Source organism: Undibacter mobilis, assembly GCF_003367195.1.
In the GTDB taxonomy this organism is placed as follows: Bacteria; Pseudomonadota; Alphaproteobacteria; order Rhizobiales; family Xanthobacteraceae; genus Pseudolabrys; species Pseudolabrys mobilis.
Genome location: NZ_QRGO01000003.1, coordinates 285548 through 340766, shown reverse-complemented (window position 1 = coordinate 340766; position 55219 = coordinate 285548). Strand labels below are relative to the sequence as shown.

At 63.2% G+C, this 55219-nt stretch carries 58 protein-coding genes and 3 tRNA genes (2 of these 61 cut by a window edge); 31 read left to right on the top strand and 30 right to left on the bottom strand.

Annotation, left to right across the window (positions count from 1 at the left end):
• Positions 1–137, bottom strand: the start of a protein-coding gene (locus tag DXH78_RS19080) for a GNAT family N-acetyltransferase (RefSeq protein ID WP_168192891.1). Its footprint begins 1084 nt before the window's first position; only the first 137 of its 1221 coding nucleotides appear in the window; the start codon lies at positions 135–137; the stop codon falls past the left edge of the window.
• Positions 138–266: 129 nt separating this feature from the next.
• Between DXH78_RS19080 and DXH78_RS19075 the strand changes: the two genes are divergently transcribed.
• On the top strand, positions 267–1319 hold the full coding sequence (locus tag DXH78_RS19075) for a polysaccharide deacetylase family protein (protein ID WP_245416946.1): 1053 nt from the start codon (positions 267–269) through the stop codon (positions 1317–1319).
• Between the two features lie 39 nt (positions 1320–1358).
• Here DXH78_RS19075 and DXH78_RS19070 read toward each other — a convergent pair whose 3' ends face one another.
• Positions 1359–3137: a DUF4153 domain-containing protein gene (locus DXH78_RS19070; RefSeq protein WP_168192890.1), complete on the bottom strand. Its 1779-nt coding sequence runs from the start codon at positions 3135–3137 to the stop codon at positions 1359–1361.
• 277 nt (positions 3138–3414) lie between these two features.
• On the bottom strand, positions 3415–3831 hold the full coding sequence (locus DXH78_RS19065; RefSeq protein WP_115518843.1) for a hypothetical protein: 417 nt from the start codon (positions 3829–3831) through the stop codon (positions 3415–3417).
• Positions 3832–4340: 509 nt separating this feature from the next.
• On the opposite strand from DXH78_RS19065, the gene DXH78_RS19060 reads away from it, so the two are divergent.
• The gene (locus tag DXH78_RS19060) at positions 4341–5153 is read left to right on the top strand and encodes an AAA family ATPase (protein ID WP_115518842.1); all 813 of its coding nucleotides are present in this window, start codon (positions 4341–4343) and stop codon (positions 5151–5153) included.
• Here DXH78_RS19060 and DXH78_RS19055 read toward each other — a convergent pair.
• The 3 genes from DXH78_RS19055 to DXH78_RS19045 are packed head-to-tail and all read right to left on the bottom strand — an operon-like array spanning position 5140 to position 5968.
• The gene (locus DXH78_RS19055) at positions 5140–5388 is read right to left on the bottom strand and encodes a hypothetical protein (RefSeq protein ID WP_115518841.1); all 249 of its coding nucleotides are present in this window, start codon (positions 5386–5388) and stop codon (positions 5140–5142) included. The two genes, DXH78_RS19060 and DXH78_RS19055, sit on opposite strands and share 14 nt — an antisense overlap.
• Positions 5389–5445: 57 nt before the next feature.
• Positions 5446–5718 (bottom strand): GNAT family N-acetyltransferase, encoded by a 273-nt coding sequence (locus DXH78_RS19050; RefSeq protein WP_115518840.1) that lies wholly within the window; start codon positions 5716–5718, stop codon positions 5446–5448.
• A gap of 34 nt (positions 5719–5752) precedes the next feature.
• The gene (locus tag DXH78_RS19045; RefSeq protein WP_115518839.1) at positions 5753–5968 is read right to left on the bottom strand and encodes a DUF2842 domain-containing protein; all 216 of its coding nucleotides are present in this window, start codon (positions 5966–5968) and stop codon (positions 5753–5755) included.
• Between the two features lie 141 nt (positions 5969–6109).
• On the opposite strand from DXH78_RS19045, the gene DXH78_RS19040 reads away from it, so the two are divergent.
• Complete coding sequence (locus tag DXH78_RS19040) at positions 6110–7192, top strand: COX15/CtaA family protein (RefSeq protein ID WP_115518838.1); 1083 nt, start codon at positions 6110–6112, stop codon at positions 7190–7192.
• Positions 7189–7983, top strand: a complete 795-nt coding sequence (locus DXH78_RS19035) for an enoyl-CoA hydratase/isomerase family protein (RefSeq protein ID WP_115518837.1) — start codon at positions 7189–7191, stop codon at positions 7981–7983. The genes DXH78_RS19040 and DXH78_RS19035 overlap by 4 nt, the downstream gene beginning before the upstream one ends.
• Here DXH78_RS19035 and DXH78_RS19030 read toward each other — a convergent pair.
• The 6 genes from DXH78_RS19030 to DXH78_RS19005 all read right to left on the bottom strand — a co-directional run bounded on the left by DXH78_RS19030 (position 7958) and on the right by DXH78_RS19005 (position 12571).
• Positions 7958–8698, bottom strand: a complete 741-nt coding sequence (locus DXH78_RS19030; RefSeq protein ID WP_115518836.1) for a M15 family metallopeptidase — start codon at positions 8696–8698, stop codon at positions 7958–7960. The two genes, DXH78_RS19035 and DXH78_RS19030, sit on opposite strands and share 26 nt — an antisense overlap.
• Positions 8699–8714: 16 nt before the next feature.
• On the bottom strand, positions 8715–10001 hold the full coding sequence (locus tag DXH78_RS19025) for an O-acetylhomoserine aminocarboxypropyltransferase (RefSeq protein WP_115518835.1): 1287 nt from the start codon (positions 9999–10001) through the stop codon (positions 8715–8717).
• A 159-nt stretch (positions 10002–10160) separates the two neighbouring features.
• The gene (locus DXH78_RS19020; RefSeq protein WP_115518834.1) at positions 10161–10703 is read right to left on the bottom strand and encodes a CoA-binding protein; all 543 of its coding nucleotides are present in this window, start codon (positions 10701–10703) and stop codon (positions 10161–10163) included.
• Positions 10704–10771: 68 nt separating this feature from the next.
• Positions 10772–11383, bottom strand: a complete 612-nt coding sequence (locus DXH78_RS19015) for a pyridoxamine 5'-phosphate oxidase family protein (RefSeq protein WP_115518833.1) — start codon at positions 11381–11383, stop codon at positions 10772–10774.
• 96 nt (positions 11384–11479) lie between these two features.
• A complete protein-coding gene (locus tag DXH78_RS19010; protein WP_210209612.1) occupies positions 11480–11701 on the bottom strand; it encodes a cysteine rich repeat-containing protein in 222 nt (73 codons plus the stop codon).
• Positions 11702–11752: 51 nt separating this feature from the next.
• Positions 11753–12571: an enoyl-CoA hydratase gene (locus tag DXH78_RS19005; protein WP_115518832.1), complete on the bottom strand. Its 819-nt coding sequence runs from the start codon at positions 12569–12571 to the stop codon at positions 11753–11755.
• Between the two features lie 178 nt (positions 12572–12749).
• On the opposite strand from DXH78_RS19005, the gene DXH78_RS19000 reads away from it, so the two are divergent.
• The 6 genes from DXH78_RS19000 to DXH78_RS18975 all read left to right on the top strand — a co-directional run bounded on the left by DXH78_RS19000 (position 12750) and on the right by DXH78_RS18975 (position 17432).
• Positions 12750–13166 carry a PaaI family thioesterase gene (locus tag DXH78_RS19000; protein WP_115518831.1) on the top strand — a complete coding sequence of 139 codons (417 nt, stop codon included), beginning with the start codon at positions 12750–12752 and terminating at the stop codon, positions 13164–13166.
• Between the two features lie 167 nt (positions 13167–13333).
• On the top strand, positions 13334–13801 hold the full coding sequence (gene rplM / locus DXH78_RS18995; RefSeq protein ID WP_115518830.1) for a 50S ribosomal protein L13: 468 nt from the start codon (positions 13334–13336) through the stop codon (positions 13799–13801).
• 2 nt (positions 13802–13803) lie between these two features.
• On the top strand, positions 13804–14280 hold the full coding sequence (gene rpsI, locus DXH78_RS18990; RefSeq protein WP_115518829.1) for a 30S ribosomal protein S9: 477 nt from the start codon (positions 13804–13806) through the stop codon (positions 14278–14280).
• Between the two features lie 199 nt (positions 14281–14479).
• The gene (locus DXH78_RS18985) at positions 14480–15694 is read left to right on the top strand and encodes a GGDEF domain-containing protein (protein ID WP_115518828.1); all 1215 of its coding nucleotides are present in this window, start codon (positions 14480–14482) and stop codon (positions 15692–15694) included.
• Positions 15695–15861: 167 nt separating this feature from the next.
• The gene (locus DXH78_RS18980) at positions 15862–17118 is read left to right on the top strand and encodes a GGDEF domain-containing protein (protein ID WP_115518827.1); all 1257 of its coding nucleotides are present in this window, start codon (positions 15862–15864) and stop codon (positions 17116–17118) included.
• 53 nt (positions 17119–17171) lie between these two features.
• Entirely contained in the window at positions 17172–17432 is a 261-nt protein-coding gene (locus DXH78_RS18975) for a hypothetical protein (RefSeq protein ID WP_115518826.1), read from the top strand.
• 40 nt (positions 17433–17472) lie between these two features.
• Here DXH78_RS18975 and DXH78_RS18970 read toward each other — a convergent pair whose 3' ends face one another.
• From DXH78_RS18970 to DXH78_RS18955, 4 genes are all read right to left on the bottom strand, one after another.
• Positions 17473–18210: a pseudouridine synthase gene (locus tag DXH78_RS18970; RefSeq protein ID WP_115518825.1), complete on the bottom strand. Its 738-nt coding sequence runs from the start codon at positions 18208–18210 to the stop codon at positions 17473–17475.
• Positions 18207–19118 (bottom strand): class I SAM-dependent methyltransferase, encoded by a 912-nt coding sequence (locus DXH78_RS18965; RefSeq protein WP_115518824.1) that lies wholly within the window; start codon positions 19116–19118, stop codon positions 18207–18209. Before DXH78_RS18965 ends, DXH78_RS18970 begins: the two co-directional genes overlap by 4 nt.
• On the bottom strand, positions 19118–19978 hold the full coding sequence (locus tag DXH78_RS18960; RefSeq protein WP_115518823.1) for a class I SAM-dependent methyltransferase: 861 nt from the start codon (positions 19976–19978) through the stop codon (positions 19118–19120). Before DXH78_RS18960 ends, DXH78_RS18965 begins: the two co-directional genes overlap by 1 nt.
• A 126-nt stretch (positions 19979–20104) precedes the next feature.
• Positions 20105–21142 (bottom strand): glutamine synthetase beta-grasp domain-containing protein, encoded by a 1038-nt coding sequence (locus DXH78_RS18955; protein ID WP_115518822.1) that lies wholly within the window; start codon positions 21140–21142, stop codon positions 20105–20107.
• Positions 21143–21631: 489 nt separating this feature from the next.
• On the opposite strand from DXH78_RS18955, the gene DXH78_RS18950 reads away from it, so the two are divergent.
• On the top strand, positions 21632–21820 hold the full coding sequence (locus DXH78_RS18950) for a DUF2735 domain-containing protein (protein ID WP_115518821.1): 189 nt from the start codon (positions 21632–21634) through the stop codon (positions 21818–21820).
• Positions 21821–21835: 15 nt separating this feature from the next.
• Here DXH78_RS18950 and DXH78_RS18945 read toward each other — a convergent pair whose 3' ends face one another.
• The 12 genes from DXH78_RS18945 to DXH78_RS18890 all read right to left on the bottom strand — a co-directional run bounded on the left by DXH78_RS18945 (position 21836) and on the right by DXH78_RS18890 (position 34828).
• Positions 21836–22768, bottom strand: coding sequence for a glutaminase (locus DXH78_RS18945; protein WP_283805645.1), 933 nt, complete (start codon positions 22766–22768; stop codon positions 21836–21838).
• A 140-nt stretch (positions 22769–22908) separates the two neighbouring features.
• On the bottom strand, positions 22909–24894 hold the full coding sequence (locus DXH78_RS18940) for a PhoX family protein (RefSeq protein ID WP_115518819.1): 1986 nt from the start codon (positions 24892–24894) through the stop codon (positions 22909–22911).
• A 107-nt stretch (positions 24895–25001) separates the two neighbouring features.
• On the bottom strand, positions 25002–25838 hold the full coding sequence (locus tag DXH78_RS18935; protein ID WP_115518818.1) for a phosphodiesterase: 837 nt from the start codon (positions 25836–25838) through the stop codon (positions 25002–25004).
• The gene (locus DXH78_RS18930) at positions 25835–26887 is read right to left on the bottom strand and encodes an ABC transporter ATP-binding protein (RefSeq protein ID WP_115518817.1); all 1053 of its coding nucleotides are present in this window, start codon (positions 26885–26887) and stop codon (positions 25835–25837) included. The genes DXH78_RS18935 and DXH78_RS18930 overlap by 4 nt, the downstream gene beginning before the upstream one ends.
• The gene (locus tag DXH78_RS18925; protein ID WP_115518934.1) at positions 26884–27681 is read right to left on the bottom strand and encodes an ABC transporter permease; all 798 of its coding nucleotides are present in this window, start codon (positions 27679–27681) and stop codon (positions 26884–26886) included. The genes DXH78_RS18930 and DXH78_RS18925 overlap by 4 nt, the downstream gene beginning before the upstream one ends.
• Positions 27682–27735: 54 nt before the next feature.
• Entirely contained in the window at positions 27736–28548 is an 813-nt protein-coding gene (locus tag DXH78_RS18920) for an ABC transporter permease (protein ID WP_115518816.1), read from the bottom strand.
• Between the two features lie 43 nt (positions 28549–28591).
• Positions 28592–29590 carry an ABC transporter substrate-binding protein gene (locus DXH78_RS18915; protein WP_115518815.1) on the bottom strand — a complete coding sequence of 333 codons (999 nt, stop codon included), beginning with the start codon at positions 29588–29590 and terminating at the stop codon, positions 28592–28594.
• 232 nt (positions 29591–29822) lie between these two features.
• Positions 29823–30602: a MetQ/NlpA family ABC transporter substrate-binding protein gene (locus DXH78_RS18910; RefSeq protein WP_168192889.1), complete on the bottom strand. Its 780-nt coding sequence runs from the start codon at positions 30600–30602 to the stop codon at positions 29823–29825.
• 20 nt (positions 30603–30622) lie between these two features.
• Positions 30623–31291: a methionine ABC transporter permease gene (locus DXH78_RS18905; protein ID WP_115518813.1), complete on the bottom strand. Its 669-nt coding sequence runs from the start codon at positions 31289–31291 to the stop codon at positions 30623–30625.
• Complete coding sequence (locus DXH78_RS18900; RefSeq protein ID WP_430727512.1) at positions 31281–32381, bottom strand: methionine ABC transporter ATP-binding protein; 1101 nt, start codon at positions 32379–32381, stop codon at positions 31281–31283. The genes DXH78_RS18905 and DXH78_RS18900 overlap by 11 nt, the downstream gene beginning before the upstream one ends.
• Before the next feature lie 619 nt (positions 32382–33000).
• A complete protein-coding gene (glnA, locus tag DXH78_RS18895) occupies positions 33001–34410 on the bottom strand; it encodes a type I glutamate--ammonia ligase (RefSeq protein ID WP_115518812.1) in 1410 nt (469 codons plus the stop codon).
• A 79-nt stretch (positions 34411–34489) separates the two neighbouring features.
• Positions 34490–34828 carry a P-II family nitrogen regulator gene (locus tag DXH78_RS18890; protein WP_115518811.1) on the bottom strand — a complete coding sequence of 113 codons (339 nt, stop codon included), beginning with the start codon at positions 34826–34828 and terminating at the stop codon, positions 34490–34492.
• 358 nt (positions 34829–35186) lie between these two features.
• Here DXH78_RS18890 and DXH78_RS18885 point away from each other — a divergent pair, with 358 nt between their 5' ends.
• The 12 genes from DXH78_RS18885 (at position 35187) to DXH78_RS18830 (ending at position 48528) form a co-directional block, all read left to right on the top strand.
• A complete protein-coding gene (locus DXH78_RS18885) occupies positions 35187–36701 on the top strand; it encodes an NAD(P)H-hydrate dehydratase (protein WP_115518932.1) in 1515 nt (504 codons plus the stop codon).
• Positions 36702–36868: 167 nt separating this feature from the next.
• Positions 36869–36953, top strand: a tRNA-Leu gene (locus tag DXH78_RS18880).
• A 115-nt stretch (positions 36954–37068) separates the two neighbouring features.
• A complete protein-coding gene (gene tig, locus DXH78_RS18875; RefSeq protein ID WP_115518810.1) occupies positions 37069–38421 on the top strand; it encodes a trigger factor in 1353 nt (450 codons plus the stop codon).
• Between the two features lie 257 nt (positions 38422–38678).
• A complete protein-coding gene (clpP, locus tag DXH78_RS18870; RefSeq protein ID WP_115518809.1) occupies positions 38679–39311 on the top strand; it encodes an ATP-dependent Clp endopeptidase proteolytic subunit ClpP in 633 nt (210 codons plus the stop codon).
• Positions 39312–39662: 351 nt separating this feature from the next.
• Positions 39663–40940 carry an ATP-dependent Clp protease ATP-binding subunit ClpX gene (gene clpX / locus DXH78_RS18865; protein WP_115518808.1) on the top strand — a complete coding sequence of 426 codons (1278 nt, stop codon included), beginning with the start codon at positions 39663–39665 and terminating at the stop codon, positions 40938–40940.
• 408 nt (positions 40941–41348) lie between these two features.
• Complete coding sequence (lon, locus tag DXH78_RS18860; protein WP_115518807.1) at positions 41349–43775, top strand: endopeptidase La; 2427 nt, start codon at positions 41349–41351, stop codon at positions 43773–43775.
• Positions 43776–43890: 115 nt separating this feature from the next.
• Positions 43891–43965 (top strand) — tRNA-Val (locus DXH78_RS18855).
• 164 nt (positions 43966–44129) lie between these two features.
• Positions 44130–44915: an ABC transporter permease gene (locus tag DXH78_RS18850; protein ID WP_115518806.1), complete on the top strand. Its 786-nt coding sequence runs from the start codon at positions 44130–44132 to the stop codon at positions 44913–44915.
• Positions 44912–45970, top strand: coding sequence for an ABC transporter ATP-binding protein (locus tag DXH78_RS18845; RefSeq protein WP_115518805.1), 1059 nt, complete (start codon positions 44912–44914; stop codon positions 45968–45970). The genes DXH78_RS18850 and DXH78_RS18845 overlap by 4 nt, the downstream gene beginning before the upstream one ends.
• Positions 45971–45986: 16 nt before the next feature.
• Positions 45987–47063 (top strand): ABC transporter substrate-binding protein, encoded by a 1077-nt coding sequence (locus tag DXH78_RS18840; RefSeq protein WP_115518804.1) that lies wholly within the window; start codon positions 45987–45989, stop codon positions 47061–47063.
• Positions 47064–47108: 45 nt separating this feature from the next.
• Positions 47109–47915, top strand: a complete 807-nt coding sequence (locus tag DXH78_RS18835; RefSeq protein WP_245416945.1) for an ABC transporter permease — start codon at positions 47109–47111, stop codon at positions 47913–47915.
• The gene (locus DXH78_RS18830) at positions 47902–48528 is read left to right on the top strand and encodes an SLOG cluster 4 domain-containing protein (protein ID WP_115518802.1); all 627 of its coding nucleotides are present in this window, start codon (positions 47902–47904) and stop codon (positions 48526–48528) included. The genes DXH78_RS18835 and DXH78_RS18830 overlap by 14 nt, the downstream gene beginning before the upstream one ends.
• Here the strand turns inward: DXH78_RS18830 and pepT are convergent.
• Both pepT and DXH78_RS18820 read right to left on the bottom strand, forming a co-directional pair.
• Positions 48525–49778: a peptidase T gene (gene pepT / locus DXH78_RS18825; protein WP_115518801.1), complete on the bottom strand. Its 1254-nt coding sequence runs from the start codon at positions 49776–49778 to the stop codon at positions 48525–48527. The genes DXH78_RS18830 and pepT overlap by 4 nt on opposite strands.
• 101 nt (positions 49779–49879) lie before the next feature.
• Positions 49880–50179 (bottom strand): HU family DNA-binding protein, encoded by a 300-nt coding sequence (locus DXH78_RS18820; RefSeq protein WP_115518800.1) that lies wholly within the window; start codon positions 50177–50179, stop codon positions 49880–49882.
• 223 nt (positions 50180–50402) lie between these two features.
• On the opposite strand from DXH78_RS18820, the gene DXH78_RS18815 reads away from it, so the two are divergent.
• From DXH78_RS18815 to nuoF, 8 genes are all read left to right on the top strand, one after another.
• A tRNA-Asp gene (locus DXH78_RS18815) sits at positions 50403–50479 on the top strand.
• Positions 50480–50581: 102 nt separating this feature from the next.
• Positions 50582–51298 (top strand): haloacid dehalogenase type II, encoded by a 717-nt coding sequence (locus DXH78_RS18810; RefSeq protein WP_115518799.1) that lies wholly within the window; start codon positions 50582–50584, stop codon positions 51296–51298.
• 281 nt (positions 51299–51579) lie between these two features.
• The gene (locus DXH78_RS18805; protein WP_115518798.1) at positions 51580–51945 is read left to right on the top strand and encodes an NADH-quinone oxidoreductase subunit A; all 366 of its coding nucleotides are present in this window, start codon (positions 51580–51582) and stop codon (positions 51943–51945) included.
• A 19-nt stretch (positions 51946–51964) separates the two neighbouring features.
• Entirely contained in the window at positions 51965–52525 is a 561-nt protein-coding gene (locus tag DXH78_RS18800; protein ID WP_168192888.1) for a NuoB/complex I 20 kDa subunit family protein, read from the top strand.
• Between the two features lie 9 nt (positions 52526–52534).
• Positions 52535–53194, top strand: coding sequence for an NADH-quinone oxidoreductase subunit C (locus tag DXH78_RS18795; RefSeq protein ID WP_115518797.1), 660 nt, complete (start codon positions 52535–52537; stop codon positions 53192–53194).
• Positions 53194–54384, top strand: a complete 1191-nt coding sequence (locus DXH78_RS18790; protein WP_115518796.1) for an NADH-quinone oxidoreductase subunit D — start codon at positions 53194–53196, stop codon at positions 54382–54384. The genes DXH78_RS18795 and DXH78_RS18790 overlap by 1 nt, the downstream gene beginning before the upstream one ends.
• Complete coding sequence (gene nuoE / locus DXH78_RS18785; protein WP_115518795.1) at positions 54381–55139, top strand: NADH-quinone oxidoreductase subunit NuoE; 759 nt, start codon at positions 54381–54383, stop codon at positions 55137–55139. Before DXH78_RS18790 ends, nuoE begins: the two co-directional genes overlap by 4 nt.
• A gap of 19 nt (positions 55140–55158) precedes the next feature.
• Positions 55159–55219 carry the 5' end (the start) of an NADH-quinone oxidoreductase subunit NuoF gene (gene nuoF, locus DXH78_RS18780; RefSeq protein ID WP_115518794.1) on the top strand. Its footprint extends 1241 nt past the window's final position, so 61 of the gene's 1302 nt are visible here — the first part of the coding sequence; its start codon is at positions 55159–55161; its stop codon lies beyond the right edge, outside the window.

The window sequence follows — 55219 nt, the reverse complement described above, 5'->3', positions numbered from 1 at the left end:
TGCTGAAGCGCCAGCCAGTGCGGACGGGCCGCCGCCATGTCGCGGACGATCTCGACCCGGGCGATGCGCGGCGCGCCCTGCGGCGCGGGCGGAGCCTCACGGGTGACCGGAGAGCGGGCGAGAGTGGCGAGCGACATGCGGCAAAACCTGGGGTCTGAAGCGTGGGGCCGACCGTCGCAGGGATTTCTCAATAAAGAGTTGGAATATTGCTCGACAGGCGCGGCTTTGGCGGGGATTCGGGTTCCCGCCCGCGCGGCATGGTTAACATGAAGAAGACGATTATCAGGACGGCGCTGGAAGGGCTGTATTTTACCGGCATGCATCACTGGATGCGGCCGGTGGTCGGCGGCGTCGGCTGCATCCTGATGCTGCATCACGTCCGCCCGCCGCGGAACGACGCCTTCCAGCCGAACCGGCTGCTGGAAATCTCGCCGGTCTTCTTCGAGGGACTGCTGCGCCGGCTCAAGCGCCGCCGCATCGATGTGATCTCGCTTGACGAGATGCACCGCCGTTTCGTCGAGCGCGACTTCGGCCGCCGCTTCGTCTGCATCACCTTCGATGACGGCTACAAGGACAATCTGCGCTGGGCGCATCCGCTGCTGCAGCAATATGAGATGCCGTACACGCTCTATATCCCGACCAGCTTTCCGGACCGGCTCGGCGAATTGTGGTGGGTGGCGCTGGAGCAGGTGGTGGCGCGCAATCAGCGCATCGGCCTGAAGGTGAATGGCGCGGAGCAGTTCTTCGACGCGCGCAGCCTCGGTGAAAAGCGCGAACTCTACGACGCGATCTATGGCTATCTGCGCAGCATGAAGACCGAGGAGGAGGTCCGCCGCACCATCCGCGACCTGTGCGCGACCTATCACGTCGACATTCCGGCGATCTGCGAGGACGAATGCATGGACTGGCAGGAGATCGCGCAGATGGCCGACGATCCGCTGGTTACCATTGGCGCGCATACCGTGTCGCATCCGATGCTCAAGAAGGTGCCGTCCGATGAGGCGGTGCGCGCCGAGATGGAGCAGAGTCGAGCCGTGATCGAGGCGGCGCTCGGCAAACGGCCTGAGCATCTGGCTTATCCCGTCGGCGACCCGACCTCGGCGGGGCCGCGCGAATTCAACATTGCGGCCGAGCTGGGCTTCAAGACGGCGGTGACGACGCGGCCGGGCGTGCTGTTCAAGGCGCATGGCGATCATCTGATGGCGCTGCCGCGCATTTCGGTGAATGGCGAATACCAGCAGCAGCGCTACGTCAAAGTGCTGATGTCCGGCGCCGGCACCGCGCTGTGGAATGGCTTCCGCCGCGTCAACGCCGCCTGATCATCTGGCTCGCGACCATTTTGAGCTGCATGACGATGGCTACCGGACGCGCCCCTGAATGGTCGGACCGGCCGGTGGCCGCGGCGGGCAGGATTCCTGGATAACGACGCGCTGACTGCCAACCTGAATATCTTTGTATTTCGGCTCCGCCAGCGTGATTTCGCCTTTGCCGAAGCCGTCGCGAAATCCGTGACAGAAGGCGTTGGAGAGCGTGCCTTCGATCTGCCAGCGGTCGTCACGCCGTTTAAGCGCCACCGCCGACCCGCCCGTAACGGTGACGAGCAGGACCTCGTCCGTGCCATCGCCGTCGATATCCACCAATGCGGCTTCGCATTTGGCGTCGGCGATCAGGCAGCGCGGCAGGCTGAACCGTTTTGGATCGTTGCTCCAATCCTGCTGGATAAGAGAGGCAGGAAATTCCGCGCCCTTGGGAAGGACCATCGTGATATTGGCCAGCCGCTTTTCCGCCGGAGGTGGCGGAGGCCATGATGGACGCGCGGCGGCGAAGGGGCTGCGGCGGACACGCTCGGCATTGTCCGCGGCAACAGGCCCATAAGCCTGTTTCGCCATCGCGTCGAGCGCGTCGGCGCCGTAACGGCCGGTCTTCACCCTGAGGAAGTTGTAGTCGAATTTTTCCGGCGTCACGATTCCCGCTTCGAGCCGCGCCAACTGGCTGTTGACCGAAATGCGGGCGGGGTCGGCCAGCGGCGTGAGCAATGTGAGGAACAGAAGGATGATGACAAAGGCGGTGCCGACATTCACCGGCTCGAGCCAGCGCAACGAAAGGCCGGTGCGCGCGATGGCTGCGGCGTAGCCCAAGGCATAACAGGCCGCCACGACAGCCAGTGCCGCGGCGATAACCCGATCCGGGGTCCAGCCATACTGGTTGACGCGAAGCATCAACGCGTAACTGGCGAGAGCCACGATGGGCAGCAGAACGATCGCCGCGGCCGCGCGGCAATAACGCAGCAATCTCGCGGTCTCGTCTTCGCCATCCTGGTAGGCGGCGTTGATAAGGAACACCAGAACGCCGGCGGCGGTCAGGAGAATGGCGGTCGCGCGCTTGGTATTCCACAACACGTCGAGCCCGGTGAAGGGAATGGTCAGGATGAATCCAGCGGCGAGCAAGGTCATCACCGGCAGCAACCAGGACAGCAGCACCAGCACAAGGGTGCGGGCGCCGTTGACGATCCGGGCGCGCGAGTCGGCGACATGCAGCGCATAGGCGACGCCAACAGCGGTGACCGGAATCCAGAACAGCGGCTGAGCAATCACCCGCCCGACCCAGACAATCTTGATGAGCGCGAACAACTGCGCTCCGAGAAAAAGAATGCCCCACAGCACGCTGACGAACAGCAGGGCCAGAGCGGCCTGGACGCCATGCTTCCATGAGGCGTCGAACAAGGTGGGATAGCGCGCGATCCAGCGCCGATCGGCGTCGCCGGCAACGACCAGGTTGTCGGCGATGAACAACAGCGCCGCGAGGCAGACCACGAATTGCGACGACACCAATGGCCACACGCGCGTCGGCGGCGCAACGCCGAAGATCGGCATCCGGTAGATGCTGTAGCTCGCGAGGCCCACACAGATCAGCGTCGCGACGGCCAGCCAGATCGCCAAAGTGCGCTGACGCAGGTTGCCGAGACCGGAAATGGCGATCAACGGCACGAAAAATCCCGCCATCAGCAGCGATGCGAACAGGTGGGCATTGGTCGCGGGCCAGATCTGGTTCGCGAAAGCCTGCTGGAGGCCGAACAAGAACAGGCCTTGCGCCAGGCCGATGGCGAGCCGGTAGCTTTGCAGAACGCGAAGGTCCATTGCCGTTTCCTTTGGTGACGCACGAAGGTGGCATGCGATGAGGCAGCCGGCCATCGTCATATTGGCAAACGGGAGTTATTCTTAGCGCTTCGCTACTGCGACATCATTAGTGCGTATGGCTTATTAGAGGACGGGATATCGGCTGCTTGCTCATCCGTCTGCTCAATTTACGTCACGTGAATGTTGTTCTTCTCGCGCAGTCATACTTTGACAAGCCGCACGGCAGGTGACGTCGACACAGGTGGACGCACGACGACACCCACTGGCGGCCTTCATGCTAGCGCGTGCGACCGCGGCCCCGCCTTTGGAGAGCGAGCGCCGCGACCACATCCAGCGGCAACAGCGGGATCGCCACGGCGAGGCATTGTTTCGGTTCGCCGCGACAGGCGCCGCCGCGCCGGCAAGCCGCGCGCGAACAGACCTTGTGGACGCCGACGATATGCGCCAGCCGGCGCCGCGCCTCCGGCACGCTCAGCCGGGTGGCAATCATCTCGCTACCTTCGGCGCGGGCCTTCTGCCGGGCTGCAAGATTATCGAGTTCATCATCGACGCGATCGAGCAATTTGCCTTTCAGCACTTCCAGGCGCGCGCGATGTTGCCGGTTGGTTTCCGCGGCGCGCTGCGCTTCCTCCCGTTGCCGATTGAGACTGTAATCGTGCCGATGCGGACTCGGTTCGTCGGGCCAGTTCGTCATGGGGCAAATCTCCTTTGGGCGTGAATCTACGGTCCCGCGGCGCCAATGCGCCCGGGTCTTGGGCCTCGTTGCCCTCGCCGAACGAGACGAGGGGGACGGCGCGCCGGGTGGCGCGACGTGCCTTCTATGCACGCGATCCTTTTGGGACCGCGTGGCGCCCTCCGGCGCGCCGCCGCGACGTCTTTGCGGCGCCGGGCCGCGCTTTCGGCGGCTGATCTGCCTTTCGGCAGGTAGCGCACACCGTCAGCGAGCTCCTCGCGGGGGGTCCTAGTGCCCCCGGGCGGAACCCCGGCGCCGCCCGAGCGCGTGGCCTTGCGAGAGCCACGCCCGCGGGCGCCGCGCTCACCCCCACGAGCCGGAGCAACCGGTTCGCACCCCTCGGAGGGGCGAGCGATTTTAGGTATATTATCATATAGGAAAGAAGTCAATAGGGGCGGCTATGCATTCAGCCACCAAGACGGGGGGTGATTGGGCGGCTACAATTCCGTTGCTTGGAAAGAGGGCCGCCAATGGCGCGGAAAAGCCGAACCATCAATCTGCCGGCGCCGTATCTCAAGCGCGTGTGGCTCGAGCCAGAGCGGGTGGAGGATCGGGGGGCTTATCCGTTCTGCCTGCCGTTTCTCCGTGACGGCATCGATCTGTCGTTCGACCGCGCGATCACCATCATCGTCGGCGAGAACGGCAGCGGCAAATCGACCTTGCTCGAAGGTATCGCCGCGCTGGCCGGCTACGACGAGGCTGGCGGCGGCAAGGGCTACCGGCCGGTCGATCACTCGCAGGCACTGGAAAAGATGGGTGGCGTGCTGGCCAAGGCGCTGCGCGCGAGCTGGCTTCCGAAGATCACCAATGGCTGGTTCTTCCGCGCTGAAAGCTTCTTCACGGTGGCGCGCTATCTCGACGAGGCGGCGCGCGAGCCCTTAAGCGGACCACCGCCCGACTTCCTATCGTATTCTCATGGCGAAGGCTTTTTGCGTTTCTTTCAGGAACGTTGTCAGCGCCAGGGCATCTTCATCTTCGACGAACCAGAATCGGCCTTGTCGCCTTCGCGGCAAATCGAATTCCTAAAGCTGATGCGCGCGATGGAGCGCTCCGGCATCTGCCAGGTCATCATGGCGACGCATGCGCCATTACTAATGGCTTATCCCGGCGCACAGCTTCTGGAACTGACGGCGGCCGGACTCGCGCCAATCCTTGTCCGGGACACCGAACACTTCCAGACGCTCAGAGCGTTCTGGCGTGACCCGGACGGATTTGTGGCCGGCGTGTTGAACGATTGCGAGGGCGAAGCCGTCTCAATGGATCGCGTCGTCACCCGGCAATAAAGTCCGACTCTCTCCCGCGCCAATAGCGCGCCTGCAAGCGTGGCGCGATGGCCCAAGAGATCGGCGCCGCAATCGCGAAGCTGATCAGAATCATGACGGGCAACGCGGCGAAAGCCTGTGCATTGAGCGCCGGGACCATCAGGATCACGATCAGGCCGGCGCCGAACAGCACGGCATTGACCATGAGGCCGACCAGGGACGCGATGCCGAGCCGGGTCTTCAGTTCTTGTGACATGGGTTCCTCGTTTCTCCGCGGGTTCAACCCGCGAAGCGGAGACGAGGTTCCCTGCAGCTACGTCAAATCCCGATATTCCGGATGCCGGTTGATATAGGCGCGGACGAACGAGCAGAGCGGCACGACCTTGCGGCCTTCGCGGCGGATCTCGTCGAGCATGCCCTTGACCAGCGCCGAGCCGATGCCGCGGCCTTCGACCGCGCGCGGCACTTCGGTGTGGGTGATGGTGATGGTCAGGTCGTCGCGGCGATAATTGGCGATCGCCAGCCCGGCGGCGGTCTGCAGCTCGAAACGGTTGCGGGACGGATTGTCGCGGACGGGTTCGGTCATGTGTCCAACTTTGTCCGCCTTGCCGGCAAGGTGCTCACGCCTGCGCCTTGTCGGGCTTCGACATCCACGAAATGATCGGCATGGCCGGCAGCACCCAGCCGAGGCCGACGACGACGTAATAGATCGCGGCGACAAATCCGTTGATGTCGGTGAGCGCCGATTGCGCCAGCGCCATGGCGACCAGCGCCCAGACCATCACCAACGTGAGCAGCGCGATGGCGCCGATGAATTTGCGCAGGCGGACAGGCATGTCGTCTCCGTGGCGTGAGCCGCAATGAGCGGCGGCCGGGCCGCGCAAATGAGGCAAACAAGCCGCATTTGCAGGATCCGGCGCACCTGACTATATGGTCCGCGCGCCCTCCCGCAAGACTGCTTTTTGCCGCGACACATCATGCCGGATCCGCTTTCAGTTCCTTCTTCTGCCGCACCGAAAACCGGCGCCGTGCGCCTGTGGCTCTATTGCGTCGCGGCCATGATCTTTCTCACGCTGGTGGTCGGCGGTGCGACGCGCCTGACCGAATCCGGGCTGTCGATCACCGAATGGAAGCCGGTGACGGGCGTGCTGCCGCCGCTGTCGGATGCCGACTGGCAGGCCGAATTCGACAAGTACCGGCAGATCCCGCAATACCAGCAGGTCAACAAAGGCATGTCGCTCGCCGCCTTCAAGACCATTTTCTACTGGGAGTGGTCGCATCGGTTGCTGGCGCGCACGACCGGCTTTGTGTTTCTGGTGCCGTTCCTGTTCTTCCTCTGGCGCGGCATGATCCCGCGCGGCTTGAAGACGCGACTGTGGCTGATTTTCGCCGGCGGCGCGGCCCTCGGCGCGGTGGGCTGGTGGATGGTGTCATCGGGGCTTGCCGGCTCGAACCTCACCAGCGTGTCGCAATATCGCCTGGCGTTTCACCTGACGCTGGCCTGCGCCATTTATTTTGCCGTGCTGTGGACCGCGCGCGGGCTGTTGCCGCAAGGCGAAGCGGCGCCGCCGCGGCTGCGCATCGCGGCATTGGTGCTGGCACTGCTGGTGCTGGTGCAGATTTATCTCGGCGCGCTCGTCGCCGGCCTCGACGCTGGGCTGATCTACAATACCTGGCCGCTGATCGACGGCAGCGTCATCCCGGAGGCGGCGCGGCTGTGGCACATCGATCCGGCCTGGCGCAATCTGTTCGAGAACACGCTGACGGTGCAGTTCGTTCACCGCATGATGGCCTATACGATCTGGCTCATCGCGGCCTGGCACGTCTATGACGCGTGGAAGAACCAGCGCGCGGCCGGCGGTGCGGTTGTGGTGTTCGTGTTCGTGACGGCGCAGGCGGTGCTCGGCATCGCGACGCTGCTGCATATGGTGCCGCTGTCGCTGGCGATCGCGCATCAGGCGCTGGCGGTCATCGTGCTCACGGTGGCGGTCGTTCATGCGCAACGGCTATCGCCGCGCGCGCCGGTGGCGGCGTTGAAGCCGGTGGGGCAGGCCGCATGATCGAGGTAAAATTCGATGACGGCGTGGCTGTGGTCGTGCTCCAGCACGGCAAGGCCAATGCGCTGGACATCGAATTTTGCGAGGCACTGACGGCGCTGTTTGTGCAGTTTCGCACGATGGCCGACGTCAAGGCGGTGATCCTGACCGGGCGGGACACCGGCAAAGCCAAGATGTTCTCGGCCGGCGTCGATCTCAAGCGCCTGGGCAGCGGCGGCGCCGATTATGTGCTGCGCTTCCTGCCGGTGCTGCACGCGCTTTATGAGGCGGTGTTCTTCTTCCCCAAACCGGTGATCGCCGCGATCAACGGCCATGCCATTGCCGGCGGCGCGGTGCTGGCAGCCTGCGCCGACCGCAGGGTCATGGCGGCGGAGTCCGGCCGCATAGGCATCACCGAATTGCAGGTCGGGGTGCCGCTCCCGGCTTTGGCCTTCGAGATCGTGCGCTTTGCGGTGCCGCCGCGGTATCTTTCGGAATTCGCGCTGGGTGCGGGCACCTACGTAACGGCGGAGGCTTTGGCCAAGGGCTGGGTCGATGAGGTCGTCGATGGCTGGGAGCTGATACCGCGGGCCAGGCGGCTGGCCAAGCTCCACGCCGCGCTGTCGCCGGAAGCCTTCGCGCAGACCAAGACGCAGATCCGCCAGCCGGTCGCGGATGCCCTTGCCGCCCATGGCCAAGCGACGGACGAGGCGGTCACCGCGATCTGGACCATGGACGCGACGCTCGGGCGTGTCGCGGATTACGTGGCGAAGACGTTGACGAAGACGCCTAACGCTTCCGGATCGCTGCATTGAAGGCGACGCCGTCGTCGGCGCGGCCATACGAGAAGTGCCACCATTCGCGCTTGTAGTTGGTGAAGCCGTGCTTGCGCATGGCGTCGAGCAATATACGGCGGTTGGCGGTTTGCGCCGGCGTGATCGCGGGACTGGCCGTGTGGCTCTTCACATCGAAACAATCGAAGCCGGTGCCCATGTCGAGCGAGTCATCCGGCGCGCGCTCGGGCTGCGGCGTGGTGCAGGCGCCGTAGCGTACCACCGGAGCGAACGGGGCGACAGGCGCGGCGTTCAGCGGCACCACGGTGAGGTCGACGGCGACGCCGCGCGAATGCGCCGAACGGTTTGAGATATAGCCGAGCGCGAACAGCCGCGACTTGTCGAGCTTCGGATAGAAACGCGACGTATCAGGCGTGGCTTTCGGGTCGCGCGCCCAGGCGGCCATGGCGGCAACGGCGCGGGTCGGGCGGTAGCAGTCATAGACCTTCAGGGAGTAGCCGTTTGCGGCAAGAGCGGCCTGCACGCGCTTGAGCGCCAGCGCGACGGGCTGCCTCACCATGCATTCCGCCGCGTCGTAGCCCGGCAGCGGCCGGCCGGTGAAATTATCCGGACCGGCATAACGCATGTCCTGGCGGATGCTGGCGTCGATATCGCGCAGGTAGACCAGCGGCGTTTGCGCGGCGGCTTCCGCCGCAACAGCAAAAGCCGCCATAACGATTGCTATGGCGGCTTTCATGGCGTGCTGACCTTCTTTAACCGCGCAATCCCTGATCGAGGTCGGCGATGATGTCGGCCTTGTCTTCGATGCCGATGGACAGGCGCACAACGTCCGGACCGGCGCCGGCCGCGATCTTCTGCTGATCGGAGAGCTGACGGTGCGTGGTCGAGGCGGGATGAATGATCAGTGATTTGGTGTCGCCGATATTGGCAAGATGCGAGAACAGCTTGACGTTCGACACCAGCTTGACGCCGGCTTCATAGCCGCCCTTGAGGCCGACCGTCATCACCGCGCCGCAACCCTTCGGCACGTATTTCTTGGCCAGCGTATTGTACTTGTCGCCGGGCAGGCTGCCATAGCTGACCCAGGCCACGTTCGGGTGCTTCGACAGGAATTCGGCAACCGCCAGCGCGTTGTCACAATGACGTTGCATGCGCAGCGGCAGCGTTTCGATGCCGGTCGAGATCAGGAAGGCATTGAACGGCGACAGCGCGGGCCCAAGATCGCGCAGGCCGAGCACGCGGCAGGCGATCGCAAAAGCGAAATTGCCGAAGGTCTCGTGCAACACGATACCGGCATATTCCGGGCGCGGCTCGCACAGCATCGGATACTTCTTGTCGCGCGACCAGTTGAAGGTGCCGGCGTCGACGATGATGCCGCCAATCGAGTTGCCGTGGCCGCCGAGGAACTTGGTCAGCGAATGGACGACAATGTCGGCGCCGTATTCGATCGGCTTGCACAGATAGGGCGAGGCCAGGGTGTTGTCGACGATGAAGGGAATGCCGGCCTTGCGGGCAATCGCCCCGATCGGCTCGAGATCGGTCACGGTGCCGCCGGGATTGGCGATCGACTCGACGAAGATCGCCTTGGTCTTCGGCGTGATGGCGCGCTCGAAGGACGATATATCGTCCGGGTCGGCCCACACGACGTTCCAGCCGAAGCTCTTGAAGGCGTGATTGAACTGGTTGATCGAGCCGCCATAGAGCTTCTTGGAGGCGACGAACTCGTCGCCCGGCATCAGCAGCGTCTGCATGACGATGACCTGCGCGGCGTGGCCGGAAGCCACCGCCAAAGCGGCGGTGCCGCCCTCGAGTGCGGCGACGCGCTCCTCAAGCACGGCGCAGGTCGGGTTGCCGATGCGGGTGTAGATGTTGCCGAAGGCCTGCAGGCCGAACAGCGAGGCGGCGTGATCGACGTCGTCGAACACGTAGGACGCGGTCTGATAGATCGGAGTGGCGCGCGCGCCGGTGGTGGGGTCGGGCTTGGCGCCGGCGTGAATGGCCAGCGTGTCAAATCCGGGGGTGCGTTCGGCGTCGGCCATGGGAGCTTCCTTGTAACGGAGGTGCCGGCGGATCGGCCGGCGAATGGGGCGGGATTAAACGGGGGCGATGGGCCGGGCGTCAAGGCGGCCCATTGACCGGGGCAAAATGCCTATATCGCGGTATATCGGCGAAAAATCGTTTCCGTGCCGGCCGCGTTCTCAGTCGTTCTTTTTCTCGCCGGCCTCGCCGAGGCCCATGCGCTGAAAGCCACCACCCAGATTCTGCGCGCGCTTGTTCGACAAGGTGCGCGAGTTGATGCCCATCCAGGAGATTTCGGAGGAAAGCCGGCCGTATTCGATCTTCGGGCAGCGATCCATGACCACCTTGAGTCCCGCAGCCTCTGCCAAAGCCGCGGCTTCGTCATTGCGGATGGTGAGCTGCATCCAGATGACGCGCGGCTTCGGCGTCAGTTTGAGCGCTTCCTCGACGACCGGCGTGACGAACTGCGGCGCGCGGAAGATATCGACCATGTCGATCGGCTCGGGCACCTCGGCGAGCGAGGCGTAGCACGTCTGACCGAGAAACTCCTTGCCCGCATGGCCCGGATTGATCGGGATCACCTTGAAGCCGCGCTCCGTGAGATACTTGAAGACGAAATAGCTCGGCCGCACCGCGTTCGGCGAGAAGCCGACCATGGCAACGGTCTTCACGGTGTTGAGGATGCCGCGGATGTAAGTGTCGGGATAGGAGTCGTGGTTCATTTCATTCACCGGTCATTCCAGGATGGCGCGAATGCGCCCAACCCGGAACGACGAAACCATTACCCGTTTTACCGGCCCACCGCCAATAGTGAACGGAGCCGCGCATTCTCGGCTTCCAGCTCGGCGATCTTGCGGGTGACGCCGCCCATCGCCTCGGCGATTTCCGCCTCGGTAAAGCGGGTGACGATGTGCTGCGAGCAGTTCACGTCCCAGGCTTCGATCGAGAACAGGATGGCACGCTCGGGCTTGGCCTTGTAGGCGGCGTCGAACAGGCGCTCGACCAGGGCGGCATCGTTTTCGACGACGCGGGCGCGGCCCCACAGCTTGATGCGCTGGCGCCGCGCCGGATCGAGCAGGAACAGATAGGCGCGGTCGTTCTCACTCAGGTTGGCGAGCGTGATGTATTGGCGGTTGCCGCGATAGTCGGCAAATCCCAGCGTCTTGTCGTCGACGACCTTGATGAAGCCCTTCGGCCCGCCGCGATGCTGAATGTAAGGTGCGCCCTCCTTGGTCGCGGTGGCCAGGAAGGCGGTGTCCTGCTCGGCGATGAAAGCGGCCAGCTCCGGCGTCACCGTGTCGGGAAAGCCCTCGGCGACGCGCTGCGCATAGGCCCGTGCCGAACCGCGCTCGGCCTGCGCCTGTTGCGCCGCCGGGGTGAAAACGATGGAGGCATTGTTCATGGAAAGGCCGCCCTTTGGTCGCGCAAGGGTGCCATAATTAGGCACGACGGGCGGCGACGCAAAGGGTGGCCCGGATCAAGCCGCCGTGAACGGCGGTTACTTCTTCGCGTCAGCCACGACCTTCTTGCAGGCCGCCGACAGCTTGTCGTTGTTCTTGGACAGACAGGCGAGCACACGGCCGCCACCCGGCATGGTGCCCTTGCAGAACTGGTCGTAGTCGGACTTGCAAGCGGCGCGCTGCTCGGCGCTGAACTCCTGCGCCGACGCGGCGGATACGGCGGCAACGGCAACGAAAGCGGCAAGGGCAATGCGGATCATCGGCAGTTCTCCCGTTCGAGGATGAAGTGTTCTTGGTCGCGACTTTAAAAGCTATTTGTCTTCCCAGGTCGGCGGACGTTTCTCGATGAACGCGCAGATGCCTTCTTCGGCGTCGCGTGCCATCATGTTTTCGGTCATCACTTCCGAAGCATAAGAATACGCCGCTGCGAGACTCATCTCGGCCTGGCGGTAGAAAGCTTCCTTGCCGACCTTCAGCGTGTAGGCCGATTTCGCCGCGATCTGCTTGGCGAGCGCAATGGCCTCGGCGCGCTCCTGGCCCGCCGGCACCATGCGGTTGACGAGGCCGATGTCAGCGGCGCGCTGCGCCGGCACCATGTCACCGGTGAGCAGCATTTCCATAGCCTGCTTGCGTGGCACATTGCGGGAGAGGGCGACCATCGGTGTCGAGCAGAACAGGCCGATATCAACGCCGGGGGTAGCGAATTTCGCCGCCTCTGAAGCAATAGCGAGATCGCAGCTCGCCACCAGCTGGCAGCCGGCCGCGGTGGCGACACCCTGCACGGCGGCAATCACCGGCTTCGGCAGGTTGACGATCTGCTGCATCATGCCGCTGCAGATCGTCATGATCTGGTGGAAATAGGCGCGGCCGCCGTCCGCGTCGCTGCGGCGGGCCGTGAGTTCTTTCAGATCATGGCCGGCGCAGAAAGCGGGACCGTTGGCGGTCAGCACCACGGCGCGGATCGAGGTGTCGGCGGCCATCGCCGTCCAGGCTTCCGACAGAGCGATCAGCAGCGCTTCGGATAACGAGTTGCGGGCCTGCGGCCGGTTGAGCGTGAGGATCGCAACGGGGCCATCGCGCTCGATCAGCAGCACGGTCTTGTCGATGTCGCGGGCGGTTTCGATGTTCATGCGTTTGCAGTTTCCGGTTACGGTCGAAACATAGTCGTGCGCAGGGCGGCGTGCAAAGACGGCGGAGCCGTCCTGAAGATAGGGATCGGGTGGCGGCGCTTGAGAGCGGGTCGCAGCCCCACTAGAACGGTGCCCTAACTGACAGACGTGAAGGGGCAGGGACGTGCGCTCATCCGTAATGACCATTGAGGCGATCGGCGCGCTGCTGGAGAAGGAGTTTCCGCAGGCCTTCTATCCGGGTTGCGGGCTGACCATCGAGCGCGCCAACTACGGCGACGTCCGTATCCGCAAGGCCTTTCACGAGGACCATCTGCGCCCCGGCGGCACGGTGTCCGGGCCGACGATGATGGAACTGGCCGATTTCGCCATGTATGTCGCGGTGTTTTCCGCTGCCGGGCCGCAGCCGCTGGCGGTGACGACCAATCTCAACATCAACTTCCTGCGCAAGCCGGCGGCGGCCGACCTGATCGCCGAGGCGCGGCTGATGAAGGTCGGCAAACGGCTGGCGGTGGGGGAGGTCACCCTCTATTCGGATGGCGAATCTGAGCCGGTGGCCCATGTCACCTCGACCTATTCGCTGCCGGTCCAGAAGTGATTAGCTGATGGTGCCAAAATACCAATCTCATAAGCTATTGAAAATACGACAAAAATAATCGAGCCGAGGCGTTGACGGTCGCAGGCCGCTCGTCTACACACCTGCCCAAGCTGGCGCGGTTCATTCCGCGCCTTTTTCCTTGGATTTTTCACTCTTCGGGATTTGTCATGAAGACCACCCAGTCGGTCAAAAGCGCCGACGTCGAGAAGAAGTGGCTGTTGATCGACGCCTCCGGGCTCGTCATCGGCCGTCTCGCGACGATCGTTGCCCTGCGCCTGCGCGGCAAGCACAAGGCCAGCTACACCCCCCATATCGATGACGGCGACAACATCATCGTCATCAACGCGTCGAAGGCCGTGTTCACCGGCCGCAAGCGCGAGCAGAAGGTCTATCACCACCACACCGGTTACATCGGCGGCATCAAGGAACGCACGGCCAAGCAGATCATGGACGGCAAGTTCCCCGAGCGCGTCGTCGAGAAGGCCGTGCAGCGCATGCTGCCGCGCGGGCCGCTGGGTCGCGTGCAGTTCGGCAATCTCCGCGTCTATCCGGGCGCCGAACATCCGCATGAGGCGCAGAAGCCGGAAACGCTCGATGTTGCCGCGATGAACCGCAAGAACGTGAGGAGTGCCTGATCGTGGCCGAGACCGTACAGTCAATGGAAGGCCTGTCGCAGCTCAAGGCCGCCGCGCCCGACGCTCCTCGTTATGAGAAGAAGGTCGACAAGCAGGGCCGCGCCTATGCCACCGGCAAGCGCAAGAACGCCGTCGCCCGCGTCTGGATCAAGCCGGGTTCCGGCAAGATCACCGTCAACACCCGCACGATCGAAGTGTTCTTCGCCCGTCCGGTGCTGCGCATGATGATCAACCAGCCGCTGGTCGCCGCCAACCGCGCGACTCAGTTCGACGTGGTCTGCACCGTGTCGGGTGGCGGTCTGTCGGGCCAGGCCGGTGCCGTGCGTCACGGTATCGCCAAGGCGCTGACCTACTTCGAACCGGATCTCCGCTCGATCCTTAAGCGCGGTGGGTTCCTAACCCGCGACAGCCGCGTGGTCGAGCGCAAGAAGTACGGCAAGGCCAAGGCCCGTCGTTCGTTCCAGTTCTCGAAGCGCTAAACAAAGCGCAATCGAACAATTTCAAAGAGCGCGCTTCGGCGCGCTCTTTTTTTTGTGACCAAAGTGTTCGACATCGCCCCGTATTCCTGTGGTGGCATTTACACATCGGCAATCCTGCCGCGCACAAAAGTGGTGGTCGGTAACTGGGTTAATACCGTCGAACGCCTAAATTCAGCACTGACTAGATGTGGTGGATTCGATGCGGCTGGATATTCCGACTTTGGCGATTGTGACGGTCTTCGTCACGGCGCTGCTTGGCGCTTTGCTCGTCTTTGCGGGATTGCAGAACCGCGCGGTGCGCGCTCTCATGACGTGGGGCGGGGCCTTCGTGCTGTGCGCGCTCGGCGTGGCGCTGGTCGCCATGCGCGGTATGGTGCCCGATTGGCTGTCAATCCAGTTCGCGAATGTGGTGGTGCTGGTCGGTATCGGGCTGGTCTGGGTTGGCGCGCGCCAGTTCGACGGCCGTCCGGCGCGCGTGGCAATGGTCGCCGTGGCGCCGCTGCTCTGGCTCGCGGCCTGCGCCGTTCCCGACATCCGCTTCGACATCAATTTGCGAACCGTGACGGTGTCGATCCTGTCGGCGCTCATCGCTTTAGCCGCTGCCTACGAGGTCTGGCGTGGCCGCTCCGAGCCGCTGCTGTCGCGGTGGCCGGCGGCCATCACCCTGTTTGTGTACGGCGCCGTGATGCTCATGCGCGTGCCGGTCACGCTGTTGGTGCCGCAGCCGGCCGGTGAATATCAATTCACGGCCAGCGCGCTCTATCCGTTGTTGTCCTTCGCCACGCTGTTGTTTTCGGTGGTCGTGGCTTTTCTGCTGCTCAACATGACCAAGGAACGCACCGAGCTGCGCCACCTGACTGCCTCGATGGTCGATCCTCTGACCGGCGTGTCCAACCGCCGCGCCTTCCTCACCGGCGCCGAGCGGCTGGCCGCGCAGCCGCGGGCTGACGGTGTCGCCCTGGCCGTGATGCTGTTCGACCTCGATCACTTCAAGGCCATCAACGACCGGCTCGGTCACGCTGCCGGCGACGCGGTGCTCGTGAGCTTTGCCGCGGCGGCGACCCGCGCGCTGGGCCCGGAGGCCTTGTTCGGCCGCATCGGCGGCGAGGAGTTCGGTGCCGTGATGCGCGTTGCGGGTCTCGGCGAAGCCCTTGCCATTGGCGAACAGGTGCGTCTGGCATTCGCCGCAGCCGGGCAGGCGGCCGAGATCGTGCCGACAGTCAGTGTCGGTGTGGCAATCGAGAACGACACGACCAAGACGCTCGAGGCACTGATGGCAGCTGCCGACCGCGCCCTTTATCGTGCCAAGGCCAAGGGCCGGAATCGCGTGGCGGGTGCGGCGGACGGCGTCAGCGTGATGCCGGCCGAGAGCGGCGAGCGGCGCACCTGGCGCCAGATGCCGGCGACCGCTTAAGGCGGCTTTTGCCCGCCGCCGGCGCGGCTTTCGATTCATTTGACGACAATTCGAACCGTTGTTGCCTCAAAGCGCGGCAGCGACGTCAAATCTTTCGCATCATCTCAAACGTTATCGTCCGTTCACGCTGAAGGCATGAACGCACGTTAGCCACGACATTTGAGATCATGCACCACACGGTCGTTCTCGATTTTCCGACACTCATCTTCGCCACGGTCTGCCTGGCGGTTTTTCTCGGGGTGTTCCTCATCGCCAACTGGGTCAAGCAGCGCGACATCGGCGCGCTGGCCTGGTGGGGGTCGGCCTATCTGATCGGCGCCGCCGCAATCATGCTGTGGGGCGCACCGGATCAATTCATCAAGGTGCCGTCGGTCCTGGCCGAGGCCATGATCTTCGTGGCCTGCGGCATGTTCTGGAACGGCTTGCGCCTGTTCTATGGCCGCCGGATGTGGCCGCTGGTGTCCTTCGCGGGCGCTATCGCCTGGGTTCTGAGCAGCCCGCTGCACGACATGGAAGACGGCAGCCCGCAGCGGGTGGCGTTCGGCGTCCTCATCGTCGCCATCTACACGTTCGGCATGGCGTTCGAATTGTCGCGCGAGCGCCGCCGCTCGCTGTACTCACGCACGGCGACGATCGCGGTGCCGCTTCTGCATGCCAGCATCTTTCTATTGCCATTGGCGCTGCGCTATTTCTTTCCGGACGCTTTCGCGACGCGCTGGCAGGCCGTGTTTGCGGTCGAAGCCCTGATCTATACCGTCGGCACGGCCTTCATCGTGCTGCTGATGGTGAAAGACCGCCACGTCCATTTCTACCGCAAGATCGCCACCACCGATCATCTGACCGGGCTCCTCAATCGCGGTGCCTTTCTGGAGGCGGCGACGTCGATGCATGCAAGCCAGAGCTCGCGCGGCGAGCCGGTGACACTGCTGATGTTCGATCTCGACCGGTTCAAGTCGATCAATGACCGCTTCGGCCATGCGGTTGGCGACAGCGCGCTCAAGGTCTTCGCCAAAGTGTTGCAGGAATCGACGCGCGCCACCGATGTCGTCGGCCGGCTCGGCGGCGAGGAATTCGTCGCCATGGTGCCGGAAGCGGCGGAAGACGCCTGCATCGTTGCCGAACGCCTGCGCGTGAACTTCCAGGCCGCCGGCGTGACGATCGACAACATCGCCATTGGCGCGACGGTCAGCACCGGGCTGGCGACCACCTACAAGGCCGAGACGACCCTCGACTCGCTGCTGCTGCGCGCCGACGAGGCGCTGTACCGGGCCAAGAACGGCGGCCGCAATCGCTACATCTGCGCCGATGAAGAGCCGGGCAGCGAGCCTGCGCGTGCCCGCTGGGCGGCGCGCGCCAGGCCAGAGGCGGTCAAGAGCAAATGGGCCGGCCGTCGTCCCAAAGCTGCGCCCGCTGCGGCGGGGTAGGCCGCGCCGTCAGGGTAAAAATTCGTTAACCCTGCGGGCGCTACCATGACTCTATGTCGAGTCTGTCCCATCGCATCCTGCACCACGGTCCGGCCGCCGAGACCCCGCTGTCCCTCGAGCTGCGCGCGCAGCACGCCGGTTCTGCCTGGGGATGCGAGTATTCGACCTCGGCCGAATATGATGCGGCCCTGATTGCCGAGCGCCGCGCCGCGGGACTCTACGGGCCCAAGCGCCAGCGCCGGCAGATGCTGACCGCCGCGGCCGGGATTGCCGCGGGACTTGCGGTGATTTTCTTCACGCTTCAGCTTCTGTAGCTCCGCTGAGCGCAGCGAAAGCCGGGGCAGCGCACCCGGGCTACGAGAACACCTGCATCAATTCTGCTTCGCTGAGGATTCGGTATGCGCCGGGCGCGAGATCGTCGGGCAGGGCCAGCGCACCGACGCGGTCGCGCCGCAAGGCGACGACGTGATTGCCGATCGCCGCGAACATACGCCGCACCTGATGATAACGACCTTCAGTGATGGTGACGAGGGCGCGCTTGTCGGACGCCGCTTCGAACACCGCCGGCAATAGCGGTTTCTCTTCGCCTTCGAGCATCAAGGTGCCGGCCGCGAACAGCGCCTTTTCGTCGCCGCGGAGCGGCCGGTCGAGCGTGACGTCGTAGCGTTTGGCGACATTGGCTTTGGGCGAGATGATCCGGTGCAGCAGCACGCCGTCATCGGTCAGCAGCAACAGGCCGGACGTTTCCTTGTCGAGACGGCCGACGGTGGAGATCGCGGGATTGCGCGCGCGCCAGCGCTCGGGCAGCAGGCTGTAGACCAGCGGGCCTTGTTCCTTGTGCGAGCAGGTGACGCCCACGGGCTTGTTCATCATCAGCACGAGGCCCGGCGGCGGATCGAGCGGCTCGCCCTCGACGGTCATGCGCGACGGCAGATCAGGCGTGACCGCAATCTTCTCATCGGCGTCGATGACGGCTTCGCCATCGAGCAGGACATAGCCGGCCTCGATCAGGTCCTGCACCTCGCGGCGCGAGCCGTAACCGAGATTGGACAAGAGGCGGTCGAGCCGCAATGTTGCCGGCGGCTTGGTCATTTGCGCGCCTCGTAGATCTTGTAGCCGCCGTCCTCGATCACCGGCGTCACCGCCTTGAACAGCGATTTCAACACGGCCTCATAGGGGAGGTGGCGGTTCGCCACCATAACGCAGACGCCGCCCTTGCGCAGGCTCTCATGCGCGCGTTTGACGAAAGCCTGCGCCAGCCCTTTGTCTTCCTGGCCGGCGTCGTGGAACGGCGCATTCATCACGACGAAGTCGAGATTGGCGAGATCGGGATGCGGATCGCGCAAATCGGCCCAGAGAAATTTGGCGCGCGGCGTGTCGAGATTGTGTTCGGCGCATTCGATGGCGCGGCGGTCGATATCGACCAAGGTCAGCTCGGTCACCGCATCGGACGCCAGCACCGCGCGCGCCAGAATGCCGATGCCGCAGCCGAAATCGGCGCCGCGGCCGGTCAGCGCCGGCAGGTGCTCGATCAGCATGTGAGTGCCGGGATCGAGCCGGTCCCAACTGAACACGCCCGGCTGGGTCCAGAGCGCGATCTCGTCGTCGAAGCGCGGCCCGCCATCGGCGATGACCTGGGCGATGACGCCGTCAATGCCGGCCGCCTTTGTCGCGGTGACAATGCGGTGATGACGTTTTGACGTTTCCTGAACGTCGAGCCCGAATGCTGCGAGCTCCTTGCGTAGCCGCGTGCCGCCCCGATCGTTCGGCGCCAGCGCGGTCAGCGGCGCGCTATTCTTGAGCGCGCGTAGCGCCAGCGCCAACGCATAGCGGCGCTCGATGGTGCCCGGTGGAGCGAGCAGGGTCATCGCCTCGAGCGAGCCTTCCGGCAGCCGGTCCAGCGACGCGGCGCCGGGCATCAGCGGCGAAAACTGGATGGCGTCGTGCGCGACCTCGGCAAGGTCGGCCGGCGGCGAGCCGTAGACACCAGTCGCCGTCATCACGCCGCCATCACATCGAGCAAAGCGGGCTTTACGCCGATCTGGTCGATCAGGCGATTGAGCTCGCCGCGCGCCTGCGCATTCGAGAGCTGATGCCGCTCGGCGAGGATCAGTTCGTTCTTCATGGTGTGCTCGAGCCCGGTGAATTCGGTGACGCGCACCTTGTAGCCGTGCGCCTCGAGCACCAGACCGCGAATGACATTGGTGAGGTGCGCGCCGAACTCGCGGCGCTGGATCGGATGTCGCCACAACTGGCGCATCGGTCCTGGGTGGCCGTCGAGCAGCCGCGCCACTTCGGCCTGACAGCACGGCACCAGCGCCACCCATTTGGCTTCGTGGCGCAGCGCGAAACGAATGGCGTCGTCGGTTGCGGTGTCGCAGGCATGCAGCGCCGTGACCATGTCGGCTTTTCCACCGGGCAGGTTGGCTTCGGCAATCGGCGCGGTGATGAAATCCAGACGGCCGAAGCCCGATTGCGTGGCAAGCTGTCGTGAGGTCTCGACCAGCTTTTCCCGGGTCTCGACGCCGATGACGCGGCCCTTGCCGGCTGGACCGATGAGGAGGTCATAGAGGATGAAGCCGAGATAGGACTTGCCGGCGCCGAGATCGGCGAGGATCGGATCGTCGCTCTCCTTCAGCATCGTCTCGATGGCCGGCTTGAGAAGCTGGGTGAGGTGCAGGACCTGGGTGAGCTTGCGCCGCGAATCCGCGTTCAGGGCGCTGTCGCGGGTCAGAATGTGCAGCGCCTTGAGGAGCGGCTCAGACTTTCTAGGCGCGGCGCTCGGCCAGAGCTTGGTCCAGTCGCTTTCGGTGGCGGCGGGCTTGGGGGCAGCTTTGGCAGGCTTCGTCGGCTGGCTCATGCCGCCTATCTAGCGGCGCCAGCGCGCCGTTGCCAGCGTCCGTATCCGGGCCCTTTGCCAATAAAAAAGGGCGCCCCCAGAGAGGGGACGCCCGGAGTGCTTCCTTGGGAGGAAACGCTGGAAGGCTTAGGCCGCCGCGGACTTGGAGACCGGCACTTCCGAGATGGTCTTCAGGATCTGCGAAGCGATCTGGTAGGGGTCCCCTTGCGAGTTCGGGCGGCGGTCTTCGAGGTAACCGCGGTAGAGGTCGCCCTTCACGAAGGAGTGCGGCACGCGGATCGAAGCGCCGCGGTCGGCCACGCCATAGGAGAACTTGTTCCACGGCGCGGTCTCGTGCTTGCCGGTCAGACGCTTGTCGTTGTCCGGGCCGTAAACGTCGATGTGCTCTTTCCAGTTCTTTTCGAAGGCCTTCATCATGGCTTCGAAATAAGCCTTGCCGCCGACCGTACGCATGTACTCGGTCGAGAAGTTGGCGTGCATGCCCGAGCCGTTCCAGTCGGTGTCGCCGAGCGGCTTGCAGTGCCATTCGATGTCGATGCCGTAGGATTCGCAAAGGCGCATCATCAGGTAGCGGGCGACCCACATCTGGTCGGCCGCGGTCTTGGAACCCTTGCCGAAGATCTGGAATTCCCACTGGCCCTTGGCCACTTCGGCGTTGATGCCTTCGTGGTTGATGCCGGCCTCGAGGCACAGCTCAAGGTGCTCCTCGACGATCTTGCGGGCGACCGAACCGACATTCGAGTAGCCGACGCCGGTGTAATAGGGGCCCTGCGGCGCGGGATAGCCATGCTCCGGGAAGCCGAGCGGACGGCCGTCCTTGTAGAAGAAGTATTCCTGCTCGAAGCCGAACCAGGCGCCGGGGTCGTCGAGGATGGTGGCGCGCTTGTTCGAGACATGCGGCGTCACGCCATCCGGCATCATCACTTCGCACATCACCAGCACGCCGTTTTTGCGGGCGCCATCGGGGAACACCGCAACCGGCTTGAGCACGCAATCCGACGAGTGGCCTTCGGCCTGCATCGTTGAGGAGCCGTCGAAGCCCCAGAGCGGCAGCTCGGCCAGCGTCGGGAACGAAGAAAATTCTTTGATCTGTGTCTTGCCACGCAGGTTCGGGACCGGCGTGTAGCCATCGAGCCAGATGTACTCGAGCTTGTACTTTGTCATTGCGTATCTCTCATTCTGATGGCGCCGGCGGCGCCGTAAGTGTGAGGAGCCTCGTTTCAAGAACCTCCGCCGTGGGACGGCGGACGGAGCCGGTCAAGGCATACCCGGCCTCAACGACCGCCTTCTAATTAGCATTTTCTGTGCCAACTGGTCCCGGAGGCGGCCCGGGCGAGGACCTTGTCCCCACCGGCGTTTATAGGGCGCGGGGCTCGGTCAAAATCAGCCGATTTCTTAGGCGGTTGCAGTGCAGAAGAACAAAGATGCGGCAACCGAAATGGGAAAAAGCGTTGTTCCGTCAGCATTGTGCCTTGCCGGAGGGCATGCTCTCATGTGCGCAAATATTGAGCAAATGCTGATTTTTTGAGGGCAAGGTGCCCAAAGGGAATCCAATTTCTGATATAGAACCCTATGTGAGTTGTTGCGTTGTTCCCAGAACAACCGATCTGAGCGTGGCGCCGGGAAGCGCTTGATCAGAGGAGAGACCACACAATGCCTACGAACGCTCCGCGCGAGACGGCGAGGATCTACCAGTTTCCCGTGGGTGGCCGCGCCGGTCTGGCGCCCCGCCGCTCACCCGAAATGGCCCGTTTCGCCGATATGCCGACCATCAGCTACGGCAGCAGCTGGTATCACGACGAGGCCATCCGCGAGGCGGCCGACAAGCCGCGCAAGAACTGACCGACGGCTTCGGCACTAAGCGCCGAAGATCGACCAGCCCATGCGTTTGGTGAGCGCTTCCAGCGCCACGCGGCCTAGATGTGAGTTGCCGGCGGCATCGAGCCCCGGCGCCCAGACCGCGATCGAGGCCTTGCCCGGCGCGATGCACAGAATGCCGCCGCCGACGCCGCTCTTGCCGGGCAGGCCGACGCGGTAGGCGAATTCCCCCGAGCCATCGTAGTGCCCGCAGGTCATCATCACGGCGTTGATGCGCCGTGCCCGCTCGGCCTGGATGACCTGATGGCCGGTGATCGGATTGCGCCCGGACATCGCCAGAAACAGCCCGGCTTTGGCGAGCTGGAGGCACGACATCGCAATGGCGCATTGGTGGAAATAGACGCCGAGCGTCATCTCGACGGCGTTGTCGAGCACGCCGAAGGACTTCATGTAATTGGCCAGCGCGGCGTTGCGGAAACCGGTGCGCTGCTCGGAGGCGGCAACCTTCTCGTCGATAACGATCGCCGGGTCATCGGCGAGAAACCTGATGAAACGCAGGATTTCGCCGAGCGCCTCGCGGGGCTGATGACCCGACAGGATCAGATCGGTCACGGCAATGGCGCCGGGATTGATGAAGGGATTGCGCGGGATTCCCTTCTCGTATTCGAGCTGCACGATCGAGTTGAAGGCGCTGCCTGAGGGCTCGCGGCCGACGCGGCTCCACAGTCGGTCGCCGACCTTGCCGAGCGCCAATGTCAGCGTGAACACCTTCGACACGCTCTGGATCGAAAACGGCAGGTCGAAATCACCGCCGGTCGCCACCGTCCCGTCGACGCCGACCACGGCGATGCCGAAATGCTGCGGATCGACATTGGCAAGTTCGGGAATGTAATGCGCCACCTCGCCGCGGTCGGGACGCTGTTTCATTTCGTCGGCGATTTCGGTGACGACCTCGCTGAGGTTTTGGGGCACGGAGCGCTCGTGTTGAGGCCGCCTGCGACGAGCAGGGGGACCGGGATTGGATCGCTCGTGAGTGTCCGATTTTGGGGGAGGAGGTCAATGCGATCTTTGGACAAATCCGTGCGGCACCGTCGGCTGGACGCCGGGGGCGTTCAGCTCGCGATCTTGCCGCCGCCGGTGCGCGTGATCACCACCACCGACGGGCGAGGTGGCATGCCGGGCTTGAAGTCCGGCCAGCGCGTCGAGGGATCGTCGAAGGTCGAGGCGCGGCCGAAAGCTTTCCACTGTGGCCCGTCGTCACCAGGGTGCTGAACGGCGAGGAACAAGGTCTCGACATCGGGCGTGAACATCGGCCCGCACATCTCGGCGCCGGCTGGGCAGCGGAAGAACAGTTTCGAGGTCGCGCGGGCTTCACCTGCGGTTTCGATTGCCCACAGGCCGTCGGCACGGCCGGTCGCCTTGTCGGAATTGCCGTCCGTCGAGATCCAAAGCCTACCGTCGGCGTCGACCGCGCAGTTGTCCGGCATGCCGAACCAGCCGTCTTTGGTGGTGGCGGAGGAAAACGTGGCGCCGACTTCGGCGACCGACGGATCGCCACACTTGAGCAATATCTCCCAGGTGAATTTCGTTGCGGCGTGATCGCCGTCGACCGGCGTCATTTCAATGACGTGACCGAACTTGTTGTCGGCCCGCGGATTGGCAGCGTCGACCTGATCGGGCTTACGCCGCGTGTTGTTGGTCAGCATGACGTAGACCTTCTGCGTCACCGGATTGACTTCGGCATCCTCGGGCCGGTCCATCTTGGTGGCGCCGAGCAGGTCGGAGGCGCGGCGCGTTTCGATCAGAACGTCGGCCTGATCCTTGAAACCGTTCGCAGCGGTAAGAGGGCCCTGGCCAAACGTGAGCGGCATCCACTCGCCGCTGCCGTCGGCATTGTATTTCGCGACAAATAGGGTGCCGGCATCGAGCAGATCGCGATTGGCGGCGGCATTGGCCGGATCGAAGCGGCCTGCGGTGACGAACTTGTAGACATAGTCGAAACGCTCGTCGTCGCCCTGATAGACGACATAGCGGTTGTCCTTGTTGAGAATGCCGGCAGCGCCTTCATGCTTGAAGCGGCCCATCGCGGTGCGCTTCTTCGGCGTCGAATTGGGATCGAACGGATCGATCTCCACCACCCAGCCGAAACGGTTGGCTTCGTTGGGCTCCTTGTTGACGTCGAAGCGGTCCTCGAACTTGCCCCAGGCATACCAATTGCTGGGCACGCCGTAGCGCTTGAAAGCGGTGGCCTGCGGATCGTTGTCGGCGAGCTTGCCCCAGAAATAGCCGTTGAAGTTCTCTTCGCAGGATAGCCATGTGCCCCAGGGCGTAACGCCGCCGGCGCAGTTGTTCAACATGCCGAGCACGCGGCGGCCGCTCGGATCCGCCTTGGTTTTCAGCCGCTCGCTGCCCGCCGCGGGGCCTGTGATTTCCATGACGGTGTCGGCGTCGATGCGGCGGGCATATTTCGAATTCGGCACCACCGACCATTTGCCGTTATCACGCCTGATCTCGATTACCGCGCCACCATGCGCGGCTTTCTCGATGTCGACGAGGTCCTTCGTCATCTTGGCGAAGGCGGCTTCCTTGGTGTCCTGCTCGCCGATGCCGGAGAACATCAGCTCCTCGTTGGTGTATTCGTGATTGACGACGAGGAGGCCGTGCGCCGACGGATTGGCGGCGCCGGGCATCGGCAGATAGCCGATGTAATCGTTGTTGTAGCCGAACTGCTGCTTCTGCGCCGAGGCGCTCTGCTGCGCTGGATCGAAGGCCGGCGCACCGGGCGTGACGGCATCGCCCCAGCGGATCAGAATGTCGGCATCGTAGCCCGCGGCAACGTGGTGACGTTCATCGACACCGGCTGCGACTTCGTCGAACTTGAAGCCGGTAACGGCGGCATGCGCCTTCTGCGACGCGGCGAGCGCGAGCGGGCTGACGGTCGCGGCGATGGCGGCGACGCCGAGCGCGCCCTTGAGGATGTCGCGGCGATGGTAACGCGCGGCGATGAGATCGCCAATGCTGGCGTTGTCGCTCGGGTTACTGCCTGCATTTTCCGCATCTTCGAAGGCCTGCGCGCGCGTCTGCATCGTGTCGCTCATATCCGTCTCCCGGCTCTGCCACCGATCATTTCGAGGCAGTCTAAAGAGCAGAAATGACCCGTCGGTGACAACGGCCGGACCGGGCAACGGGGGGCTGCCGGGGCGTGTTAGAGCAACTTTCCGTCGGCGCCGAAGAAGGGATGCGGCCCGTCAAATTGGCCGATGGGTACAGTGTGCGTCACGATGGTGCCGAAGCCGCTGCCCGCCGACCAGACATGCAGATGAAAGGCCGGCGGTTCGATCACGAAGGCCGGCGGCCAGTGCGCGTCGAGATCCAGCGCCACGGCGTGGTTGGGGGCCGGGCAGATCGTGGCCTGACGGCCTGCGAAAGTCGTGAGCGTGGCGCGATGCACATGGCCGGCGGCAATCAGGCGCACGCGCGGATGACGGTCGAGCAGCACCGCGAGCCGGTCGGCGTTCCGGAGGTTTTGCACATCCATATGGCCGATCCCGGTCAGGAATGGCGGATGGTGCAGAAACAACATCGCCGGCCGCGTATCAGATGCCTGCAGCGTGTCATCGAGCCAGGACATGGTATCGTCGTCCAGAAGACCATGAGGCTGGCCGGGAACGCTTGAATCCGCGGCGAGGATATCGACGTCACCGACGGCCCGCAGCGTGTTGAGCGGGCCAGTCGCCGAGGCGAAACTTTGGCCGGCCAGGGCGCGGCGCATAAGCGTCCGGTCATCGTGATTGCCCGGAACGACAACGAAGGGAAGCGTCAGCCGCGCCAGCAGGGCGTTGAGGTGCGCGTATTCCTCGTCCGTCGGCGTATCGGCAAGGTCGCCGGATATAACGACGAGATCGGGACGTGGCGACAGACCGTTCAGCGTCTCAATGCAACGCGCCAAAGCCGCTGGGGTATCCACCTTGCCGTAAGCCAGCGCGCCGGGGATTTTGATATGCAGGTCGGAGATTTGAGCGATAAGGATCGGCGATGTCATGACGGGCTTCCAGGCAGGATGCGGATCGCGTCCGGAGGCGCCGTCAAGCCGACAACGTCGCCCGGCGCGATGATGAGTCCGTTCGGCGCATCGACCAGGATCGGCTTGGCGGCCGCGCCGGCGATGCTCACCCGTTGGCGATCGCCGACGAAGATTACGGTTTCGACGCGACCGGTCAGCGTGGCAGCGTCCGCCGGAACAATCGACCATGACTCTGGTCTGATCATCGCAATGGCTGGTCCCGGTGTGGCGCCTGCGATGGGCAAGATGCCGCCCGGCAGGATCAGGCCGCCGTCGCGGCACGCGGCCTCGACAACATTGGCCGCGCCGACGAATTCCGCCACATAGCGGTTTGCCGGCGTGAGGTAGATATCGCGCGGCGTTCCGATCTGGGCGATGGCACCCTTGCTCATGACGACGATGCGGTCACCCAGCGTCATGGCTTCGGCCTGATCGTGTGTGACGTAGACCGACGTGATGCCCAGTTCGCGCAGCAGGCTGTTGAGCTCACCGCGCAGCCGCTCGCGCAACAGCGCGTCCAGAGCGGTCAGCGGTTCGTCGAGCAGCAACACGCGGGGGCGCGCCGCGACGGCACGCGCCAGCGCCACACGCTGACGCTGGCCGCCCGATAGCTGATCGATCGAGCGGCCTTCAAGGCCTTCAATGTGAGTCAGTTTGACCAATTCTGCGACGCGCTTTGCCCGCTCGACGGCGCCGACACCGCGGATTTTCAATCCGTAACCGATGTTTTCGGCCACGTTCATGTTCGGGAACAGCGCATAGGACTGGAACACCATGCCGACATTGCGCCGTTCGATGGGCGTATCGGTGACGTCTTCGTCGCCAAAGCGTACGCGGCCGCCGGCGTCCGGCGTCTCGAGGCCGGCGATGATGCGCAGCATCGTCGTCTTGCCGCAGCCGGACGGGCCCAGGAAGACAACCGTCTCGCCGCGCTCGATATGAAGCGTCGTAGGCTCGAGCGCGCGGGCGCCGTTAGCAAAAGTCTTGCCGCAGTTCTCAAGATGAATGGCAACCCCATGTGCCGTCATCGGCTGCTCCCTGCGAGGCCGCCGCGCGCGGCCATGAACTGCATGGCGACGAGCAGGGGGATGATCATCACGAAAAAGACCAAGGTGTAGGCGGATGCCACTTCAAGCCGCATCGAGGCGTAGCTGTCGGCGAGGCCGACGGGCAGCGTCTTGGTCAGCGGCGTGTGCAGCATCCAGGTGAGATTGAATTCGCCGAGCGACAGCGTTACCACCATCAGCGAGCCGGCGAGCAGGCCGGGCTTCACATTCGGGACGATGACGTCACGAAAGCGCTGCCAGGGCGACGCGCCGAGCGAGGCCGCTCCTTCGTCGAGCAGATTGACATTGACCGAGGCGAGGACAGCCATGATCGACCGGACCATGAAGGGCAGCGTGAAGATGACATGGCCGACAAGGATGAACAGCCATGAGCGCCGGAAGTCGCTGAACCCGCCATAGCTGAGCAGCAAGGCGAGCGCGATGGCCAGCCCCGGAATGGCGAGCGGCAAAGTGATGATCTCCTCGATCGCCCGGGCCATGCGGTCGCCGCGCCGGTGCAGCGCATAGGCGGCCGGCAGCCCGATGACGATGGTTACGATCAGTGTGGCGATAGCGACGATGAAGGATCGCAAGATTGTATCGGCATACAGCTCCCAGACCTGCCACAGCCATCGCAATGTGAGACCGGAGCGCACGCCAATAAAATAGTTCTCGGTGATGCCAGCGAGCATTGACAGCGCCGCCGGAACAATCAGGAAGGCGGCCAGCAGCATCGTGAACGCCAGTTGTGCGGAAAACAGCAGCCGTGCCCGCAGCACATGCGGCCGTTGGACGAAGGTTCGAAGGCGGCTCGGCGTCATGGCCATGTGCTAACCCGCGGCCGCAACAGTGCCGCCGGCGGAGCGCGCGAGCGCCAGCGCGGCCCATGTCACGAGTCCCAGTCCCACTGATAGCGCCGCCGCCATCGCGATGTTCGCTGACAGCGTGAACTCGGTATAAATCAGCATCGGCAGCACGTTCACATTGGTTGCCAGCGTGAACGCGGTCCCAAAGGCGCCCATGGCCGTAGCAAAGGCGATCGCGCCCGACGCGATGAAAGTGGGCATCAAGGCCGGCAGGATAACGTCGCGATGTACGGCCCATGACGAGGCGCCCAGCGTGCGTGCGGCTTCCTCAAGTGCGGGATCGAGCTTTTCCACCGCGGCCATGACTGTGAGAATGACGCGCGGGATCGAGAAGTAGAGATAGCCGAGAAACAGCCCCTGCATGGAATAGGCAAACACCCATTTCTCGCCAAAGGCGTAGGCCGTGACCTCGCCGATCAACCCCTGCCGCCCGGCCAGCAGAATGATCAGGAAGCCAATGACGACGCCCGGCAGCGCCAACGGAAACGTCAACAGCGCGATGAGCAGCGAGCGGCCGGGAAAGCTGTGGCGCTGGAGAAACAACGCGGCAATGGTCGAGACGAGCAAAGCCGCCGCGGTTGTCGCCGACGCCAGCAGAACAGTGTTGATCAGCGTCGCGCGATAGCGCGGCTCGACCAGAATAGCCGCGTAGGCGCCAATACCGGACGGACCATTGGCGCCGGTTACAATCAGCCGCGCGATCGGCAGCAGAAAAAAGGCGATGACGATCGCCGCGAGGGGGATCAGGCAGAGCCGGATAAAGGTTTTTGACGTCATTGAGACAGCGGTGCCCCGCTATAGGCGGGGCACCGTCTTTGCGTCATTGCACTTCAGCAAGATAACGATCGGTGAAGCCCTTCTGCGCCGCTTCCATCTTCTCCCAGTTCACGCTTTTGGCGCGGGCATAGTCGCTGTCGGGCAGGAACTTAGCCTTGACGGCTGCCGGCAGTTCGATCGGGCGGGCCGGACGAAGATAGGCGTTGGTCCAGATCGCCTGACCCTTATCGGAGAGCAGGAAGTCGAGCACCTTCTTCGCCTTTTCCGGGTTCGGCGAGCCTTTCACCAGGCTGACGACATAGGGGAACACCACGGTGCCTTCGCAGGGAATGACGAAAACGAAGTCGCCTTTCTCCGTATATTTGGCGCGGTAGGCGTTGAAATCGTAGTCGAACAGAATCGGAATTTCGCCGGAGACGACGCGCGCATAAGACGTCTGCTTGGGCACGATGGCGTCATTCTTCTTCAAGCCTTTGAAGAAGTCGATCGCCGGCGTGAAGTTGGTTTCGTTGCCGCCCAGGGCACTGTTGACGGCGGCAACGCCGACATAACCGACTGCCGCCGACGTCGGATCGAGATAGCCGACCATGCCTTTATATTCGGGCTTGAGGAGGTCCTTCCAGCAAGCGGGGACGGGCTTGCCGCCGAGCGCCGCCTTGTTGACGAACAGACCGAGCGTGCCGGAATGGATGGTCGTCCAGGCGCCGTCAGCGTCCTTCAGTTCCGCGGGCACCTGATCCGAGCCGGCGGGCTTGTAGGCCTCCACGACACCGAGGCCCTTCGCTTTCATGCCGAAGTTGACGCCGTAGTAGACGATGTCGGCCACCGGGTTGTTCTTTTCGGCGATGAGTTGCGAGAGCGACTGACCCGAGTTCTTGTTGTCGAACGGGATGTCGAAGCCGAGATCGGCCTTGATCGTCTTGAGCATGGTTGCCCAATCGGCCCATTGCGGCGGGCAGTTGTAGCAAATGACGTCGGCGGCCTGCGCCGGCGTCGCCATCGTTGCCGCCGTCAGGATAAGCGCGGCAATCAGCTTTTTCATGGAAGTGCTCCTCGCGGTGATGGCTTCACAAGCCATGCTTCCATTGCGCTTTGATGACAGCGCGCCTCCTTATCCACGGTGCAAACGCGGCCGATGGCATCGTCAAAAAGAAAAGGCGCCCCGGAGGGGACGCCTGAACAAATAGCGCGCTGCTGCGGGCGTTCAGCTCGCGATCTTGCCGCCGCCGGCCGTTTTCGGCCGACGGCGGTATCGAACGTCAATCGTTGAGCGCTTACCAGCTGGGCAGCACGGCCCCTTTGAACTTCTCTTGCACGAACGCCTTCACTTCCGGTGTGTGATAGGAAGCGAGCAGGGTCTTCACCCAAGGCTTGTCCTTGTCGACCGAACGCACCGCGATGACGTTGACATAGGGGCCCTTGGCGTCCTCCTTGAGGATGGCGTCGTTGAGCGTCAGGCCGGCCTGGGTCGCGTAGTTGGTGTTGATCGAGGCGGCATCGACGTCGTCGAGCGAGCGCGGGGCCTGCGCGGCCTCGACTTCGATGATCTTCAGCTTCTTCGGATTGTCAATGATGTCGGCGACGCTCGGCTTGAGGCCGGCTTCGGGCTTCACCTTGATGATGCCGTTAGCCTGCAGCAGCAGCAGCGAGCGCCCGCCATTGGTCGGATCGTTCTGGATGGCGACGGTGCCGCCGGCCGGCACGTCGGCGAACGACTTGTGCTTTTTCGAGTAGATGCCGAGCGGGAAGTTCAGCGTGGCGCCGACGCTCTCAATCTTGAAGCCGCGATCCTTCTTCTGGTTGTCCAGATAGGGCTGATGCTGGAACGAATTGGCCTGGATTTCACCGGCGTCCAGTGCGGTGTTCGGAATAACGTAGTCCGAGAATTCGATGATCTGGATGTCGAGGCCCTTTTTGGCCGCGATCGGCTTGACGACCTCGAGCACCTGGGCGTGCGGGCCTGGCGTGACGCCGATCTTGATGGTCTCTGCTTGTGCGGCACCGGCACCGATGACCGCCGCGATAGCGGCCGACAGGACGAGACGTAAGGGCATGCTGGTTCTCCTTTGCATTATCAGGACGAGTGACGAAGACGTTTGTTGAGCCGGCGCGACAGGCGATCACCGAACGACTGCACGCCCTGAACGAGAACGATCAGGACGATCACCACAATGGCCATGACGTCGGGCATGAAGCGCTGGTAGCCGTACCGGATGCCGAGATCGCCGAGGCCACCGCCGCCGACGACGCCGACGATGGCCGAAAAGCCGATGAGGTTGACGGCCGCCAGCGTCAGGCCGAGGACGATGCCGGGCAGCGCTTCGGGAATGAGGACCTTGCGCACGATCTGCAGTGGCGTGGCGCCCATGGCGCGGGCGGCTTCGACGAGGCCGAAATCCACTTCGCGGATCGCGGCTTCGATCAGGCGCGCGATAAACGGGATCGCTGCGATCGTTAAAGGAACGACGGCCGCGGTGGTGCCGATCGACGTGCCGGCGACGAGCCGCGTAAAGGGAATGATGGCGACGACGAGAATGATGAACGGCGTCGACCGCGTCGCATTGGCGATGATGCCGAGGACCGCCTTGCCGGCCGGAAACGCCAGCAACTCATCCTCGCCGCCCGTCGCCAGGAAAATGCCGAGAGGCAGGCCGACAATCGTGCCGAAACTCAAGGCAAGCGCGACCATATAAAGCGTGTCGAGCGTCGAACTGAAGATGAGACGAATAATCTCAGGCGACATGGCCGAGAACCTCCGTGCTGACGCCGTTGCGTTCGAAGAAGGCGATGGCTTGCGACGTCGATGAACTAGCGATGCTGGCGATGATCCAGCCGAACGGTTTGCCGGCCAGCGTGTCGACCGTGGCGCTGATGATATTGATGTCGATGCTGAGTACGCGTGTCAGCTTCGACAGCACCGCCTCGTCGGCGGAGGCTGTGCGGAAGACGATGCGGACAACGGTTTGTCCGCCGGGCGCGGCGTACGGCTGCAGCCTAGCTTTCAAGTCCTCCGGCAGTTGGCGCCCTGCGTCATTGGCGAAAAACGAGTGGGTTACGGCATGTCTGGGCTGCGTGAAGATATCGTAGACGTCGCTATGTTCGACGACACTGCCGCCTTCCAGCACAACGACTTCATCCGCGATCGCGCGTACGACCGACATTTCATGGGTGATGAGCAGGATGGTAAGCCGGAGTTCGCGATTGACGGTCTTGAGCAGATCGAGAATGGAGCGGGTGGTCTCCGGATCAAGTGCCGACGTGGCTTCGTCCGACAGCAGCGCCTTCGGTTCGGTCGCCAGCGCGCGTGCGATGCCGACGCGCTGTTTCTGGCCGCCGGACAGTTCGCTCGGATATCGGTCGCGCTTGTCGGCTAGGCCCACCAAGTCCAGCAGCGCGTTGACGCGTTTGGCGATGGTTGCGGTATCGGCACCGGCTATTTCGAGAGGCAATGCGACATTGTCGAAGGCGGTGCGCGACGACAATAGATTGAAGTGCTGGAAGATCATGCCGATCTGGCGCTGTGTTTGCCGTAGCGCTCTACCGGTAAGCCCGCCGACGTCGACGCCATCGAACAGAACGCGGCCGCCTGTCGGTTTGTCGAGGCCGTTGACAAGACGGATCAATGTCGATTTGCCGGCGCCACTGCGGCCAATGACACCCATGACCGACCCGGCACGGACGGAAAGCGATACGTCATGCAGCGCGCTCACTTCAGTCGCAGTGCCGCGCGCTGGAAAGACCTTGCGAACGTTATCGAATTTGATGAGTTCGCCGGCGAGGGCGCCTTGTTGCGACTGCACTGCCGGCGCGGTGGTGTCGTTCACGGCGGATATACCTGTAGAAAAGTCGGACACTCGTCCGTGCAAGGCGGCTGGACGAAGCAGGTTACCCGATAAATCAGCTGTCATGCTCATGGTGATTAGGGATTCCCGGAATCTGGAATGCAGGCAAACGCGGGTCGGATCCCGCGATGTGACCGTCTGCGTCGTGGCTGTGAAACGGTAGGCGGGCCTGCCGGCCTGCCCAAGCCCTTAAGCGCAGGTGACGGCGTTACAGCCGTGACAACAGAGCATGCGCTGGGCGTTTAGTGGCATCTCGGGCTCGTTGCACCGGGGCAGCAATTCGGCGGCAATTCACATTCAAACGGCGCTGCCGGCCGTGAGATCGCCACAGGCACGGCGCTCCGTCAACGGCGCTTGCATAAATAAGAAAGCACGTAACGAACCGGACGATGAAAGAGATGAAATGAATTCCGGTTTGGTTGGAGAAGCGAACGTTTTTCTCTGTCGCTGTGGGCGATAAGCGCGCCCGGCAGACTGCAGAATCAAAAAGTCCCCGCCAACGGCGTTTGCCTGATGGCGAGGACTGTTTGATGAAGAGTACGGGGCGCCTCGTTGCAAGGAGGCGCCCTGTATTGCGTTCGGAGGCCGTTTTCGGCGAGCCGTACGGCCGTCAGGCCGAGTAGTACATGTCGAACTCGACCGGGTGCGGGGTGTGCTCGAAGCGGATGACTTCCGTCATCTTCAGCTCGATGTAGCTATCGATGAAGTCGTCATCGAACACGCCGCCGACCTTGAGGAAGTCGCGATCCTTGTCGAGGCTCTCGAGCGCTTCACGCAGGCTGCCCGAGACGGTCGGGATCTGCTTGAGTTCGGCCTTCGGCAGATCGTACAGGTCCTTGTCCATCGCATCGCCGGGATGGAGCTTGTTCTTGACGCCGTCGAGGCCGGCCATCAGCAGCGCGGCGAAGCAAAGGTACGGATTGGCCAGCGGATCGGGGAAGCGCACTTCAACGCGCTTGGCCTTCGGGCTTTCCGTATACGGAATGCGGCAGGAGGCGGAGCGGTTGCGCGCCGAGTAGGCGAGCAACACCGGCGCTTCGAAGCCCGGCACCAGACGCTTGTACGAGTTCGTCGTCGGGTTGGTGAAGGCGTTGACCGCCTTGGCGTGCTTGATGACGCCGGCGATGTAGGACAGGCACATGTCCGAGAGACCGGCATACTTGTCGCCGGCGAACATCGGCTTGCCGTCCTTCCAGATCGACTGGTGGCAGTGCATGCCCGAGCCATTGTCGCCGTAGATCGGCTTCGGCATGAAAGTCGCGGTCTTGCCGTAGATCTGCGCGACCTGCTGGATGCAGTATTTATAAATCTGCATGTGGTCGGCCATGAAGGTCATCGGCGCGAACTTGAGACCGAGCTCGTGCTGCGCGGACGCGACTTCGTGGTGGTGCTTTTCGACCTTGGCGCCCATGCGCGCCATGGCCCCCAACATTTCAGAGCGCATGTCCTGCGCGGAGTCCTGCGGCGGCACCGGGAAGTAACCCTTCTTGATGCCGATGCGGTGGCCGAGATTGCCGCCTTCGTAGTCGGTGTCGGAGTTGGTCGGCAGTTCGATGGAGTCGAGCTTGAAGCCGGTGTTGTAGGGATCGGCCTTGTACTTGACGTCGTCGAACACGAAGAACTCGGCTTCGGGGCCGAAGAAGATGGTGTCGCCGTAGCCCTGCGATTTGACGAGGGCTTCCGCCTTCTTGGCGATGCCGCGCGGATCGCGGTTGTAGGGTTCGCCGGTGGTCGGCTCCAGGACGTCGCAAACGAGGACCAGGGTGGTCTCGGCAAAGAACGGATCGATGCAGGCCGTGGCCGGATCCGGCATCAGGTTCATGTCTGATTCATTGATCGCCTTCCAGCCGGCGATCGACGAACCGTCGAACATCTGGCCTTCAACGAAGGTGTCTTCCTCGATCATCGACACGTCGAAAGTGACGTGCTGCCACTTGCCGCGCGGATCGGTGAAGCGGAAATCGACGTATTTGACGTCGTTGTCCTTGATCATCTTCATGACATTCTTGGCTGTCGTCATGGGTAGCGTTTCCCCCTGGCTGGATTGGGTCTATCTCGGCGCGACATTTGGCCAAGCGTCAGATGGCGTCAATAGAGGATTAGATCGCGTCGATACCGGATTCACCGGTTCTGATGCGGATGGCTTCCTCGATATTGGAGACGAAAATCTTGCCGTCGCCGATGCGGCCGGTTTGGGCGGCTCGGCGGATCGCGTCCACCGCCTTGTCCACCATGTCGTCACCAAGGACGATCTCGATTTTCACCTTCGGCAGGAAATCGACCACATATTCGGCGCCGCGGTACAGCTCGGTATGGCCCTTTTGACGGCCGAAACCCTTGGCTTCCGTGACCGTAATGCCTTGCAAACCGACTTCCTGCAGAGCCTCTTTCACTTCGTCGAGCTTGAAGGGCTTGATGATGGCCTCGATTTTCTTCATCCGCTGTCTCTCTTCCAATGAACTCCGGGTCTTGATCGTCCGGAGCTTTTCGATCCGAAGCCTTCATCCGGCCGGCCGGCCAATTGAACTTGCCGCGCTGACGTCTGGCCGCGCTGTTGTTTGCAGGTCCTGTGCCAAATCGGACGGCAACCGATTGCCATTCTACAGCAAGGGTTTGCCGCTTCACATCGGGCTTCGGGTGCTGTTTGCCTAAGTTTTACTGCCTCACAATTAAGCATCGTGACTACAAAATGACCATAGATGGAAAGGTCGTTGCGGTACAGCAGCTTGCTAAGAAGGGCCGCGATGCATCGCCGCCGATTTGTCGGTCATATTCATGGCGGATAGTGTCGAAGACATGAACGAACTTCTTGCGCCCGTGGAGATGAGCGAAGCCGACCGCCTCACGATTGCGGCCGGCACGCCTGGGTTGACGCTGATGGAGAATGCCGGTGCGGCTGTCGCCGAGGCGACGGTGGCGCTGGCACCCGGGCAGCGCGTCACGGTTGTTGCCGGTCCCGGCAACAATGGTGGCGATGGCTTCGTCGCCGCGCGTCTGCTCGCCGAACGCGGGTACAGCGTGAAGGTCATCCTGGTCGGGGAGGCCAGCCGTCTCAAGGGCGATGCGCGCGCCGCATTCGATCGCTGGCGTGGTCCGGTCGAGGCGGCGGCACCGGAGGCGCTCGCGGCTTGCGATGTCATCGTCGACGCGCTTTTCGGCGCCGGGCTCGATCGTCCGGTCGAGGGGCTGCCGCGGGCAATGATCGAGGCCATCAACGCGCGCGGCGTGCCGGTGGTTGCCGTTGACCTGCCGAGCGGCATTAACGGCGCGACCGGCGCCGTGATGGGCGCCGCGGTGAAGGCGACACGGACGGTGACGTTCTTTCGCCGGAAGCCCGGACACCTGTTGCTGCCCGGGCGGCTGCATTGCGGTCCGGTCGCCGTGGTCGATATCGGTATTCCGGCCAGCGTTCTCGCTTCCGTGCAGCCGAAGACCTTTGCGAACGGGCCGGCGCTGTGGGGACTGCATTTCCCGCTGCCGCGCATTGAAGGCCACAAATACAGCCGCGGGCATGTCGTGGTGGTGTCCGGCGGACTTTCGACAACGGGCGCGGCGCGGCTGGCAGCGCGAGGGGCGCTGCGGGCGGGGGCGGGGCTCGTCACCATGGCCTCACCGCGCGAGGCGCTGGCTATCAACGCCGCCGGCAGTTTGGCCGTGATGGTCCGGCCGGTGGATGGGGCGTTGGAACTGGCCGAATTCCTCACTGACCATCGACGCAATGCTGTGGTGCTGGGGCCCGGTGGCGGCGTGGGAGCGGCCATGCGCGATCAGGTGCTGACGGCACTCGGGTCAGAGGCGGCTGTGGTGCTCGATGCCGACGCCCTGACCAGTTTCGCCGGAGAGCCCGAACCGCTGTTCGCTGCCATACGCGCGCGGAGCGCCGCGGTCGTCCTGACACCGCACGAGGGTGAATTCAGTAGATTATTCAAATTATTATATAAGGACTTGAAAGTTAAATCGAAACTTGAGGCTGCTCGCATGGCAGCTGCGGCGAGCGGTGCGGTCGTCCTGTTCAAAGGGCCGGATACCGTCGTGGCTGCGCCGGATGGCCGGGCTTCAGTTTCCGACAATGCACCCCCTTATCTGGCCACCGCAGGATCCGGGGACGTGCTTGCGGGCATGATCGCGGGCCTGCTGGCGCAAGGTCAGGAATTTGGCATGACCGGTTTCGAGGCGGCCAGCGCGGCCGCCTGGCTGCATGGTGAGGCGGCCGCGGCCTTTGGTCCTGGACTGATTGCCGAGGACCTGCCGGAGGCGCTGCCAGGCGTGTACCGGACGTTGTTCGCGCAGGTGGCGCCGCCGCCCCCGTGAGAGGGCGTCGTCCGGTTTCATTTTGAGGCTGGCGCCCCGATTTCCGGCCGAAATGTTGCAAAGGCAGCGCCGCCAGGGGCCGGTCGCGCTTGCCCAATTCCCTTGCCCTTGCCGGGACGAGAGGTTATGTCCGCGCGTCGCGGGCGGACAAGATTTTGAGGCCCTTTGCGGGCGTGGCGGAATTGGTAGACGCGCTGGATTTAGGTTCCAGTGGCGAAAGTCGTGGGGGTTCGAGTCCCTCCGCCCGCACCAGACAAAGGTTTATGGGTTTGCGTACGTAACGCGGGGACGGTCCCGCATTCCGGACACCACGGTGCGAAACGGTCCATCCGGACGGTGGCGCGCGTAACGAGAAGCAAGAGAGATCATGCAGGTTACTGAGACACTTTCCGACGGCCTGAAGCGCGAATACGCGGTCAGCATTCCGATTGCCGAACTTGCAAGCAAGGTCGATGCCCGCATCGCCGAACTCAAGGACAAGGTGAAGCTCAACGGCTTCCGTCCGGGCAAGGTGCCGGTCTCTCACATCAAGAAGATGTATGGCCGCTCGGCGATGGCCGAGGTCATTGAAGCTTCGGTGCGGGACGTGAACCAGAAGATCGTCACCGACAACAATTTCAAGCTCGCCGCCGATCCGAAGGTGACGCTGCCGACCGAAGAGGCCGAGGTCGAGAAGCTGATCACGGGTGGCGCCGATCTCAACTACACGGTCGGCATCGAGATCGTGCCCGAGATCAAGCTCGGTGACTTCAAGACCATCAAGCTCGAGAAGCCGGTGGCGGAAGTGGCGGAGGCGGAAATCGACGAGGCGCTCGATCGCATCGCCAAGCAGAATACTCCATTCGAGGCGAAGGCCGAAGGCGCGAAAGCCGCGAGTGGCGACCGCGTTACCATCGACTTCGTCGGCACCATTGACGGTGTGGCGTTCCAGGGCGGCACCGGCCAGGACATTGCCGTGGATATCGGCTCCGGCACGTTTATTCCCGGCTTTGAAGAGCAGCTTGTCGGTATTGCTGCCGGCGAGAACCGCACCGTGAAGGCGACGTTCCCGGCCGCCTACGCCAATGCCGAACTCGCCGGCAAGGCCGCGGAGTTTGCCGTGACGGCCAAGAAGATCGAAGCCCCCGGCACAGTCACGCTCGACGACGATTTCGCCAAGCAGCTCGGCCTGGAATCGCTCGCCAAACTGCGCGACGCGGTGAAGGAGCAGATCGGCCGAGACTACCAGCGCATGTCGCGCCAGAAGGTGAAGCGCGCGCTGCTCGATGCGCTCGACAAGATGCACAAGTTCGAATTGCCGCCGACGCTCGCCGAAGAGGAATTCAACCGCGTCTGGTCCTCGGTAACGGAAGAGCTCAAGGCCGAGAACAAGACCTTCGAGGACGAGAACACGACCGAGGAAAAGGCGAAGGAAGAATATCGCGGCATCGCGGAGCGCCGCGTGCGTCTCGGCCTTGTGCTGGCCGAGATCGGCGACAAGAACAAGATCACCGTCGGCGACGAGGAGTTGTCGCGCGCGGTTGCCGAGCGCGCTCGACAGTTCGCCGGTCAGGAACAGCGGGTGTGGGACTACTACCGCCAGAATCCCGAAGCGCTCGCCTCACTGCGTGCGCCGATCTACGAGGAGAAGGTGGTCGACTTCCTTCTGGAGCTTGCCGACGTGACCGAAAAGAAGGTCTCGCGCGAGGATCTCATGAAGGAAGAGGATGAGGCGGCTTAACGAATTCTGCCGCCGCCTCTCCACGATTGCTTAATCGCCTTCTGGTACATACGTCGCCCGGTGGGGAATCGCCTCGCCGGGCGCTCGTGTCTTTGGACGGGCACGGCCTAATCCAGTTTGCGTCGCTTCTTAAGAGACCTGTCACCATCCTCCGGGCGTCCCTTGCGCTTTGGGGCAACCGAAAATAGATCGTCGAAACACGGTGACTCGCTAAGCTAGCCCGTGTGATTCGTGCCGATGTGCCTTTTGGAGCCGTTATGAAAGATCCGGTAGAGACCTATATGAACCTGGTGCCGATGGTGGTCGAACAGACCAACCGCGGCGAACGGGCCTACGACATCTTCTCCCGGCTCCTGAAGGAACGCATCATCTTCATCACCGGGCCGATCGAGGACGGTATGTCGACGTTGATCGTCGCCCAGCTTCTGTTCCTCGAAGCCGAGAACCCGAAGAAAGAAATCTCGATGTACATCAACTCGCCGGGCGGGGTGGTGACGTCAGGCATGGCGATCTACGACACCATGCAGTTCATCCGTCCGGCGGTTTCGACCCTGTGTATCGGCCAGGCGGCCTCGATGGGCTCGCTGCTGCTGGCTGCCGGCGAGAAGGACATGCGCTTTGCGCTGCCGAACGCCCGCATCATGGTGCATCAGCCGTCCGGCGGCTTCCAGGGCCAGGCGACCGATATCATGCTGCACGCGCAGGAGATTTTGAACCTGAAGAAGCGGCTCAACGAGATTTATGTCCACCACACCGGCCAGTCGCTGAAGAAGATCGAGGACGCGCTGGAGCGCGATTACTTCCTCACGGCGGAAGCCGCGCGCGACTTTGGCATCGTGGACAGCGTGATCAACAAGCGGCCGCAGGATATGGCCGTGAAGCCGGCCTAAAGCGGGCGGGACCGTTTCGGGTGGCAAAAGTTCCCCCGCGACAAGATGCGCGCATCGGCCGCTGGTGGACGGCAAGAGCGGTAATTTCGGCCTACTTTGTTGCTAAAAACGGCCGATATTATCGTTAATACATTCTTGATCATCCTGCCCGTAGCATGCTTCGCTTAGGGTATGGGAGTGTAGTGAGACTTGACTGCCGCGAGATGGCCGGGCCGTGCGCCTTAATTTCCGGCGCAGAATTTGCTTCGGTGGCGGTAGGGACAACTTGCCTTGGCGGGGCGACGCCAGTGAACGATACATCGATCGGGCTGCTTTTGGTCGAGTATACGGAAGAGTGATACGGAGAACGGAATGAGCAAAGTCGGCGGCACCGATTCAAAGAACACCCTGTATTGCTCGTTCTGCGGCAAGAGCCAGCACGAAGTCAGGAAGCTGATCGCCGGACCGACCGTGTTCATCTGCGATGAATGCGTCGAACTCTGCATGGACATCATCCGTGAGGAGAACAAGTCCTCGCTCGTGAAGTCGCGTGACGGCATCCCGACGCCGAAGGAAATCTGCAAGGTCCTCGACGACTACGTGATCGGCCAGTTCCACGCCAAGCGCGTGCTCTCGGTCGCCGTGCACAATCACTACAAGCGCCTCAACCACCAGACCAAGCACCAGGATGTCGAACTCGCGAAGTCGAACATCCTGCTGATCGGTCCGACCGGTTCGGGCAAGACGCTGCTGGCGCAGACGCTGGCGCGCATCCTCGACGTGCCCTTCACGATGGCGGATGCCACGACGCTCACCGAAGCCGGCTATGTCGGCGAGGACGTCGAGAACATTATTCTCAAGCTGCTGCAGGCGGCCGACTACAACGTCGAACGCGCGCAGCGCGGCATCGTCTATATCGACGAAATCGACAAGATCAGCCGCAAGTCCGACAACCCCTCGATCACGCGCGACGTGTCGGGTGAGGGCGTGCAGCAGGCGCTCCTGAAGATCATGGAAGGCACGGTTGCCTCCGTGCCGCCGCAGGGCGGCCGCAAGCATCCGCAGCAGGAATTCCTCCAGGTCGATACGACCAACATCTTGTTCATTTGCGGCGGCGCCTTCTCGGGCCTGGACAAGATCATCTCCAGCCGCGGCAAGTCGACCTCGATTGGTTTCGGCGCCAAGGTGTCGGCGCCCGAAGACCGCCGTCAGGGCGAGATCTTCCGCGAGGTCGAACCGGAAGATCTGCTCAAGTACGGTCTCATTCCCGAGTTCGTCGGCCGTCTGCCGGTCGTCGCGACGCTTGAAGACCTCGACGAGGCCTCGCTCAAGAAGATCCTGATCGAGCCGAAGAACGCGCTGGTCAAGCAGTACCAGCGGCTGTTCGAGATGGAGCAGATCGATCTGACGCTCGCGGAAGAAGCACTTGGCGCCATCGCCCGCAAGGCGATCGAGCGCAAGACCGGCGCGCGCGGCCTGCGCTCGATCATGGAAGGTATTCTGCTCGACACCATGTTCGACCTGCCTTCGCTCGAAGGCGTCGAAGAGGTTGTGATCTCCAAGGAGGTCGTCGAAGGAACCGCCCGGCCGCTCTACATCTACGCCGACCGCTCCGACCGCACGGCTGACCAGGGCTCTGCCAGCGCCTGACACCATGCGTCGCCCCCGCGGCCCAGTGTCGGGCCGTATGCCGTAACGCGTGTGCTGGTACGGCTGGATAACCGGTTCCGCGGCGGCGATTTCGCCGCCGAATCGGCCCTGTTTGTGGTGTCCTGATCCGCGTAGTCTCGTCTTAACTTGAGTTTTAGGCGTTACTTGCGGAGGGGTGGCCGTCATCCTACGTATAGTGCTGTCCGAGAACCGGCGTACCAATATTCGTCGTTTTTCGATCTGCGACTTGCCTGCGACTTGGGTGCCGTCCCCGAAAATGCCTCCCTGGGGCCGACCGCGAAACAGGATACGCGCACCCGGCGTCCTCATCCTGACCGGCACTGATCTTGCGATGCCGCCAAAGGCGGGTCCTTGGGTCAGGGGCACAACAAAAAGGACTGGAAGACAATGACCAACAAGCCACGACCCACGCTGCAGCCTGGCGAAAGCCGCTCCTATCCGGTGCTGCCGTTGCGCGACATCGTGGTGTTTCCGCACATGATCGTTCCGCTCTTTGTCGGCCGTGAAAAGTCGATCAAGGCGCTGGAAGAGGTGATGCGCTCCGACACCTTCATTCTGCTCGCGACGCAGAAGAACGCGTCCGACGACGATCCGGCAACCGACTCGATTTTCGAAGTCGGAACGCTGGCAAGCGTGCTGCAACTGCTCAAGCTGCCCGACGGCACTGTGAAGGTGCTGGTCGAGGGTGCGACGCGCGCCAAGGTTTCCAAGTACACTGATCGTGCCGACTACTACGAGGCCGACGCCACCGCGATTGCCGACGATATCGGCGAGCGCGTTGAGGCGGAGGCGATGGCGCGCTCGGTCGTCACCGAATTCGAAAACTATGTGAAGCTCAACAAGAAGGTGTCGCCGGAAGTCGTCGGCGTGATCCAGCAGATCGAGGATTACGCCAAGCTCGCCGACACGGTGGCTTCGCATCTCGCCGTCAAGATTCCGGACAAGCAGGATATCCTCGAGACGCCGTCCGTCACCGCACGCCTTGAAAAGGTGCTCGGCCTGATGGAGAGCGAAATCTCGGTCCTGCAGGTGGAAAAGCGCATCCGCACCCGCGTCAAGCGGCAGATGGAGAAGACGCAACGCGAGTACTACCTCAACGAACAGATGAAGGCGATCCAGAAGGAGCTCGGCGACGAGGAAGGTCGCGACGAGCTGGCCGAACTGGAAGACAAGATCAAGAAGACCAAGCTCTCCAAGGAAGCCCGCGAGAAGGCCACGCACGAACTCAAGAAGCTGCGGCAGATGTCTCCGATGTCGGCCGAAGCCACCGTCGTGCGCAACTATCTCGACTGGCTGCTCTCGATCCCGTGGGGCAAGAAGAGCAAGGTCAAGAAGGATCTGACTGCCGCCGAGACCATTCTTGATGCCGATCACTACGGCCTTGAGAAGGTCAAGGAGCGCATCGTCGAGTATCTCGCCGTGCAGCAGCGCGCCAACAAGCTCACCGGCCCGATCCTGTGCCTTGTCGGCCCTCCGGGTGTCGGCAAGACCTCGCTCGGCAAGTCGATCGCCAAGGCGACCGGCCGTGAGTTCGTGCGCGTGTCGCTCGGCGGCGTGCGTGACGAGGCCGAGATCCGCGGTCACCGGCGAACCTATATCGGTTCGATGCCCGGCAAGATCATCCAGTCGATGAGGAAGGCGAAGACGTCGAATCCGCTGTTCCTGCTCGACGAGATCGACAAGATGGGCGCCGATTTCCGCGGCGATCCGTCGTCGGCTCTGCTTGAGGTGCTCGATCCGGAACAGAACTCGACATTCGCCGATCACTATCTCGAGGTGGATTACGACTTGTCGAGCGTGATGTTCATCACCACGGCCAACACGCTGAATATCCCCGGCCCGTTGATGGACCGCATGGAGATCATTCGCATCGCCGGTTACACGGAGGATGAGAAGGTCGAGATCGCGCGCAAGCATCTGATCCCGCACGCGGTGGCCAAGCACGGTCTGACGCCCGCGGAATGGACGATCGACGACGAAGGTCTGATGCTGATGATCCGGCGCTACACCCGCGAAGCGGGCGTGCGCAGCCTCGAGCGCGAGCTGTCGACGCTCGTGCGCAAGGCGGTCAAGGAGATCATGACCTCGAAGAAGAAGTCGATCGCCGTCACCGCGAAGAACCTGTCGGACTATCTCGGCGTGCCGAAGTATCGCTTCGGTGAAGTCGAGGCGGACGATCTGGTCGGCGTGGTTACGGGTCTGGCCTGGACCGATGTGGGCGGCGAGCTGCTCACCATCGAAGGTACGTCCATGCCCGGCAAGGGCCGCATGACCGTCACCGGCAACCTGCGGGACGTGATGAAGGAGTCGATCTCCGCGGCGGCGTCTTATGTCCGCTCGCGCGCTGTCGCCTTTGGCATCGAACCGCCGTTGTTCGACCGCAGGGACATCCACGTGCACGTGCCGGAAGGCGCGACGCCGAAGGATGGTCCGTCGGCAGGCGTCGCGATGGTGACCTCGATCGTTTCGGTGATGACCGGCATCCCGGTCCGCAAGGATGTCGCCATGACCGGTGAGATCACGCTGCGCGGCAGGGTGCTGCCCATCGGTGGCCTGAAGGAGAAGTTGCTTGCCGCTGCACGCGGCGGCATCAAGACGGTGCTGATTCCGGAGGAGAACGCCAAGGATCTGGTGGAAATCTCCGAGACCATCAAGAAGCACCTCGAGATCCTTCCGGTTTCCCGGATGGACGAGGTGCTGGCCAAGGCTCTGGTTCGCAAGCCCGAGCCCATCGAATGGGATGAGGCGGCCGCCAAGATTGCGGCGACCGACAGCAAGGCCGACGAAGAAGGTTCGGGCCTGACCGCGCACTAGGTGGCTGGCCCAACGACTGAGAAAACGGCGCCTTCGGGCGCCGTTTTTTGTCGGGCGGCGATGGAAAAGGGCGGCTTGCGCAGCGGCCGTCCTTGGACGATAAGGCGCGCGGATTGGGCAGTTAGCTCAGCGGTAGAGCATCCCGTTTACACCGGGACGGTCGGGAGTTCGATCCTCTCACTGCCCACCATCCCCTTCGCAGCGCAGCAGAGTTTCGCGGAACTGTCATATGCTTGCGCTAGGTCAATGCCTGTACGGCAGAGTCGCTCCAGCGTTTCTTTGCTATATTGACCCCTCATAAGCCGGGGCGAGCTTTCGCGGGCGCTGTCTGTCCGTGCGAGATCGACAGCAGCAATGGCGCTCGCGACCTACCTTTATCTCGTCTACCTGTTCACGCCGATCGCGTTGCTCCTGGTAGGCTCCGTCGGGCATGTCTGGTTCAACACGCTGCTGCCGTCCGGCTTCACGACGGAGTGGTACCAGCAGGTCGCCAATGACGGCAGCTTCCAGCGCGCCTTTTGGACCAGTCTCAAGGTTTGCGCGCTGACCTGCGTGATTGGCGCGGCGGTCGGCGTGCCGCTCGCTTACGCCATTTACCGCGCCGCCTCGCGCAAGGCACGTGCCGCCGCGCGCATCATCTATCTGCTGCCGATCGCCGTGCCGCCGCTCGTGCTGGCCTTCGGCTTCGTGCTCGTCTTCTCCAGCGACACGCTGCCGTTTCTCGGCAGCCTGTGGGTTCTGGTCGGCGGCCATCTGGTGCTGACCCTGCCATATCTGCTGCAGACGCTGATCGGCGACATGCGCCATCTTAAGCTGGCCGAGATCGAACTGGCGGCCGAGTCGCTCGGCGCCGGCGCAACGCGGCGCTTCATCGATATCGTGCTGCCAAGCTTGCGGCACAGCCTGGCTTCGGGGCTGATTACAGTCGCAGCTCTATCGATCGGCGAATTCCAGTTGTCCAATCTTGTGGCCGGTTTTCTGACGCGGCCTTATCCGGTGGTGTTGTTGCAGGCCTTCTATGGCGCGACAGGCTTTGCCTGCGCCGCAACCGTAGTGCTGCTGTCTCTGGCGTTGCTCGCCTCAGTCGGCGGCGCGCTCACCGCACGCGGCGCGCAAGGCGCTTATGGAGCCGGCGCATGAGTGCCTCCGATCACACCATTCTCCTCGAAAACGTCACCTTCACCTATCCGGGCACCGATATCGGCGTTCACGACGTCAGTCTGGGCATTCGGGCCGGTGAACTGCTGGCAGTGATCGGACCCAGCGGCTGCGGCAAGTCGACCTTGTTGAAGATTATCGCTGGCTTCGTCCAGCCGTCACGCGGCCGCGTCATCATTGCCGGCAAAGACGCTGCGGGCATTCCGCCGCGCGAGCGCAATATCGGCATTGTCTTCCAGTCCTACTCGTTGTTTCCGCACATGACGGTTCTTGAGAATGTCGCCTATCCGCTGAAACTGCGCGGTCGGCCGGTCGCGGAGCGGCGGGCCAATGCGCTGGATATTCTGGGGCGTGTCGGCCTGAAAGATCATATCGACAAGCTGCCGGCGCAGCTGTCGGGCGGGCAGCAGCAGCGCGTGGCGCTGGCGCGCGCGCTGGTGTTCGATCCGCAGGCATTGCTGCTCGACGAGCCGTTGTCGGCGCTCGATGCGGCGCTGCGTGTCGAAATGCGTGACGAAATCCGCCGGCTGCAGCGCGCCCATCATATCGCAACCATGCATATCACCCACGACCAGGAAGAGGCGCTGTCGATGGCCGACCGCGTCGCCGTGATGCGCGACGGCCGTCTCGTCCAGGTCGATGCACCCAAGGCGCTTTACGCGCAGCCGGCCAATCGGGCGGTCGCATCCTTCATCGGTCACGCCAATCTGTGGCGCGGGCGCGTCGTCGATGGAACGAGCGTCGAGACGCCACTGGGCATTCTGAAGACCGCGCCGCACGGGTTTGCCGCCGGCGAGCCCATCGTCGTCCTGGTGCGACCGGAAAAGCTGGCCATCGGTTCGGCAGCCGACGGCGTCAACACGCTTACCGGCAAAGTCACGCGCGATCGCTTTCTTGGCAGCTTCCGCCGGTTTGATTTCGAGGTCGGCGGCACGAAGCTGCTCGGCGAGACCGGCAACATGGCCGAGATCAGGTCCATTCACATTTTGCCAGAAGCCGTTCAGCTGCTGGCGGATCATGACGGCAAGAGGCCGTAAACCACTGGAGGCATCGATGAGAGCACTCAAGAGAACGCTGACGATCGCCGCGCTGACGCTGGCGCCGGTTCTGGCGCAGGCCCAGACCGTGATGGACTCGGTCGAGCTCTATCCCGGCGAGAAGGCACTGTACGAGGCGGCGGCCAAGGAAGGCATGGTCGTCTCATTCGACACCGGCCCGACCTGGGCCAACTGGGCGGCGCAATTTGCTGCCTTCAAGAAGCGCTATCCCGCAGTTGAGATGGCCTATAACGATCTCGGTTCGGCCGCGACCGTGATCGCGCTCGACAAGGCGCGCAATCGCCCGCAAGCCGACACCGCGTACTACTTCGCCGCTTCGGCGGTCGATGCGGTGGCCAAGGATGTGGTGGCGCCGTTCAAGCCAGTCAACTTCGACAAGCTGCCCGATGTGTTCCGCGAGCCGAGCGGCAAGTGGTTCACCATCCACCAGCTGACGATCGCTTTCGTCGTCAATAAGAAGCTCGTCAAGAACGTGCCGCAGAGCTGGGCCGATCTGCTCAAGCCGGAATATAAAAACACCGTGGTCTATCTCGATCCGCGTTCGACCGGCGTGGGCCAGGTACTGACCTTCGGTGCAGCCTACGCCAATGGCGGCAGCGTCGATAATGTCGCGCCGGGCATCGACTATCTCGGCAAGCTGCACAAGGCGGGCTCGGTGCTGCGCGTTGTCGGCACGACGCCATATGCGCAGTTCGTCAAGGGCGAGATCCCGGTTTGGATTTCGTATGAGAACGACGGCATGAAGGCCAAGTATACCGACGGTCTCGGCGATCAGGTCGAAGTTGTGGTGCCGAAGGACGGGTCGGTCGCCGCGCCCTATGGCATCAGCCTCGTCAAGAACGGGCCGAACCCGAATGCCGGCAAGCTCTGGCTCAACTTCATCATGACGGACTTCGGGCAGGGCATCTTCGCCGAAGGCTTCGTGCGTCCGTCTGTGCCGGGCGTGAAGCTGCCGGCGAGCGTTGCCGACAAGCTGCCGCCGGCGCCGCAGGTGCATCCGCTCGACGTGCAGAAGGCCGCGGCTAAGAAGCAGGAAATCGACACCGGCTGGGCCAAGGCCGCGGTGAACTAGAAGCGAACGAGAAGGATCACACGGATGCGCCGGGGTTATCAGCTCATGCTAGCGCTGCCCGGCGCAGCCGTGTTTGTACTCTTCTTTCTGATCCCGCTAATTGTCGTGTCCGCCGACGGTTTTACCGGCGGCGGCGCGGCGTTCCTGCGCGTGCTGCGTAACGAACTGTTCTGGGGCGGCCTGCGTGGCTCGCTGATCCTCGGCGCGACGGCCTCGGTGTTCTCTCTTGTGGTCGGCTTCGTGGTGGCGCTGCATCTGTCGCGCCTGTCGGAACGGGCGCGCACGCTGATGATGTTCTTCATCGCGCTGCCGCTGACCTTCTCCGGCCTGATCGTCGCTTATGGCTTCATTTTGTCCTATGGCCGTGCCGGGTTCATTACGCAAATCCTGTCCTATGCGGGCGTCGATCCGGTCGCCTTCTCGCGACTTCTGTTTTCGCCGCAGGGGCTGGCCTTTGCCGCGTCGTATTATCTGATCCCGCGCGTTGTCATGCTGATGCTGCCGGTGCTGGTCAATTTCGACCGGGCGCAGTTCGCCGCCGCGGAGTCGCTCGGCGCCACGCGCGCTCAGGTCATCTGGCAGATTCTGGTGCCGCAGATTATGCCAACCGCGGTGTCGGCGTTTTGCCTGATCGCCGCGGTCGCGGTCGGCGCCTATGGTACGGCGCTGGCGTTGGTCGGCACCCAGGTCAATATCCTGCCGCTGCAGCTCTACAGTATGATTTCCGAAAGCGGCTCCGACTTTCCGGCCGCGGCGGCGTTGTCGCTGATCCTGATGGCGATATGCTCCTGCATTATTGCTGTCGGGGAAATCGCGGCGGCGCGGCATGAGAGGCAAGATGTTGTTCGTTGATGAGGCGGGCGGCTATCTGATCGACGCGGGCCAGAGACGGACCTTCGATCCGGCGACGCGGACGTGGTCGTCGTCGTTGCCCAAATCGTCGGGCGAGGCGCTGTCACTGGTCGCCGCCGCGACATGGCTGCAGCGGCGCTCAGGCCATCCCTTGCGGCAGCCGGTCGCGGTTATCGGCCCGCGCGAGGCGAGCGACGCGCAGCTCGCCGCCGCCGAACAGGTTGGCGCGGCGATGGCGCGGATCGGCTTCACAGTGGTCTGCGGCGGCCGTCAGGGCGTCATGGAAGCGGTGTGCCGCGGCGTCGCGGCGGAGAACGGCATCAGCATCGGTCTGTTGCCCGACGCCGAAGCGGCGGCTGCCAATGCCTATGTCACTGTGCCGATCGCTACCGGCATTGGCGAAGCGCGTAATGCGATTGTTGCGCGGTCCGGCTTCGGCCTCGTCGTCATCGGCGATAGCTACGGCACGCTCTCCGAAGTCGCGCTGGGCCTGCAGTTCGGCCGGCCGGTGTTCGGTTTGCTGGGGGCTGCGATCGTCAATGGCGTGCGCGGTTGCGAGAATGTCGACGCCGCCATCGACGGCGTCTGCAAGGTGGCGTTGGGGCTCGGTTAAGCCCGCTCTTCCCAGATTGCCGCCAGATGCACGATGGTACGCATTGCAGCTTGCATATCCTGAACGCTGACCCATTCCAGTGGCGAGTGAAAAGCGTGCCCGCCGGCGAAGATGTTGGGGCAGGGCAGGCCCATGAATGACAGCCGCGAGCCGTCTGTGCCGCCGCGGATACTGTCCTTCTCCGGCTTGAGTCCGGCGCGGCGCACCGCTTCCATGGCGTGCTCGACGATTTGCGGATGCCGGTCGAGCACGACCTTCATGTTGCGATACTGCTCCTTGACCTCGAAGCGGTAGGTCGAGCGGGGGAAGTCGCACATCACGTCTTTCACCGTGCGCTCCAGCAGCGCCGCCTTGTCACGCAGGCCGGCCTCGGTGAAATCGCGGATGATGTATTGCAGTTTGGCTTCGCCGAGCTCGGACGTGACCGACACCGGATGCAGGAAGCCTTCGCGGCCTTCGGTGGTCTCCGGCGTGCACGTTTCCTTCGGCAGGGCATCGACGAGGCGCGCCGCGATCTTGATGGCGTTTTCCATGCGGCCCTTGGCAAAGCCGGGATGGGCGGCGAGGCCGGCAATGGTGATGGTCGCGGCGTCGGCGGAGAAGGTTTCATCCTCGATCGTGCCCGCGGTCGAGCCGTCTATGGTGTAGGCGAAATCAGCGCTGAGGCGCTTGAGATCGGCCTTGTCGACGCCGCGGCCGATTTCCTCGTCCGGCGTGAACAGCACCTTGATGGCGCCGTGCCGGATCTCCGGATGGGCCTTAAGGAAACGCATGGCATCGACGATTTCGGCCAGGCCGGCCTTGTCGTCGGCACCGAGCAGGGTGGTGCCGTCGGAGGTAACGATGTCGTTGCCGGCTTGGGCGGCGAGCGCCGGATGGTCGGCCGCGCGGATGATGCGGCTTTTGTCGCCGGGGAGGACGATGTCGCCGCCCTGGTAGTTGCGCACGATCTGCGGCTTCACATGGGCGCCGGAGAAGTCCGGCGAGGTGTCCATATGCGAGCAGAAGCAGATCACCGGCACGGCTTTGTCGGTGTTGGCCGGCAGCGTCGCATAGACATAGCCGTTATCGTCCATCTCGGCGTCGCTGAGACCGATATCGCACAATTCCGTCACCAGCAGGCGGCCGAGGTTCTTCTGTTTCTCGGTGGACGGCGTGGACGACGATTGCGGATCGGACTGCGTATCGATGACGACGTAGCGCAGGAAGCGCTCAAGCACGGTGTAGTCGAAGGCGGGGGTCACGGACATGCGGGTACCGAAAGTGCAGATACTCAAAAACAAAACGGCAGGCCGGGCTTAACGCCGCGAGCCTGCCGTTGATGATGCCGGAGAGTCCAGCGCAAGAAGCGTCAGACCGCTTCCTTGAGCTCCTTGGCGGCGCGGAAGGCGACTTTCTTCGACGCCTTGATCTGGATCTGCTCGCCGGTCGCCGGGTTGCGACCGATCCGGGCCGCACGCTTGCGCACCTGAAGGATGCCGAGACCGCCAATGCGGATACGCTCGCCCTTCTTCAGATGCTTGACGATGTTGCCGACAAAATCACCCAGGACGGCTTCGGCCTGCTTCTTCGACATCTCGTGCGAGTCGGCGAGCGCCGCAGCGAGATGCTTCAGGGTAACCGTTGCCGGAGCCTTCGTTGCCGTAGCCATCAGGGGACCCTCCTGTTGATCCTCAAGGTCTGGCGGAGCGCCAAACCACAGTGCCCGCATAGACGATTCGATGCCAGTCTGACCATGATTCTTCCGGTAAATAGGGCTTTTTCGCAAGCTGAGGCATCGGGATGGGGCCTAAGTGCCGCGCGTTGTCCCTGTCTTGTCCGACACTTGTCCTTGACTTGGCGGTGCCCCCCCTATAACTCACCGCAACGCCCGCGGGGGCGTAGCTCAGTTGGTTAGAGCGCTGCCCTGTCACGGCAGAGGCCGCGGGTTCGAGTCCCGTCGCTCCCGCCACTTTTCTCAATATCGAGAATTGCTTAGCCCGGTTTCCCGAGAGGGATTCCGAGGCTATTGCGGGTCGGCGTCGGTGGCGCCCCTCGACTGGAGAAACAGCGGATGCAGGCTCCCGTCCTCGGTGTCAAAGCCCTGTTTTTTGACGTTTTCGGAACTCTGGTCGACTGGCGGACCTCGGTCGCCCGCGAATCCGAGAAGATTCTGGGCGCGCTGGGTTTCGACCTCGATTGGCTCGCCTTTGCCGACGCCTGGCGGGGTGAATATCAGCCTGGCATGGAGGAGGTTCGGTCCGGCCGGCTGCCATTCAGCAAGCTCGACGTTCTGCACAGGGCCAACCTGGTGCGTATGGCGCCGCGTTTTGGCCTGGAGAACCTGTCCGACGAAGTGCTCGACGACCTGACACTGGTCTGGCACCGGCTCGACGCTTGGACCGAAGTTCCCGGGGCGTTGACGCGTCTGAAGACGCAATTCCGCATCGCGCCGGTGTCCAATGGCAATATCTCACTGATGGTCGACCTAGCCCGGCGCAACGGCCTGCCGTGGGACGCCATTCTCGGTGCCGAAATCGCCGGCGACTACAAGCCAAAGCGTCAGGTCTATTTGGCCGCCTGTGCTGCTTTCGATCTCGAGCCCCGGCAGTGCATGATGGTGGCGGCGCATTCGAGCGATCTGGCCGCCGCGGCGGCCTGCGGCTTGCGCACCGGTCACATCGCGCGGCCGAACGAGAATGGGCCGGGCAAGGGCGAGGCGTCGCCGAGCGTTCCGGTCGATGTCGCGGGCAGCGATCTTGCCGACCTGGCGGGCAAGCTGGGCGTCTAGCGCAGATCCGTGGTGCCACTGGCCGTCTCGGCATAGGTCTACCGCGATCCACAACTTGCATTGCGCGCGCCCGTTTTTGCAGGCATTCGAGGGGTAAAGTTGGCTTGCCAAGGCGTTGTGCGCTGCGCTAAGCCTCAGCCGCTTCGTCCTTGCAATGTTTCCAAACAAAGCCTTGGCTTTTTGTAGGTTTTGCTCGGGAACCCGGGCGCCCGATGCGGCGACTCGAGGAACGAAACAGGCCGCCTCGACGGGGCAGGGGCGAGAGACGATAGGGGTCGCCAATGAGCGGTTTGCTGCAGGATTATCTGCCCCTCGTGATCTTCATCGGCGTGTCGCTCGTGATCGGGCTGGCGCTTCTGGTCGCCCCCTTCATCGTCGCCTTCCAGCAGCCCGACCCGGAAAAGCTGTCCGCCTACGAATGCGGCTTCAACGCCTTCGATGACGCGCGCATGAAATTCGACGTGCGATTCTATCTCGTCGCAATCCTCTTCATCATTTTCGATCTCGAAGTATCGTTCCTGTTTCCGTGGGCGGTGGCTTTCAAGGAGGTCGGCGTGTTCGGCTTCTGGTCGATGATGCTGTTCCTTGGCGTTCTCACCATCGGCTTCATTTACGAATGGAAGAAGGGCGCGCTCGAATGGGATTGAGCGCGCTGAAGGCACCACAATGACAATGGTCGCTCCGCAACCTCGCGGCATTCTCGATCCGAACACCGGCAAGCCGGTGGGTTCGGACGATCCCTTTTTCGCAGGCATCAACAACGAACTGTCCGACAAGGGTTTCATTGTCACCGCCGCTGACGATCTCGTCACCTGGGCTCGCACCGGCTCCTTGATGTGGATGACGTTCGGCCTGGCCTGCTGCGCCGTCGAGATGATGCAGGTGTCGATGCCGCGCTACGATGTCGAGCGCTTCGGCTTTGCGCCGCGCGCGTCGCCGCGGCAGTCCGACGTGATGATCGTCGCCGGCACGCTGACCAACAAGATGGCGCCCGCCCTGCGCAAGGTCTACGACCAGATGCCGGAGCCGCGCTACGTCATTTCGATGGGCTCCTGCGCCAACGGCGGCGGTTACTATCATTACTCGTACAGCGTCGTGCGCGGCTGCGACCGCATCGTGCCGGTCGATATCTACGTGCCGGGCTGCCCCCCGACGGCGGAGGCGCTGCTCTATGGCGTACTGATGCTGCAGAAGAAGATTCGCCGCGTCGGTACGATCGAGCGGTAAGGGCGGGCCATGGATACTCTCACCACGCTCGATAATCTCGGTGCTTCGATCAGGGCCGCGCTTCCCGGCGCCGTCACCGGCCATGAGATCGCCTTCGGCGAACTCAACGTCACCGCCAATGCCGCCGACATCGTCAAGGTGGCGACATATCTGCGCGATGACCCGTCCTGCCAGTTCGTCTGCATCATCGACGTGACGGCCGTCGATTACCCGGGCCGCGACAAGCGCTTCGACGTCGTCTACCACTTTCTGTCGCCGCGCCTGAATCAGCGCATCCGCGTCAAGGTGACAACGGACGAGGCGACGCCGGTTCCGTCGCTGATCGAGGTGTTCCGCGGCGCGGATTGGTTCGAGCGCGAGACCTACGACCTGTACGGCGTGCTGTTCACCGGTCATCCCGACATGCGTCGCATCCTCACCGATTACGGTTTCGAGGGTCATCCGCTGCGCAAGGACTTCCCGATGACGGGTTTTGTCGAGGTGCGATACGACGACGAGCAAAAGCGCGTCGTCTACGACAAAGTGAAGCTCAATCAGGAATTCCGGTCGTTCGATTTTCTCTCGCCGTGGGAGGGCACCGACTATGTGCTGCCGGGCGACGAAAAGGCGAAAGAGCCGGGCCAGGGCAACAAGCTCACTGGTGAGCCTGAAAAGAAGGCGACGCCGTAATGGCCGAAACCTCCGTTCGCAATTTCACGATCAATTTCGGACCGCAGCATCCGGCTGCGCACGGCGTGCTGCGTCTGGTGCTGGAGCTTGACGGCGAAGTCGTCGACCGCGTCGATCCGCATATCGGTCTCTTGCATCGCGGCACCGAGAAGCTGATCGAAGCCAAGACCTATCTGCAGGCGATCCCGTATTTCGACCGGCTCGATTATGTCGCGCCGATGAATCAGGAGCATGCTTTCTGCCTCGCGGTGGAGAAACTGCTCGGACTGCAGGTGCCCAAGCGCGCCCAATTGATCCGCGTACTCTATTCGGAAATCGGCCGCATCCTGTCGCATCTCCTCAACGTCACCACGCAGGCGATGGACGTCGGCGCGCTGACCCCGCCGCTATGGGGTTTTGAAGAGCGCGAGAAGCTGATGGTGTTCTACGAACGCGCCTCCGGCTCGCGCATGCACGCGGCGTATTTCCGCGTCGGCGGCGTGCATCAGGACCTGCCGCGTCAGCTTGTCGACGACATTTATAACTGGTGCGATCCGTTCCTGAAGGTGGTCGACGACCTCGATACGCTGCTCACCGGAAATCGCATCTTCAAGCAGCGCAATGTCGATATTGCGATTGTTAAGCTCGAGGACGCCTGGAATTGGGGCTATTCGGGCGTGATGGTGCGCGGTTCGGGCGCGGCCTGGGACTTGCGCAAGTCGCAGCCTTACGAGTGCTACAGCGAACTCGACTTCGATATTCCGGTTGGCAAGAATGGCGACTGCTACGACCGCTATCTCATCCGCATGGAAGAGATGCGCCAGTCGGCCAAGATCATGAAGCAGTGTTGCGACAAGCTGCGCACCGCCGAAGGGCAGGGCCCGGTTTCGGCCGTCGACCAGAAGATCGTGCCGCCCAAGCGCGGCGAGATGAAGAAGTCGATGGAAGCGCTGATCCATCACTTCAAACTTTATACCGAAGGCTTCCACGTGCCCGCGGGCGAAGTCTACGCTGCGGTCGAGGCACCCAAGGGTGAGTTCGGCGTCTATCTGGTCGCCGATGGCACCAACAAGCCGTACAAGTGCAAGATCCGTGCGCCGGGCTTTGCCCACCTGCAGTCGATGGACTGGCTGTGCAAGGGCCACCTGCTGGCCGACGTGTCCGCCATTCTCGGCTCCATCGATATTGTGTTCGGGGAAGTTGATCGATGAGCGTCCGCCGCACCGCGCCCGCAGCCGTTCAGCCCAAGGAATTCGCCTTTACGGCGGAGAACCTTGCCTGGGCGAAGACGATCATCGCGCGCTTCCCGGAAGGCCGTCAGGCCTCGGCCGTCATCCAGTTGATGTGGCGCGCGCAGGAGCAGCATCACGGCTGGCTGCCCGAGGCTGCGATCCGATACATCGCCGATATGCTCGGCATGGAGCACATCCGCGCCATGGAAGTGGCGACGTTCTACACGATGTTCCTCCTGCAGCCGGTCGGCAAGAAGGCGCATATCCAGGTGTGCGGCACGACGCCGTGCCGTCTGCGCGGCGCCGACGATCTGTTTCATGTCTGCAAGAACCGCATTGCACATGAACCATTTGAAGTGTCGGCGGACGGTAATTTCTCGTGGGAAGAGGTCGAGTGCCTCGGCGCCTGCGTGAACGCGCCGATGGCGCTGATCTGGAAAGACACCTACGAGGATCTCACACCGGAGAGCCTTGAGAAGATCATCGACGGTTTTGCCGCCGGCAAGCCGCCGAAGCCGGGTCCGCAGAACGGCCGTCAGTTCTCGGCGCCGGAAGGTGGTCCGACCACGCTGACCGATGCGGCGATCTACGCCTCCAAACCGCAGAACAGCGGCGCGGCGCTGACCGACAACGATGCCAAGAAGCCAAGTGTGGCCGCGAGCAATCGCGAGTCGCCTGAGCCCAAGGCGCCGTTGTCGAAAGCGAGCGCCGACAAGAAGCCGAAACCGAACTGAAGATCGCCAGAGAAAGCACATGCTCGCTGACAAGGATCGCATCTTCAAGAATCTTTACGGCTTTCATGATTGGGGCCTGA

Excerpts from the sequence above, each read along its gene's own strand:
- DXH78_RS19030 (WP_115518836.1), bottom strand. The coding sequence starts at position 8,698 with ATGAAAGCCGCCATAGCAATCGTTATGGCGGCTTTTGCTGTTGCGGCG.
- DXH78_RS18830 (WP_115518802.1), top strand. The coding sequence starts at position 47,902 with ATGTTGTTCGTTGATGAGGCGGGCGGCTATCTGATCGACGCGGGCCAG.
- pepT (WP_115518801.1), bottom strand. The coding sequence starts at position 49,778 with ATGTCCGTGACCCCCGCCTTCGACTACACCGTGCTTGAGCGCTTCCTG.
- DXH78_RS19000 (WP_115518831.1), top strand. The coding sequence starts at position 12,750 with ATGACCATTGAGGCGATCGGCGCGCTGCTGGAGAAGGAGTTTCCGCAG.
- DXH78_RS18970 (WP_115518825.1), bottom strand. The coding sequence starts at position 18,210 with ATGACCAAGCCGCCGGCAACATTGCGGCTCGACCGCCTCTTGTCCAAT.
- DXH78_RS19020 (WP_115518834.1), bottom strand. The coding sequence starts at position 10,703 with ATGAACCACGACTCCTATCCCGACACTTACATCCGCGGCATCCTCAAC.
- DXH78_RS18910 (WP_168192889.1), bottom strand. The coding sequence starts at position 30,602 with ATGCCCTTACGTCTCGTCCTGTCGGCCGCTATCGCGGCGGTCATCGGT.
- DXH78_RS18790 (WP_115518796.1), top strand. The coding sequence starts at position 53,194 with ATGGCCGAAACCTCCGTTCGCAATTTCACGATCAATTTCGGACCGCAG.
- rplM (WP_115518830.1), top strand. The coding sequence starts at position 13,334 with ATGAAGACCACCCAGTCGGTCAAAAGCGCCGACGTCGAGAAGAAGTGG.
- DXH78_RS18935 (WP_115518818.1), bottom strand. The coding sequence starts at position 25,838 with ATGACATCGCCGATCCTTATCGCTCAAATCTCCGACCTGCATATCAAA.
- DXH78_RS18955 (WP_115518822.1), bottom strand. The coding sequence starts at position 21,142 with ATGACAAAGTACAAGCTCGAGTACATCTGGCTCGATGGCTACACGCCG.
- glnA (WP_115518812.1), bottom strand. The coding sequence starts at position 34,410 with ATGACGACAGCCAAGAATGTCATGAAGATGATCAAGGACAACGACGTC.
- DXH78_RS18980 (WP_115518827.1), top strand. The coding sequence starts at position 15,862 with ATGCACCACACGGTCGTTCTCGATTTTCCGACACTCATCTTCGCCACG.
- DXH78_RS18890 (WP_115518811.1), bottom strand. The coding sequence starts at position 34,828 with ATGAAGAAAATCGAGGCCATCATCAAGCCCTTCAAGCTCGACGAAGTG.
- DXH78_RS18975 (WP_115518826.1), top strand. The coding sequence starts at position 17,172 with ATGTCGAGTCTGTCCCATCGCATCCTGCACCACGGTCCGGCCGCCGAG.
- DXH78_RS19065 (WP_115518843.1), bottom strand. The coding sequence starts at position 3,831 with ATGACGAACTGGCCCGACGAACCGAGTCCGCATCGGCACGATTACAGT.
- DXH78_RS18920 (WP_115518816.1), bottom strand. The coding sequence starts at position 28,548 with ATGACGTCAAAAACCTTTATCCGGCTCTGCCTGATCCCCCTCGCGGCG.
- DXH78_RS18835 (WP_245416945.1), top strand. The coding sequence starts at position 47,109 with ATGCTAGCGCTGCCCGGCGCAGCCGTGTTTGTACTCTTCTTTCTGATC.
- DXH78_RS18940 (WP_115518819.1), bottom strand. The coding sequence starts at position 24,894 with ATGAGCGACACGATGCAGACGCGCGCGCAGGCCTTCGAAGATGCGGAA.
- DXH78_RS19015 (WP_115518833.1), bottom strand. The coding sequence starts at position 11,383 with ATGAACAATGCCTCCATCGTTTTCACCCCGGCGGCGCAACAGGCGCAG.
- DXH78_RS18965 (WP_115518824.1), bottom strand. The coding sequence starts at position 19,118 with ATGACGGCGACTGGTGTCTACGGCTCGCCGCCGGCCGACCTTGCCGAG.
- nuoE (WP_115518795.1), top strand. The coding sequence starts at position 54,381 with ATGAGCGTCCGCCGCACCGCGCCCGCAGCCGTTCAGCCCAAGGAATTC.
- DXH78_RS18985 (WP_115518828.1), top strand. The coding sequence starts at position 14,480 with ATGCGGCTGGATATTCCGACTTTGGCGATTGTGACGGTCTTCGTCACG.
- DXH78_RS19005 (WP_115518832.1), bottom strand. The coding sequence starts at position 12,571 with ATGAACATCGAAACCGCCCGCGACATCGACAAGACCGTGCTGCTGATC.
- DXH78_RS19070 (WP_168192890.1), bottom strand. The coding sequence starts at position 3,137 with ATGGACCTTCGCGTTCTGCAAAGCTACCGGCTCGCCATCGGCCTGGCG.
- DXH78_RS19025 (WP_115518835.1), bottom strand. The coding sequence starts at position 10,001 with ATGGCCGACGCCGAACGCACCCCCGGATTTGACACGCTGGCCATTCAC.
- DXH78_RS18840 (WP_115518804.1), top strand. The coding sequence starts at position 45,987 with ATGAGAGCACTCAAGAGAACGCTGACGATCGCCGCGCTGACGCTGGCG.
- DXH78_RS18885 (WP_115518932.1), top strand. The coding sequence starts at position 35,187 with ATGAACGAACTTCTTGCGCCCGTGGAGATGAGCGAAGCCGACCGCCTC.
- DXH78_RS18930 (WP_115518817.1), bottom strand. The coding sequence starts at position 26,887 with ATGACGGCACATGGGGTTGCCATTCATCTTGAGAACTGCGGCAAGACT.
- DXH78_RS18960 (WP_115518823.1), bottom strand. The coding sequence starts at position 19,978 with ATGAGCCAGCCGACGAAGCCTGCCAAAGCTGCCCCCAAGCCCGCCGCC.
- DXH78_RS18820 (WP_115518800.1), bottom strand. The coding sequence starts at position 50,179 with ATGGCTACGGCAACGAAGGCTCCGGCAACGGTTACCCTGAAGCATCTC.
- clpX (WP_115518808.1), top strand. The coding sequence starts at position 39,663 with ATGAGCAAAGTCGGCGGCACCGATTCAAAGAACACCCTGTATTGCTCG.
- DXH78_RS18950 (WP_115518821.1), top strand. The coding sequence starts at position 21,632 with ATGCCTACGAACGCTCCGCGCGAGACGGCGAGGATCTACCAGTTTCCC.
- DXH78_RS19010 (WP_210209612.1), bottom strand. The coding sequence starts at position 11,701 with ATGATCCGCATTGCCCTTGCCGCTTTCGTTGCCGTTGCCGCCGTATCC.
- DXH78_RS19045 (WP_115518839.1), bottom strand. The coding sequence starts at position 5,968 with ATGCCTGTCCGCCTGCGCAAATTCATCGGCGCCATCGCGCTGCTCACG.
- lon (WP_115518807.1), top strand. The coding sequence starts at position 41,349 with ATGACCAACAAGCCACGACCCACGCTGCAGCCTGGCGAAAGCCGCTCC.
- DXH78_RS18915 (WP_115518815.1), bottom strand. The coding sequence starts at position 29,590 with ATGAAAAAGCTGATTGCCGCGCTTATCCTGACGGCGGCAACGATGGCG.
- tig (WP_115518810.1), top strand. The coding sequence starts at position 37,069 with ATGCAGGTTACTGAGACACTTTCCGACGGCCTGAAGCGCGAATACGCG.
- DXH78_RS19075 (WP_245416946.1), top strand. The coding sequence starts at position 267 with ATGAAGAAGACGATTATCAGGACGGCGCTGGAAGGGCTGTATTTTACC.
- DXH78_RS19040 (WP_115518838.1), top strand. The coding sequence starts at position 6,110 with ATGCCGGATCCGCTTTCAGTTCCTTCTTCTGCCGCACCGAAAACCGGC.
- DXH78_RS19055 (WP_115518841.1), bottom strand. The coding sequence starts at position 5,388 with ATGTCACAAGAACTGAAGACCCGGCTCGGCATCGCGTCCCTGGTCGGC.
- clpP (WP_115518809.1), top strand. The coding sequence starts at position 38,679 with ATGAAAGATCCGGTAGAGACCTATATGAACCTGGTGCCGATGGTGGTC.
- DXH78_RS18795 (WP_115518797.1), top strand. The coding sequence starts at position 52,535 with ATGGATACTCTCACCACGCTCGATAATCTCGGTGCTTCGATCAGGGCC.
- DXH78_RS18800 (WP_168192888.1), top strand. The coding sequence starts at position 51,965 with ATGACAATGGTCGCTCCGCAACCTCGCGGCATTCTCGATCCGAACACC.
- DXH78_RS18805 (WP_115518798.1), top strand. The coding sequence starts at position 51,580 with ATGAGCGGTTTGCTGCAGGATTATCTGCCCCTCGTGATCTTCATCGGC.
- DXH78_RS18845 (WP_115518805.1), top strand. The coding sequence starts at position 44,912 with ATGAGTGCCTCCGATCACACCATTCTCCTCGAAAACGTCACCTTCACC.
- DXH78_RS19035 (WP_115518837.1), top strand. The coding sequence starts at position 7,189 with ATGATCGAGGTAAAATTCGATGACGGCGTGGCTGTGGTCGTGCTCCAG.
- DXH78_RS19060 (WP_115518842.1), top strand. The coding sequence starts at position 4,341 with ATGGCGCGGAAAAGCCGAACCATCAATCTGCCGGCGCCGTATCTCAAG.
- DXH78_RS18810 (WP_115518799.1), top strand. The coding sequence starts at position 50,582 with ATGCAGGCTCCCGTCCTCGGTGTCAAAGCCCTGTTTTTTGACGTTTTC.
- DXH78_RS18905 (WP_115518813.1), bottom strand. The coding sequence starts at position 31,291 with ATGTCGCCTGAGATTATTCGTCTCATCTTCAGTTCGACGCTCGACACG.
- DXH78_RS19050 (WP_115518840.1), bottom strand. The coding sequence starts at position 5,718 with ATGACCGAACCCGTCCGCGACAATCCGTCCCGCAACCGTTTCGAGCTG.
- DXH78_RS18850 (WP_115518806.1), top strand. The coding sequence starts at position 44,130 with ATGGCGCTCGCGACCTACCTTTATCTCGTCTACCTGTTCACGCCGATC.